We start from the raw sequence: 57,288 nt of genomic DNA, 5'->3' as shown, positions 1-57,288 counted from the left end.
GACGCGGCGGCGGACCAGTTCGCCCAGTGCCTCCAGCTCGGCGGCGGTGGCGGCGCCGGTGTTCAGCAGAAAGTTCGGATGTTTTTCCGACATCTGCGCCCCGCCCCAGCTGTGACCGCGCAGTCCGGCCTGATCGATCAGGGACCAGGCCTTCAGATCATGGGTATCATCCGCCTGCCCGGTCGAACTGAAGCCCGCCGGATTGCGGAAGGTCGATCCGGCGCTGCGTTCGCGCGTGGGCTGGCTGGCGTCGCGGCGGGCCAGTTGATCGGCCATCTTGACGTGCAGGGCATCGGGATCGCCCTTTTCCGCCGTGAAGACCGCCTGCGTGATGATCCAATCATCGGGAATTTCCGAATGGCGATACCCGAAGCCCAGCTCGGCGGCCTGCATGGTGATCATGTCGCCCTGCCGGGTCACCACCTGTATTTCGACAAGGTGATCAGCCACATAGCTGCCATAGCAGCCTGCATTCATCCGCACGGCCCCGCCGATGCTGCCCGGTATCGTGCGCAGGAAGGTCAGGTCCAGACCCGCTTCGGCAGCACGGCGTGCGACCTGCGCATCCAGCGCGGCCGCGCCGACGGTCACCGTCTGCCCATCCACCACGACCGAATTGAAGGCGCGCCCAAGGCGCACCACCAGACCGCGAATGCCGCCGTCGCGCACGATCAGGTTGCTGCCCACGCCCATGGGAAACACCGGAACAGCGGGGTCCAGAGCGGCCAGAAATTCGGCCAGATCCTCGGGGTCGGCGGGCTGGAACAGCCAGTCGGCAGGCCCTCCGACGCGAAGCCATGTCAGGCTGTCCAGGGGACGGTTCGGGGTCAGGGTGCCGCGCGGGGTGGGAAGGTCAAAGCTCATGCGTCAGGTGGTAGCCAGCGGCGCGCGGCGCGTCAACTGCGCGGGGCGATCAGATCAGGAATGTGGCCGCAGCGGCACCAAGCGCCAGCACGAATGCCACCGCAGTGACCAGCCCTGCCCCCTGGCGCCACCGGACCTTGTGGCGGCGGATATGGGCGATGGCCAGCCCCACGGCCATGCCCAGCAGCGCCGGCAACACCGTGAAGGCCTGCGCCACGATGGCCGCCAAGTCGTGAAACCCGTCACGCCCCCGCGCGGCAAACAGCAGCTGGAAGGCGATCGCCATCAGCAACAGCGCCAGCACCATCAATGGCCAGCGCAACTTCAGCCGTGCACTGCCCCAGCCGATGAAGCCCGACCCGACCAGGCAGAACCCTGCAATGATCCAAGGGTTCATGGGTGTTGCCTGCCGTCGATCACGGGCGGGGCGATGGCGCGACGGCGGCAAAAGGGACGCACGATCAGCGCCAGCAATCCAAGCGCAAAGCTGGCCACGCCGATCCCCGGGCCCCACAGCAGCGTCAACCATCCAAGGCTGGGAACGCCAAGGGCGATAAGAACGACGGTCGCGGGGGACCGGAGGCGGTCAGGTAAAAGCGGAACAAGACAGGCGGCAAGCAGCCACATTCCGGTGACCGCCAAGGCCATCACCGGATATGAGGGCAGCTGGATGCCCGTCATGCGGCCTGACCCTGCAGGCGGGCCGGAAGGTTGTTGGCCCAGGCCGAGATGGTCCCTGCACCAAGGCACACCACCATGTCGCCCGGACGGGCCTGTTCGCGAACCAGCCGTTCCAGGTCATCCTCGGACAGGATGGCGCGGGCGTGGCGGTGGCCATGGGCGATCAGACCGGCGACCAGATCGTCGCGGCCCGCGCCGGGGATCGGGTCTTCGCCCGCGGCATAGACGTCCGCGATGGCCACGACGTCAGCTTCGTTGAAGCAGGTGCAGAAGTCGTCGAACAGCGTTGACAGGCGCGAATAACGATGCGGCTGATGGACGGCGATGACCCGACCGGTCGTCGCCTGACGCGCGGCCTTCAGCACAGCGGCGATTTCGACCGGGTGGTGGCCGTAATCGTCGATGATCGTCACGCCATCGATTTCACCCACGCGGGTAAAGCGGCGACCAACGCCGCCGAATTTGGCCAGCGCCTCGCGGATTTCGGATTTCTTGATGCCCAGATGCCGCGCGACGGCCACAGCCGCCAGACAGTTCGAGACGTTGTGATCACCCGGCATCGGCAGGGTGCAGCCCTCGATCATCTCGGGGGTGGCGGCACCTTCAGCGGTTTCGCCCTGCAGCGCGATGTCGAAATGGGCGATGCCCTTTTCATAGCGCAGGTTGACCGCGCGGACGTCCGCCTGCGCGTTGAAACCAAAGGTCATTACGCGGCGATCGGTCAGCTTTCCGACCAGCGACTGAACCTCGGGGTGGTCGGTGCAGCAGACGGCCAGACCGTAGAAAGGAATGCCGGATGCAAAGTTGTAGAACCCCTGACGCAGCGCATCGAAGCTGCCCCAATGTTCCATATGCTCGGGGTCGATATTGGTGATGATGGCGATATCGGCAGGCAGGCGGTTGAAGCTGCCGTCGGATTCATCGGCCTCGACCACCATCCATTCACCAGCACCGGCCCGCGCGTTCGAGCCATAGGCATGGATCACGCCGCCATTGATGACGGTCGGATCGACGCCGCCCGCATCCAACAGCGTGGCGACCATCGTGGTGGTGGTCGTCTTGCCGTGGGTGCCCGCGATGGCGATGTTCGATTTCATCCGCATCAGCTCGGCCAGCATCTCGGCACGGCGGACGATGGGCATGCCGCGACGGCGCGCCTCCTCCAGTTCCGGATTGCCCTTCTTGATCGCGGTCGAGATGACGATGACGCCCGCCCCTTCCACGTTCTCGGCACGCTGGCCTTCGAAGACCTGTGCGCCCAGACCTTCCAGCCGGTCGGTGATCTTGGATTTCTTCAGGTCGCTGCCCTGCACGCGATAGCCAAGGGTCAGCAGTACTTCGGCAATGCCGGACATGCCGATGCCGCCAATGCCGACAAAATGGATAGGGCCAAGTTCGCCGGGCAGTTTCGTCGCCGCATTCATCGCACAATCTCCGTGACGAGGTCGTAAAGGCGCCGCGCCGCATCGGGACGGGCAAGGGACAGCGCGGCTTGGGCCATGGCCGTCGCCTGCGCGGGATCATTCAGGATCGCGCGGATGTCGCGCGTGAGGCTTTCGGCGTCAAGCACCGATTCCGGATGCACCAGCGCCGCTCCGCTTTCGGCCAAAGCCTGCGCATTGGCGGTCTGATGGTCGCCCGTCGCCGCAGCAAAGGGGATCAGGATCGAGGGTCGCCCGATGACCGTGATATCGGCAAGCGAGGATGCGCCAGACCGGCTGATGACCAACTGCGCCTGCGCCAGACGTTCGGGAACATCGGTGAAGAAGGGCTGAACATCAACGGTGATACCGGCCTCGGCATAGGTCTTGGTGACGCGGTCGGCATCCTCGGCGCGGGCCTGATGGCTGACGATCAGGCGGGTGCGCATGTCGTCGGGCAGCGCGGCAAGGGCGGCAGGCACCTGATCGGAGAGCACGCGGGCACCTTGGCTGCCGCCGATGACCAGCAGATGCAGATCCCCCTGTCCGGGCGCCTGATACGGCGCCGCGGCATATTCCAGCACCGCGGCGCGAACGGGGTTGCCGACATGCAAACCGCTGATGCCATGCGGCAGATCGGTTGGCCAGATGCCGCAGGCGACACGATGCACGCGCCCCGCAAACAGGCGGTTGACGCGACCCATGACGCCGTTCTGTTCGTGGATCATCCGCGGCAGACCCATCGACCAGGCAGCCGACAGCGCCGGAATGGTCGGATATCCGCCAAAGCCCACCACCACATCGGGGCGGTCCTTGCGGAACCCCCGACGCGCGGCCAGCACGCCGGAGGCGATCTTGAAGGGCGCCACCAGCTTGCCCGCAACACCGCCGCGTGCAGTGGTGGCCGAACGGACGACCTGACGTTCGACCGCGTCGGGAAAGCCGCCCGCATAGCGCGCGCCGCGTTCGTCGGTGGACAGGCGCACGCGCCAGCCATTCGCCAACAGCATCTCGGCCAATGCCTGGGCAGGGAACATATGACCGCCGGTCCCACCGGCAGCGATCAGGGCAAGGGGTTCGGACATCAACGGCCTCGGCGCAGAATTTCGGCGATCTCGCCCTGTGGGCGGGTGCGGGTCAGTGCCAACAGCATTCCGGCCGCGATCCCCGAAGCGATCACGGAAGAACCGCCATAGCTGACAAAGGGCAGTGTCATGCCCTTGGCGGGCAGCAGCCGGACGGCCACACCCATATTGATCAACGCCTGAACGCCAAAGGCACAGGCCAGACCCGTGCCCGCGATCCGCGCGAAGGGGTCGCGTTCTTTCAGCAGGCGCAGCAGCGACCGCACGACGATGGTCATGTAAAGCGCGATCACGGTCAGCACCATGATCAGGCCATATTCCTCGGCAGCGACAGCGATGATAAAGTCGGTATGCGCATCGGGCAGCGACCATTTGACGGTCCCCTCGCCCACGCCGACGCCGAAGAAGCCACCTTCTTGGATGGCGTTCGTGGCATAGCCGATCTGGGTGCGCGGATCGATGTCGGGCGACAGGAAGCCGTTGATCCGGCGGGCAAAGTGTTCGGACGCGCCATAGGCGAACATGCCCCCCATCAGCGCCATTCCTGCCACGGCCAGCAGCAGGACCATCGGCGCACCGGCGACGAAATACATCACCAGCCAGGAAAACAGCACCAGCGATGCCTGCCCGAAGTCAGGCTGCAGGGCCAGCAGGATGACCACCGTTGCGGCGGCGATGAAGGAATAGAGCTTGCCCGGCGGACCGCCGATCTCCATCGAGGCGGCCATGAACCAGGCGCAGATGGCGACGAAACCGGGCTTCAGAAACTCGGACGGCTGGATCGAGACGAAGCCAAGGCTGAGCCAGCGGGTCGCGCCCTTGCCGAAATCGGTGCCGATGAAGGGCAACATGACGATGGCGGCAAAAGCGACCGCGAACCCCAGCACCCCGATGCGTCTGATCTGGCGCGGCGACATCATGGATATGACCAGCATCACCACCAGTGCCATGCCACCAAAGACGGCCTGACGCTGGACATAGTAGAAGCGTGGAAGATTGTTCTTTTCCGCCAGCGGCACCGAGGCCGCCAGCCCCAGCAACAGGCCGATCGCGAACAGCGACAGCACGCAGAACAGCGCCCATTTGTTGACCGTCCGCCACCACCGTGGAAGAATGGGATCACCCGCCCGTGCGGGCGTCGTGCCAAAAACCATATCGGTCATGGGAATACCGCCGTCACTGCCTCTAGTCCTGTCCGGTTTTCCCGGATCTGTCCGGAAGGATAGCGCGATTGCGGGGTGCGCGCTACTATAGATTGTGGTGGCGCGGGATCGTGATCTTACCCTGCCCCGTGGCTGCGGTCATAGCTGCCGGGCCGCGACGGCGACCACCCTTGGGGCGGATGTGCAGGGGCAAAGATCTGCACGACCAGCGGATGGCAGGTGGCGGCATCGGATGAATGCTGGCCGCCGCAATCTCCGCCCGGACAGGCCGACAGCGCGCCCAACAGATCGGTCTCGGCCATGAATTCCAGATAGTCGCCCGGACGGACGGGACTGGCCTTCATGAAGTACTGCCCGGTGTCGCGGGTAAAGCCGGTGCACATGAAGACGTTCAGCACGTCGTGGACATGCGCCTCGGCCTGTTCCAGCGGCATGTCGCGCGCCTCGGCCAAGGCCCGCGTCAGGTTCGAATGGCAGCAGTGATGGTACTGCCCGCCTTGCGACAGCAGGTTGTGGGTATAGGGGTCGCAGCGCGTTCCGATCACGTCATGCACACTGCCGCCAAATTCGTCGAAGCCGTACCAATCCAGCGTATCTTCGGTGATGGTGGCCAGCGGGCGCAGGTCCGGCAGGTTCGACCACAGCCGGTCACCCGTTAACAGATGCGTTCCGTGCAGCGCACGCGTCTTGCCGGAGTAGAACCGCGCCGACATATCGGCGGTCCAGATGTTCAGATCGCCGACCTGCGGACCATCGACGCTGAAAATGCGGAAGAAATGCCCGGCGGGAACGTCGAAACAGGCGGCCTGACGCGGTGGGATCATGATCTGATCGGTCTGGACCCACCCCTGCCGCGCGGCGCGATAGGCCGCCAGATCGGGCGGCGGCAGGCTGTCCACCGGATAGCAGATGACCGGTGCCACGCCGCGGCGCTGATCGGCATCGGGTGGCGGGGTGTGTTCGGGACTTGCGGGTTTCATCTTAGCTCCTGTCCGTTCATCCAAGCGTCGCCAGGGCGGGGAAAGCCTCCAACAGCCAGAAGCTGAAGGCCGAGAACGCGCCCGTCAGCAGCATGACACCGACCACGACCAGCAGGGCGCCCATCACACGTTCGATCGTTTTCAGATAAGGCTTGATGCGGTTCATCAGTCCGATGGCACGGTTGATGAAGATCGCCGCCAGCAGGAAGGGAATACCCAGCCCAAGCGCATAGATCGCCAGCAGTGCCGTGCCGCGCGACAGTTCGCCCCCCGTCGCGGCCAGCGACAGGATCATGCCCAGCTGCGGACCGATGCAGGGCGTCCAGCCAAAGGCGAAGGCCAGCCCCAGGGCATAGGCCCCAAGCGCGCCGCCATCCTGCTTGCCGGCGTTCATCCGGGCTTCCTGATCCAGCAGGGGGATGCGGAAGACATGCAGGAAATGCAGGCCCATGATGACCACCATGACACCTGCGATACGTGCCAGAAGATCCTGATATTGCAGGAAAGCCCGCCCGAACGCCGAGGCCGCGAACCCCATGATCAGAAAGACCGTTGACAGGCCCATGACGAAGAACAGTGCCGGAACGATGGCGCTGCGTTCGCGCGTCTTCAGCCCGTTCACCCCCACGCCGGTCATATAGGCCAGATAGGGCGGCACGATCGGCAGCACGCATGGCGACAGAAACGACAGGATCCCGGCCAGCAGCGCCACGAAGGCGGCGGGCAGGAAGGCGGCAGAGGCAAGTTCGATTCCCAACATGTCCGGCACCTTAGCGGTCATCGCGCAGAAGGACAGAGGGCATCGCGTCACGGCTTCGTGGGATCACCCTTCCCGCCCATGAAAAAGGGGCGTGGCATCGCTGCCACGCCCCCGTTTTACGATATGTCCGGTCCTTAGCGGCCCGACCACCAGCCGCGGCGCTTGCGAGGGGCTTCCTCGGTTGCAGGCTCGGTCTGATTGGCGGCAACGGGTGTAGCCTCGGGGGCCGATGCGGTTTCGACCAATGCCTCGGCCACAGCTTCGGCGGGGACCGCTTCGGGTGCGGGGGGCTGGGCCTGAACGGCTTCGACCGGTGCAGCCTCTGCCGGGGCAGCGGCTTCGGTCGGGAAGCTGGCGGCGCGGCTGTCGTCGGCCTCGGCCGACAAGTCCACCACCTCGGGCAGCGCCTCGGCATCGACGGGTTTGCGCGACCGCGACCGCGAACGCGACCGGCGGCGACCCGAGGATGCGGGTTCGGCCTCGGCTTCCGGCGCTTCGGGTGCCTCCGTCGGGGCGGCATCTGCCGCGGGTGCTTCGACCTCGGTATCCTGCGCGCCGTTTTCGGCGGTGTCGCACTCGGGGCGATCACCGGTCTTGCGACGACGACGGCGACGACGACGGCGGCGTCCGCCCTCGCCCTCATCCTCGGACGCGCTCTCCTCGGGCTTTTCGACCTCGGCGGCAGCCACCGCAGGCTGGGCGACCGGCTGAGCAACCGGAGGCTGGGCGACCTCGGACACGGGGGTGATCTCGGCCTCGGGGGCATCGACCTCTTCGTGGTCGATGCTGGCCATCAGGTCGGCGTTCACACCAAGCGGCACATGCGAAGGCTCGGGGACCACGCGGGTGGCGGTCTTGAACTTCTCGATGGCGAAATCGGGCGAGGTCAGCGCAGGATCGGCCTCGACCCGCACGGACATGCCATAACGCGCCTCGATGCCGGCCACATGCTCACGCTTCTGGTTCATCAGGAAGTTGGCGACGGCAATCGGCGCCTTGACCAGAACCTCACGCGACCTCTTGCGGGTGCCCTCTTCCTCGATGGCGCGCAGGATGGTCAGCGCAAGGCTGTCGTCGCTGCGGATCAGGCCGGTGCCGTGGCAATGGGCGCAGGGCTGGGTGGTGCTTTCCAGCATCCCCGGACGCAAACGCTGACGCGACATCTCCATCAGGCCAAAGCCCGAGATGCGGCCGACCTGAATGCGGGCGCGATCGGACTTAAGCTTGTCCTTCATGCGCTTTTCGACGGCGGCGTTGTTCTTGCGTTCGTCCATGTCGATGAAGTCGATGACGATCAGACCGGCCAGATCGCGCAGGCGCAGCTGGCGGGCCACCTCGTCGGCAGCTTCCAGGTTGGTCTTGGTCGCCGTATCTTCGATCGAACCTTCCTTGGTGGCCCGACCCGAGTTGACGTCGATGGCGACCAGCGCCTCGGTCACACCGATGACGATGTAACCGCCCGACTTCAGCTGGACGACCGGGTTGAACATGCCCGACAGATAGCTTTCGACCTGATAGCGCGCGAACAGCGGCATCTGGTCGGTGTAATGCTTCACGCTGTCGGAATGCGACGGCATGATCATGTTCATGAAGTCCTTGGCGACCTGATAGCCACGCTCGCCCTCGACCAGCACCTCGTCGATATCCGCGCTGTAGAGATCGCGGATGTTGCGCTTGATGATGTCGCCTTCCTCATAGATCGCGGCAGGTGCCACCGATTTGAAGGTCAGATCGCGGATCTGTTCCCACAGACGCAGCAGGTATTCGTAATCGCGGTGGATCTCGGTCCGGGTGCGCTGGCTGCCGGCGGTGCGGATGATCAGACCCGCGCCCTGCGGCACGTCCAGATCGGACGCGATGTCCTTCAGCTTCTTGCGGTCGGCGGCATTGGTGATCTTGCGGCTGATCCCGCCACCGCGCGCGGTGTTGGGCATCAGGACGCAGTAACGGCCCGGCAGCGACAGATAGGTCGTCAGCGCCGCGCCCTTGTTGCCGCGTTCTTCCTTGACCACCTGCACCAGCATGATCTGGCGGACCTTGATCACTTCCTGGATCTTGTAGCGGCGCGCACGCGGCTTGCGGGGGGCGCGAACCTCTTCGGTCACGTCCTCCTCGGCGACGGATTCGATACCGTCGTCGCCGTCATCATCGGATGCGCCATCATCATCCTGCGACGCCGAGGATGCGCGCGACTTGCGGGGCGCCTCTTCGGGTTCGTCGTCGTTGTGGTCGTTTTCCTCGGCGATCAGCGCGTCGCGATCGGCTGCGGGGATCTGATAGTAATCGGGATGGATTTCCGCAAAGGCCAGGAAACCGTGGCGGTTTCCGCCGTAATCCACGAAGGCCGCCTGCAGCGAGGGTTCAACCCGCGTCACCTTCGCCAGATAGATGTTCCCCGACAGCTGGCGCCGGTTCACGGTTTCGAAATCGAATTCCTCAACCTTGGTTCCATCCACCACGACCACCCGAGTTTCCTCGGCGTGGGTCGCGTCGATCAGCATTTTGTTTGCCATTGATATGTCTTTCGCGCAGGCGCCTGCCGGGCGGTGCCAATGGCATCCCCGGGCTGCGGCTGCGGTGTGATGAGGACGCGGGGGCGTCTTTGGCGACGACGTTCGGATCGGCGTGGCCAGCGGCCCGCCCGTCCTGAAGTCTGTCATCCAAAGCGCGCGTCATCGCGTCTGTTCCTTCGAAAGACCCGGTGCCTGTCAGGCCGACCGGGCCGCTGTGTTCATCACCCCCGTGCGCTGTTGGCGCGACCGGAGGGCGGGTTTTCCGCGAGGTACATGGCTGTTCCGTCGTCTTGATCGGATCCAGAGGTGCCCCGCTGCGAAACTGTCGGTGCTTGGCAACCCATGGTTGAGGTCGCATTGCACATGGTCCCACCATAGAGGCTGAGGCAGGGAAAATTCAATGCAGAAAACGCGATGGCCCGACGCAAGGCGATTTCCGGCCCGCCGCGGGGATGCTAACCTGGGGCGATGTGCAACCTTTTCTCGAATACCACGGCGGTCGAGGCGATGCGCCGCGTCTTTTCGGTCACCCCGAAAAACGACCATCTTGGCAATGCGCCACCGCAATCGGCCATCTTCCCAAAGGGCGATGCCGCCATCGTCCGCTTGGGTCAGGATGGCGAACGGCGGCTGGATTACAGCCACTGGGGCTTTGTGCTGCCCCAGGTTTCGACACGGACCGGCAAGCCCATTCAACCCAAGGCGGTGAACAACGCTCGCGACGACAAGCTGCGCGTGTCGCCCTTCTGGCGGGCGGCGTTCCGGCAGCGCCGCTGCCTGATCCCTGCCACCAGCTTTTGCGAAATGACCGGCCGGAACCCTGCCACCCACGTCTGGTTCGGCGTCACCGGCCCGCAGGACCGCACGCCCTTCGCGCTGGCGGGCATCTGGCAGGATTATGATGGCCCCTATGGCGACGACAGGCGGGCGTTGCTGACCAGTTCGATGATCACGACGCGGCCCAACGCACTGGTCGCGCCGGTCCATCCCGACCGCATGCCCGTGATCCTGCACCCCCGCGATCACGACCAATGGCTGCAAGGCACCGAGGATGAGGCCTTCGAGCTGCTTGAACCCTATCCCGCCGATCAGATGGTCATCCATCAGCGGGGCGTCGGCCTGACGCATGACGGCGACCCGCCACAGATATCGGACGACCCGCAGCTGCCGCTGATCTGACGCAACGGGGCGTCACGCAGCCTTAACGCCCCGTTCACGGCTTTGTCGCACCCTTCCCCTAGAAGCGCCCGTGACGGGACAGCATCGGAGGTCGGGATGGCGGTGATGCAGCTGAATGCCGAAGACGGAATGACCGCGGGCCTGTTGCAGGCGGCCCGCGCCCTGCCCAAGGGGGCGCCGATCGTGATCATGCTGCACGGCTATCGCTATTCGCCGACCAATCCCGCCCATGATCCGCATCGCCATATCCTATCGCCGGTCCCGCTGCGCCATACGACATCCTGGCCCTGTGCCCTTGGTCTTGACGGTCCTGCCGATCACGGGCTGGCCATCGGGTTCGGCTGGCATGCCCGCGGCCGTTTGCGCGCCGCCTATGATCAAGCGGGCCGGACGGGGCAGGCGCTGGCGGATGTCGTATCGCGGCTGGCGCGGGTGTCGGGGCGGCCCGTGGGGCTGATCGGGCATTCGCTTGGCGGGCGGGTGGCGCTGCAAGCCGTGCAGGCGGCGGATGCGGGCAGCATCGGACGCGTCATCCTGCTGAACGCCGCCGAATTCCGCGACACCGCCGCCACTGCACTGGCCCGCCCCGCCGGTCGCCACGCCGAGATCATCAACGTTACCGCCCGTGAAAACGACCTGTTCGATTTCGCGCTGGAGCAGCTGTTGTCGCGCGGCAAGCGACGTGCGCTTGGCTTCGGGCTGGAAACGCAGCGCCCCAATTGGGTCGACCTGCAGATCGACGCCGAGGCGACGCTGGATGCGCTGGACGGCTTGGGCTTTCCGACCGAACGCGGCGCCCGCCGATTGTCGCATTGGACGCCCTATCTGCGCGGCGGGTTGTTCGATTTCTATCGCGCGGCGCTGTGCCACCCTTGGGCCCTGCCCCTTGGCCTGCTGCGCCACAACCTGCCGACGCGCCCGCATCCACGCTGGTCGCGCCTGCTGGCACCCCCGGCAGCTTTGGGCGCGATGCGGGCCTAGCTGTCCTTTTCGGGCAGCGCATGGGCGCGGTAAAGCCCCGCGTTCCCCAGCAGGAAGACGAAGATCAGGACCGGCAACCCGAAGGTCTTGAAATAGACCCAGGTGGTCTCGGACATGTTGCGCCAGATCAGCTCGTTGGCGACGGCCAGCGCCAGGAAGAACAGCGCCATGCGGAAGGTCAGCTTGCGCCAGCCTGCCTCATCCATGGGCAGAGCCTCGGACATGACCGCGCCCAGCCAGTTGCGGCGCAGGATCAGGCCGGTGCCAAGGATCGCCGCGAACAGCAGATAGATCAGCGTCGGCTTGAACTTGAAGAAGGCCGGGTCGTTCAGCCAGACCGACATGCCGCCGAAGACGATGACCAGCACCAGCGTGGCCACCTGCATCGGTGCCAGCTTGCCCGTGATGCGCCACTGGATCAGCGTTGACAGGATCATCGCAGGAATGAAGGCCAGCGTGGCCACGATGAAACCGCTGTAGGTTTCGCCCCACAGCGTCACCTCGCGGCCCCGATACAGCATGAAGACCCCGAAGAAGAGGATCAGGGGACCAAATTCCAGCACGGGTTTGATCCAGGGTTTGTTGTTCGTCATCGGGCTATCCGCTTGTTACATTGGCCATCGGCTGAGTGACCCGTTCCATCTGGCGATCTTGTCGCCCGACCCGCGCCTCGCCGCAAGGGCATTGGCGGGTCAGTCCAGCGGGATCGCCGTCAGGATTTCGCCCGGCAGGCGGCGCTTGCCCATCATCTGCTGGACCAGCACCACGTGGCGGGTGTCGGGACCGAAGCGTTCGTCGCTGAAATGTTCGGGATGCACGTTCAGCCGCAGGATCGTGGTGCCGTCCCACGTGGTCAGCTGCTGCGTGCCCAGAACGACATTGGTATAGATCATGCTGCGGCCCCGGTTTTCTCCCTCGGTCAGATCGACCCGGCGTTCGGGGGCATAGCGCACCAGCGTGATGTCGATCTGGCCGCCCAGTTCGGACAGGGGCGACAGCTCGATCATTTCGCCCTTGTCGTTGGGCTTGCGCATGACGCTGACGGTGGTGGCGGCAAAGCGGCGGCTGTCGATCAGCCCCATCAGCTGTGTCGGCCCCGGTGCCACGGCGGTTTCGCTGCCCCCCACGATCATCTGCGGGGTATAGACCGATCGTTCGCCCGCGGCCCTTGCATAGGCTTCCTGCCGTTCGGTGAATTCGGGCTTGGCGAAACTGTCGGCCCAACCAAGATAATCCCAGTAATCGACATGATAGGACAGCGGCAGCACATCGGGCTGCTGCGCCAGCCGCGACAGCATCGCATCCGCAGGCGGGCAGGACGAACACCCCTGCGACGTGAACAGCTCGACCACCACCGGCTGCGTCGCGTCCGGCAGATCCGCCGTCGGCACCGCCGTGTCCGAGGCCGAAAAATTGCTGAAGCCGCCGTTTTCAAGCGCCTCGGACAGCGACGGCACCATGCGACCCGGATCGTCGGGCGCAAGAATGATCGGCTGCGCAACGACAGCACCGCCCCCCGACAAAAGGGCAGCCACGACGGCACCCGCCATGACATGACGGTTTGGGGTCCGGCACCAGCCCGACACAGACAACATCTGCAGATCCTCGATCTTCATCTTGGTGACAGTGATAGCGACCATCCCGCGCAAAGGCCAAATCAAGGCTTCGTCAGCAGCCGTCAGCTTTCGATGCCGTGCCCCTTGAGCAACAGCGGGCGGTATGGTATGCGATTGCATACAATGTTGCGACGCCAGTCTTGCGATACGTCCCGTGATGGGGCAAAGCAGTGGCACGCATGCCCGACCCATCCATTCTTCCAGACAGGGAGGCTTTGATGCCGATCACCACCGGAACCGATACCGCCAAGACCCGCCGCACGCTTGCGGTCGGCGACAGCAAGGTCGACTATTACTCGATCGCCGCCGCCACCGAAGCCGGACTTGGAGACTTCTCGAAACTGCCGGCCGCCCTGAAGGTCGTGCTGGAAAACATGCTGCGCTTCGAAGACGGCGGCCACACCGTCTCGGTCGAGGACATCAAGGCCTTTGCCGAATGGGCGACCCTTGGCGGCAAGAACCCCCGTGAAATCGCCTATCGCCCCGCCCGCGTGCTGATGCAGGACTTCACCGGCGTTCCCGCCGTGGTCGATCTGGCCGCCATGCGCGACGGCATCAAGGCCCTGGGCGGCGACGCACAAAAGATCAACCCGCTGAACCCCGTCGATCTGGTCATCGACCACAGCGTCATGATCGACGAATTCGGCACCCCCCGCGCCTTCCAGCGCAACGTCGAGCTGGAATACGAGCGCAACATGGAGCGTTATACGTTCCTGAAATGGGGCCAGAAAGCCTTCAACAACTTCCGCGTGGTTCCCCCCGGAACCGGCATCTGCCACCAGGTGAACCTGGAATATCTGGCCCAGACCGTCTGGACCGACAACGACCAGAACGGCAACGAAGTTGCCTATCCCGACACGCTGGTCGGCACCGACAGCCACACCACCATGGTCAACGGCCTTGCCGTTCTAGGCTGGGGTGTCGGCGGGATCGAAGCCGAAGCCGCCATGCTGGGCCAGCCGATCTCGATGCTGATCCCCGAGGTCGTGGGCTTTGAAGTCACCGGCGCATTGGCCGAAGGCGTGACCGCCACCGACCTGGTGCTGAAAGTTGTGCAAATGCTGCGCGCCCATGGCGTTGTCGGCAAATTCGTCGAATTCTATGGTGACGGCCTGGACAATATGCCGCTGGCCGACCGTGCGACCATCGCCAACATGGCCCCCGAATACGGCGCCACCTGCGGCTTCTTCCCGATCGACGACGAGACCCTGCGTTATCTGCGCCAGACCGGCCGCGAAGAGGACCGGATCGCGCTGGTCGAGGCCTATGCCAAGGAAAACGGCTTCTGGCGCACCGCCGATTACGCGCCGGTCTATTCCTCGACCCTGTCGCTGGACCAGTTGACCGTCGTTCCGGCGATCTCGGGCCCCAAGCGTCCGCAGGATCACGTCGCGCTGACCGAATCCAAGACCGCATTCAGCGATTACATCAAAGGCCTGCGCAAAGCTCCTTCGGTTCCGGCCGAAGAAAAGGGCGATTGGGCCGAAGAGGGCGGCCAGCCTTCGGATGGCGACATCCCCGGCGACAGCCATGGCCACCTGAAGACCGGCAGCGTCGAGGGTGAGGATTACACCCTGCGCGACGGCTCGATCGTCATCGCCTCGATCACGTCCTGCACCAACACCTCGAACCCCTATGTGATGATGGCCGCCGGTCTGGTCGCCCGCAAGGCGCGCGAGTTGGGCCTGACCCGCAAGCCTTGGGTCAAGACCTCGCTTGCGCCCGGTTCGCAGGTGGTTTCGGAATATCTGGAATCGGCTGGTCTGCAGGAAGATCTGGACGCCATTGGCTTCGATCTGGTCGGCTATGGCTGCACCACCTGCATCGGCAACTCGGGTCCGCTGCAGCCCGAGATTTCGAAGTCGGTGAATGACAACGATCTGGTCGCCGTCTCGGTCCTGTCGGGCAACCGCAACTTCGAAGGCCGTATCAGCCCCGATGTCCGCGCCAACTATCTGGCATCGCCCCCGTTGGTCGTCGCTTACGCGCTGGCAGGCGACATGAACATCGACCTGACGACCGAGCCTCTGGGCAAGGGCAAGGACGGTCAGGACGTGTTCCTGAAAGACGTCTGGCCGACCTCGAAGGAAGTGTCCGATCTGGTCGACAGCGTCGTCACGCGCGAGATGTTCCAGGCCAAATACGCAGACGTCTTCAAGGGCGACGAGCGCTGGCAGGGCGTCGAGATCACCGACAGCGAAACCTATGACTGGCCGGCAAGCTCGACCTACATCCAGAACCCGCCGTACTTCCAAGGCATGTCCAAGGAACCCGGCACGATCAGCGACGTGAAAGGTGCCCGCATCCTGGCGCTGCTGGGCGACATGATCACCACCGACCACATCAGCCCGGCCGGTTCGTTCAAGCCCACGACCCCCGCAGGCAAGTACCTGACCGAGCGTCAGGTCGCTCCCAAGGACTTCAACAGCTACGGCTCGCGTCGCGGCAACCACGAGATCATGATGCGCGGCACCTTTGCCAACATCCGCATCAAGAACGAGATGCTGGACGGCGTCGAGGGCGGCTTCTCGAAGGATGCCAACGGTCAGGAAGCGGCGATCTATGACGCCGCCATGTCCTATGTCGAACAGGGCACGCCCCTGGTCGTCATCGGCGGCATCGAATACGGTGCAGGTTCGTCACGTGACTGGGCGGCCAAGGGCACCAACCTGCTGGGCGTCAAGGCGGTCATCGCCGAGAGCTTCGAACGCATCCACCGTTCGAACCTGGTCGGCATGGGCGTCATTCCGTTCGAGTTCACCGAAGGCGCATCGCGCAAATCGCTGAACCTGACCGGCGATGAGACCATCACCATCGATGGCCTGTCCGGCGAATTCAAGCCGCTGTCGATGGTGCCCTGCACCATCAAATACAAAGACGGCACCGAGAAGACGATCCAGCTGAAAGCACGCGTCGATACCGAAGTCGAGATCGATTACCTGAAGAACGGTGGCGTGCTGCACTACGTGCTGCGCAACCTGGCTGCCTCGTAATCGACCGGCTCTGACGAACGGAAAAGCCCCCGGCCATTGGTCGGGGGCTTTTTGTTGTGCGGTGGTCTTTCGGGTATCTGGACAACAGAGAAGCAATGGACCTCTCAGTTGCATCAGATACCCATGGGGGGCCTAACCGCCGATGGCGACGCCTTCGCGACGTGGGTCAACGCCGCCCTGAAGACCTTCGGGCGACAGAACGACGCCTTGCAGGCCGGATGTCAGATCACGTTCGGATAGTTCGAACCCCATGGCGGTCAGCCCTTCTGTCAAGGCAGCCGGCAGGCCCGCCTCTATGTCCATGGTCCCGAAACGGTTCAGGATATTTGGCGTGGCGACAGCCTGCTGGATGTCCATGCCCCAGTCCAGATGGGCGATGATGGCCTTGGCGACATAGCCGATGATGCGGCTGCCGCCCGGCGATCCGATCACCATGACCGGGGCGTCATCCTTCAGCACGATCGTCGGGGCCATCGACGACCGTGGTCGCTTGCCCGGCGCGATGGCATTGGCGATGGGATAGCCGGCATCGTCATGGGTCTCGAAGCTGAAATCGGTCAATTCGTTGTTCAGCAGGAAACCGCCCGCCATCAGGCGCGATCCGAAGCCGTTCTCGATGGTGGTGGTCATCGACAGCGCGTTGCCATCGGCATCGACGATCGAGATATGCGTGGTCGAAGGCAACTCCAGCGCGCTGTCCTGACCCCACAGCATCGCGTGCGACCAGCCGGGGCTGCCGGGCGTCACCTCGGGCAGGCTGTCGTCGCCTGCCAGCAGTTCGGCGCGTTTGGCCAGATAGGCAGGGTCGATCAGCCCCTCGGTCGGCATGGGAACGAAATCGCTGTCGGCCATGTAGCGCCCGCGATCTGCAAAGGCCAGGCGCGAGGCATCGCCGATCAGGCGCCAGGTGTCGGCATCCTCGGGGCCAGCCGAGAGGTCGTGATTGTCCAGCATGCCGAGGATCTGGCCGAGTGTCAGCCCGCCCGACGACGGCGGCCCCATCCCGCAGACATCATGGTCGCGGTATTCGGCACAGACGGCGGGACGCTCGATCACGCGGTAGCGCGCCAGATCGGTGGCCGACAGGTAGCCAGGATTGTCGACAGCACCGCGCACGGCTGCGGTGATCTGTTCGGCCACGGCGCCTTCGTAAAAGGCATCGGCGCCATCGCGGGCCATGGCGCGCAGCGTTTCGGCATAGGCCGGGTTCTGCAACGTGCTGCCCTGTGCCACAGGCTGGCCATCGGGGAAGAAATAGGCAGCGGTGTCGGGATAGCGCGACAGGGCATCGCCTTCCTCGGCGACCAGACCTGCCAGTCGGGGTGAGACCGTGAAGCCGTCATCGGCCAGTCCGATCGCATCATCGAACAGATCGGCCCAGTTGGACTTGCCCCATTTGCGGTGCGCCGTTTCCAGCAGCCGCGGCGTGCCCGGCGTCCCGACCGAACGACCGCCGACGACCGCTTCCATGAACTCCAGCGGTTCGCCGTCTTCGTTCTGGAACAGGGTCGGCGTGACCTCCATCGGGGCGGTTTCGCGGCCGTCCAGCGTCGTGACCTTGCCGGTTTCCGCGTCGTACCAGACCAGGAACGCACCGCCGCCCAGACCCGAGCTTTGCGGTTCGACCAGGCCCAAGACGGTCTGCACCGCGACCATGGCATCCGCGGCGCTGCCGCCTGCCTCGAGGATGCGGGCACCGGCCTGCACGGCCAGCGGGTGGGCGGCGGTGACCATCCAGTTTTCGGCGGTGACCGGACGACCCTCGGCCTTGGCGGTCAACCCGTCGCGCGCTGGCTGGTCCAGATCACCAAAGCCATCGGTGGTGATTTCGGGCGCCGAGGCCCCTTCGGGGGAAATCGCATCGGTTGCCTGCTGGGCGCCCGCCAGTGATGCACTGCCCAGCAGCAGTGCAAGGGCCAGACCTGTTCGCGTCATCGCCATTCTCCCTTGGTGTCGGCTTGATCGGGGCAGTCTGATCAAGTTGACGCAAGGGCGCAACCTAGTCTTGTGCGGCCAGCGCCTTTTCAAGCTGGGGCAGAAAACGGTTGGTGTAATCCTCGCGGATCAGGGGGCCGGCATGGCGGTAGAGGACGTTGCCCTGGCCATCGATGATGAAGGTCTCGGGCGGCGCGGTGACGCCCCAATCGATGGCAGTGCGCCCGCGCGGATCGGTGGCGATGGCCGCGAAGGGATCGCCGTCGTCGTTCAGAAAGGACAGGGCCGCGCCTTCGGGGTCCTTCAGATCGACACCATAGACAGGCAGGCGGGCCGAAAGTTCGGTCAGCGTCGGGTGCTCGGCGCGGCAGGGCGGGCACCAGCTGGCCCAGAAGTTCACCAGCTTGACGCCCGGTTCGCGCAGCATCGCATCGGTCAGCTGGTCTTTGCCCGGCAGCGTGGTCTGCGGAATGGCCGGTGCCTGCCGCCCGACCATGGTCGAGGGCAGATTGCCGGGGTCTTCACGGCTCATGCCCCACAGAAACGTCGCGGCCAAGGCCACGAAGATCGCCGGGGGCAGCATCATCAGCGGCGAGATTTTAGGCATCGGTCTTATGTCTTTCCAAGTTGCGACGGGCACGGGCGTTGGCGGCGATGCTGAGCCAGATCAGGCCGATCAGCAGCAGCAGCGACACGCCATATGCGGCCAGAACCGTTCCGGCATAACGTCCAAGATCGATCATGCGCGGGCCTCTTGCGCTTGCAATGCGGCCAGACGCCGCTTGCGGATTTCGGTACGGGTGCGGATCACGACAAGCGCCAGAAACAGCAGCGCAAAGCCGATCATCGACAGGTACAGCGGGTGGCGATAGGTCGCGGACATGCGTTCACCCGACTGGACCGACAGCGACGCGCCCTGATGCAGCCCCTGGTTCCAGAACAGCACGGCATAGCGTGAAAGCAACGCAAAGACCGACCCCACAAGGCAGACGACACCGGTCAGATCGGCGGCGCTGTCGGGATCCTCGATCGCGGACCAGAGCGCGATATAGCCGACATAGAACAGGAACAGGATCAGGAAGGATGTCAGCCGCGGGTCCCATTCCCACCACGTCCCCCACATCGGCTGCCCCCAGATCGCGCCGGTGATCAACGCGATCAGCGTCATCACCGCACCGATGGGGGCGGCGGCCTTGGCAGCCAGCGCACTGACGTGATGGCGGCGGATGATCCAGATCAGCGAGGCGACCAGCATCATCACCCAGATGTTGATCGCCATCAGCGCTGCGGGCACATGCAGAAAGACGATCTTGACAGTCGATCCCTGGCGGTAGTCGTCGGGCGTCAGAAAGCCCCAGACAAGGCCACCCGTCACGCAGATCGCGGCGCTGACGACCAGCCAGGGCAGAGCCCTGTCGGTGGTGCGCATGAACTTGGCCGGATTTGCATATTCCCAGAGCGACATGGTTCTTCCTTATCTGTCCTGTGGCGGGCTTCTCAAGCCCTTGGGGACGGGTTCACCGCAGATTGACCCGCAGGGCGGCGGCGGCGGCAAAGGGCATCAGGGCCAGCACCAGCAGCGTCACACCGCCCAGAAACACCAACGGCGTAGTCGCGGCCTGACCTTCGGTCCCACGACGGGTGATCTCGGCCCCGAAGATCAGGGTGGGGATGTACAGCGGCAGTACCAGCAGCGACAGCAGCAGCCCGCCGCGCCGCAGGCCGACCGTGACCGCCGCGCCGAAGGCCCCCAGCATCGACAGCGCCGGCGTGCCGATCAGCAGCGACAGGATCAGCATCGGCATGGCGCGGATGGGCAGTTGTAGCAGGATGCCGAAAACCGGGGCCGCCAGGATCAGTGGCAGGCCTGTCGTGATCCAATGGGCCAGCGCCTTGACGGCGACAGTGCCCTCCAGCGGCATGGGGGCGGTGGCCAGCAGATCGAGGCTGCCGTCTTCGTGGTCCAGTGCAAAGATGCGGTCCAGCGACAGCAGGCAGGACAACAGCGCGCCCACCCACAGGATGCCCGGCGCCACGGTGGCCAGCGCCCCGCGGTCCGGCCCGATGCCGAAGGGAACCAATGCCGACAGGATCAGGAAAAAGGCCACGCCTAGCCCGAAGCCGCCACCCGCGCGGGTCGCCAGACGCAGGTCGCGCAGCAGCAGGGCGATCATGCGAAGGCCTCGTTAAAGCCATGCGGGCGGGCGGTGGGACCGGGTCGGGCGCGAAAGGGCGTCAGGTCCAGCATCTGCGCCTGCGGCAGGCCAAGGTCGATATGGGTGGCCATCAGCGCCGCGCCGCCCTGCCCCAGATGCGCACCGATCACATCGGCAAAGCGCGCCACCGAGGCCGTATCCAGTGAAACGGTGGGTTCATCCAGCACCCAAATCGGACGGCCGCTGACGATCAGACGCGAAAGGCCAAGGCGACGCTTTTGCCCCGCCGACAGCGCGCCCGCCGGACGATCCGCCAGCGCGGCCAGTTCCATCGCGCTCAGCGCGGCATCGATGCCGCCACCGCCGAAAACCTGTGCCCAGAAGGTCAGGTTTTCCCGCGCGGTCAGGGATGATTTCAACCCGTCGGAATGGGCGGCATAGGCGACCGCGTCATCAGCCATGTCGATGGTTCCGGCCACGGGGGCCTGAAGCCCTGCGATGGTCCGCAACAGCGTGGTTTTCCCGATGCCGTTCGGACCGCGCAGGATCAGCGCCTGTCCGGGGTGCAGGTCAAAGCTGACGCCCTCGACGGCCCGCAATCCACCGCGGGCGACGGACAGATCGTGGACCGTCAGCAAGCTCACAGGGGCAGAAGCGCGCAGGCGACGCGGCGACCCTCGGAGAGGGTCACGTTATAGGTCCGCGCGGCGGTGGACGAATTCATCGCCTCGACCCGGATGTCGGCGGCTTCCATTGCCGCGACGATGTCGCGGGGGGCATAGGCGATCTGGTCGCCCATGCCCAGAAACAGGACGTCGATCCGCCCCGCCAAATCCGACAGCGTCTGCAGGTCGGACAACCCGCCCCAAGGGGTCACACCGTCGCTTTGAACGATGATGGCCCCCTGATGCACCTTGCCCGCGACCCGGAAGAACCCCGGGCCATAGCTGTCCACGGCATGTGCGCCGTCGAAATCGGTGGGGTTCAGGATCATCAGCCCTCCTCGGCGCCTTCGAAGGGCGACACGGGTTTGCGCGGTTTGGCGTTGGGATCATTGGGGTCGGGTTTGCCCCAGTCACGCCGCACGCCCAGCCACAGAACAAAGTTCTTCGCGACATAGATCGACGAATACGTGCCGACGAAGATACCGAAGGTGATCGCGAAGACAAAGCCCCGGATCACGTCGCCACCCAGAACCAGCAGCGCGATCAGCGCGACCAGTGTGGTGCCCGACGTCATGATGGTCCGCGACAGGGTCTCGTTCACGGACAGGTTCATCAGGTCGCGCAGGGGCGTCTGCTTGAACTTCATCAGGTTTTCGCGAAGGCGGTCGAAGACGACGACCGTGTCGTTGATCGAATAGCCCACGATGGTCAGCAGCGCCGCGATGGTAGTCAGGTCGAAGCGGATCTGGAAGGCCGCGAACAGCCCCATGGTCAGCAGCACGTCGTGGAACAGCGACACGATCGCCCCCACCGCGAACTGCCATTCGAACCGCAGCCAGATATAGACCGAGATCGCCGCTAGCGCCGCCAGCACCGAATAGATCGCCGTCTTGATCAATTCGCCCGAGACCTTGGGCCCGACGGATTCGACCGACGGGAAGGTCACCGAAGGATCGACGCCCTGCAGCGCGCCTTCGACGGCGGTGATCAGTTCGGGGGTGACCGCCTCGACGCCGTCCTGGGCGCTGATGCGGACCATGGCGACGTGCTGATCCTCGCGGAAGCTGGGGTCGTAGACTTGGGTGATGGCGACATCGCCCAGATCAAGCGGCTGCAGGGCATCGCGATAGGCGGCGATATCCACGGCCTGTTCGGATTCCGTGCGGATCGTCGTGCCGCCGCGGAAGTCGATGCCGAAGTTCAGGCCGTTCACCAGCAGCACCACCACCGACAGCACCATCAGCAGGGCGGACAACCCGAAGGTGGCCTTCTGCAGGCGGAAGAAGTCGATCTTGGTGTTGTCGGGGACAAGTTTCAAACGAAAGGCCATATCACACCTCGATCTGCTTGGGGCGCGCACGCTCGAACCACATGACGGTAATCAGGCGGGTCACGAAGAGTGCAGTGAAGACCGAGGTGACGATGCCGATGGTCAGCGTCACGGCAAAGCCCTTGACCGGACCCGATCCCAGCACGAAGAGGATGGCCGCCACGATCAGCGTCGTGATGTTGGCGTCCACGATCGCCGACATGGCCTTTTCATAACCGGTCTCGATGGCGCGGGCGGGACCGCGGGCGGTCTTCAGCTCTTCGCGGATGCGTTCGAAGACCAGCACGTTGGCGTCGACCGCCATGCCGATGGTCAGGACGATCCCCGCGATGCCCGGCAGGGTCAGGGTCGCGCCGATGATCGACAGGACCGCGAACAGCAGCAGCATGTTGCATCCAAGGGCCACGGTCGCAAAGACGCCGAAGCGGCCATAGGACAGCACCATCAGCGCGATGACGGCGGCAAAGCCCACGCCTGCGGCGATCTTGCCTGCGTCGATGCTGTCCTGCCCCAGTTCGGGACCGACGGTCCGTTCCTCGAGGAAGGTCATTTCGGCGGGCAAGGCACCCGCGCGCAGCAGGACCGACAGGCGGTTCGCCTCGTCAAAGCCCATCGAGCCGGAGATCTGGCCGGACCCCGTCGTGATCGCCGAGCGGATGACCGGGGCCGAGATGACTTCATTGTCCAGAACGATCGCGAAAGGCTGGCCGATATTGGCCGAGGTGAAGGCCCCGAAGGCGCGCGCGCCCGACGGGTTGAAGCGGAAGTTGACCGAGGGCAGACCGTTTTCATCGCTGGCGGTCATCGCATCGACCAGATCCTCGCCGGTGACGACGGGGGTGTCTTCCAGAATATAGAACACACCCTCCTGATCGACCGAGGGCGCGACGAATTGGCCGATACCCGGATTGCTTTCGCCGTCGCCGGTGGTGCCGACGACCGGGTTGAAGGTCAGCTGCGCGGTGGTGCCGATCAACTCTTTCAGCTCTGCGGCCGAGCCGATGCCCGGGACCTGGATCAGGATACGATCCTCGCCCTGGCGCATGATGGTGGGTTCGCGGGTGCCGACCTCATCGACGCGGCGACGCACGATCTCCAGCGACTGCTGGATGGTGCGGTCGTCGGTGACGGCCTTTTCGGCATCCGACAGCTGGATGGTCAGCTTGGGGCCTTGGGTGGCGATGGCCAGCGATTGCTGACCCGCGCCGGTTAGGGTCGTGACCGGATCGGAGAAGCCGCGCGCGATTTCCACGGCGCGGGCCATCTGATCGGGGTTCCCGATCTCGACGGCCAGCTGGCCGTCAGGGGACTGGACGCGGCGGATGGCACCGATGGTTTCCCGTTCGGCGGCCATCGCGCGGCGCAGTTCCGGCCACATGGCATCCATGCGGCTTTTGTAAACCTGCTCGACCTGCACTTCGCCCAGAAGGTGGGCGCCTCCGCGCAGGTCGAGGCCCAGATTGACCAGATTACTGGGCAGCCAGGACGGCCACGCATCGCGGGCCGCGATCAGTTCGGGCGTCTCGACGCCGGTGGCCTCGATCTGGGCCACGGCGTCGTTATGCGCCTCGACCCGCTTGTAGAAGGCATTGGGCAACGCGAATAGCAGCCCGAGAAGGCAGATCCCGATGATCAGGACGCGCTTCCAGCGGTCAATCTGCAGCATTTTGGCTTACGCCTTTCAGTTGTTGGCGGCGACAGGTTCGGTCTTGCTGACGACCTGCGCGATGGTGCTGCGCACGACGCGGATTTTCACGCCCTGGGCGATCTCGACGTCCAGTTCGTCGTCGCGGACCGTGGCGACCCGGGCCAGAATGCCGCCCTGCGTGATGATCGTGTCGCCCTTCTTGACGTTCGCAACCAGTTCACGGTGCTGCTTGGCACGCTTCTGCTGGGGGCGGATCATCAGGAAATACATGATCAGGAAGATCAGGATCAGCGGGATGAACTGTGCAAAGGCTGCACCACCACCTGCGCCACCGGCGGCCTGGGCATAAGCTGGGGTCACGAACATTCATGGTCCTTTCAACTGAATTCGGCTGCGGAGTTGCCCGCAAACCTTGGCTTGATTGGCGCGCAACCTAGCGGCGCGACCAGCGCTTGGCAAGAAAGCGCCGCCCCCGCAGGGGCGTGCGGGGCAAACGGCTGCGTGAACGCGACCTAGCGGGCGACGGGTTGGGCCCGTTCGACCAGCCGTGCAAGGAAACTGGCCCCGACGGGCGCGATCTCGTCGTTGAAGTCATAGCCCGGATTATGCAGGCCCGGTCCGTCGCCCTGACCCAGGAACAGATAGCAGCCGGGCCGCGCCTGCAGCATATAGCTGAAATCCTCGGCGCCCATCTCGCGGCCCTTGTCACCCGCGACATTGGCATCGCCAGCGATGTCGCGGGCGGTCTCGACGGCGAATGCGGTCCGGGCGGCATCGTTCACCGTCGCCGGATAGCCCTGCTGGTAATCCAGCGCGACCTTGACGTCATAGCTTGCCCCCTGCCCCTCGCAGATCTGCGCCATACGCTCGCGGACCATTTGCCGCACATGGGGCGCGAAAGTGCGGACCGTGCCGCAGATATAGGCGGTATCGGGGACGATATTGTCCGCGCTGCCGGTGTGAATTTGCGTGACCGAGATCGCCAGATCATCGGCAGTGTTGTGATTGCGGCTGCTGATCGTCTGGATCGCGCTGACGATGCCGACGGCCGCGACGATGGGATCGGTCGTCAGATGCGGCATGGCCCCGTGCCCGCCGCGCCCCTGCACGTGGATCTCGAAGGTGTTGACGGCGGCCATGATCGGACCGGGCGTGGTCCAGAAGCTGCCCAGGGGCTGGCCGGGATTGTTATGCATGGCATAGACACTGGAAATGTCGAAGCGCTGCATGATGCCTTCCTGAACCATGACCTCGGCGCCGCCGCCGCCCTCTTCGGCGGGCTGGAAGATCAGGGCGACGCGGCCTGCGAAATTGCGGGTCTCGGCCAGGTATTTCGCAGCCCCCAGCAGCATGGTCGTGTGGCCGTCATGCCCGCAGGCGTGCATCCGTCCCGGCACCGTCGAGGCCCATTCCGCGCCCGTCACCTCATCCATCGGCAGGGCGTCCATATCGGCGCGCAACCCGATGGTCGGGCCGTCACCCTGACCGTTGATGATCGCCACGATGCCGGTCCGTCCGATGCCATGATGGATTTCATCGACGCCGAATTCGGCCAGCCGTTCGGCCACGAAGGCGGCGGTCTGGTGACAATCGAACCCCAGTTCGGGGAGCTGGTGCAGATGGCGGCGCCATGCGGTCATCTGGTCGGAGTAATCGGCGATGCGGTTCAGGACGGGCATGTGGACTTGGGCCTTTGGCTGTGGCAGTCGATGGGGCATCTTCCGTGTCCCAAGGGGAATTGCAATGGCCGACCAGATCCCGACCCAAGCCGAAGCCTCGCGCGATCCCGCGGCGGAAATCCAGCGCCTGCTGGACATCATGGCCGCCCTGCGCGATCCTAAGACCGGCTGCCCCTGGGACATCGAACAGGATTTCGCCTCGATCGCCCCCTATACCATTGAAGAGGCGCATGAGGTCGAGGACGCGATCCAGCGTCAGGCATGGGACGAACTGCCCGGCGAACTGGGTGATCTGCTGCTGCAGGTGGTCTTCCACGCGCAGATGGCGTCCGAGGCCAGAATGTTCGATTTCGCCGATTGCGCCGCCGCCATCAGCGACAAGCTGATCTTCCGCCACCCGCATGTCTTCGGCGACGAAAGCCGCGACAAATCCGCCGAACAGCAGGTCAAGGATTGGGAAGCGATCAAGGCCGTCGAACGCGCAGGCAAGGCCGAACGCGGCACGCTGGACGGCGTTGCACTTGGGCTGCCTGCGTTGACGCGGGCGGTCAAGCTGCAGAACCGCGCGGCACGGGTCGGTTTCGACTGGCCGGGTGTCGAGGGCGTTCTGGACAAGATTACCGAGGAAACCGCCGAACTGGTCGAAGCCCGAGACACCTTGGGTCAGGACGCGCTGGAGGAGGAGTTCGGCGATCTGATGTTCGTGATGGCCAATCTGGCCCGCCATCTGAAGATCGACCCCGAACTGGCGTTGCGGCGCGCCAACACCAAGTTCACCCGCCGTTTCGCCAGCATCGAGGCCGATCTTGCCGCCGACGGTCGCCGCCCCGAAGACAGCGACCTGTCCGAGATGGATCAGTTGTGGAACAAGGCCAAGGCCGCTGAAAAGGCCGCGCGCTAGGCCGGTTCGGCCACCTGCTGGACGGCGGCGTCATAGACCTCGATGCCGCCCTTGGATGCACCTTCCGACAGGGTCCGCTTCCACGCCCGCGCACCGGGCATGCCGTGGAACAGACCCAGCATGTGCCGGGTGAACTGATGCAGCCTGCCGCCTTGGGCGATGTGATCGACGATGATCGGGCGCATCATCGCGGCGACATCCAGCGGTGAGGCGAAGGGTGGCTGCTGGTCCCACAACGCATCGGCCTGCCCAAGGATCTTCCAGGGTTCGTGATAGGCGGCGCGTCCGACCATCACCCCATCCATGACCGTCAGCTGATCGCGCACCGTCTCCAGATCGGCAATGCCGCCGTTGATCGACAGATGCAGCTCGGGAAACTGCGCCTTCATTGCCCGAACCAGCGGATAGTCCAGCGGCGGGATCTGCCGGTTTTCGCGCGGGCTGAGGCCCTGCAGCCAGGCCTTGCGGGCATGGATCGTGATGCGGCGAATGCCGGCCTGCTGCATCTTGTCCAGAAAATCGGGCAAAATCTCGGCGGGGACCTGTTCGTCAACGCCGATGCGGCATTTCACGGTGACCTCGACGGCGGTTTCGGCCTGCATCGCCTGCACGCATTCGGCCACCAGATCGGGCGATTTCATCAGCACGGCCCCGAAGGCCCCCGATTGCACGCGATCACTCGGACAGCCGACGTTCAGATTGACCTCGTCATAGCCCCAGTCCTCGGCGATGCGGGTCGCCTGCCGCAGTTCCTGCGGGTCCGATCCGCCCAGCTGCAAAGCCACGGGATGTTCGCAAGCGTCGTAATCCAGCAGGCGGGCACGTTCGCCGTGAATGACCGCGGGGGCCGTGACCATCTCGGTATAAAGCAGCGCGTTGCGGGACATCATGCGGTGGAAACGCCGGCAATTGCGGTCGGTCCAATCCATCATCGGGGCGACCGACAGGCGGGCAGCGCGGCGCACGTCGGAATGGCCGGAGGTATTCGGGGTTTCCATCGGGACCTCTTGATCTGCTGGTGCCGGTCTTGCGTGGCAAGCGATGCGGATATGGCGACGCTGGCGCCGCATTCAGATCCGCAGGAAGGGAAATGGTGGGTGATAAGGGATTTGAACCCCTGACATCTTCGATGTGAACGAAGCGCTCTACCGCTGAGCTAATCACCCGTCGCGCTGGCTTCTAGCGCCAGTCTTGGCAGCTTGCAAGAGGTCTTGGCGCATTTCTGCGAGCAGCCTCCGGTCAGCTGGGTTTGGCAGGTCGGCGGCGCAGGCGCAGGGTGATGACGTCGCCCCCGCGCGGGTCCTTTTCACAGCTGATCCTTGCCCGCCCCAAAGGCGGCACGGCCAACGTATGGCCATCGGACAACACGCGTCCCAGTTCGGCCAGCGTCGCTTCGATCACGGGTCGTGCATCTGCCTTTCGGGCACCGCTGGCGGCAATCACGCGGTCGATGAAGTCGCGCTTCTGCACGACGGCGGCAACATGCGGATCCTGCAGGATGATTTCAGGACGCTCGCTTGGCTGTTCAACAGAGGTCTCTGGCATCTCTGGCCCCCCAACCGGAAAATTGAACTTCAGCCTAACGTGCTGTGACGTTGCGTCAACAGTTTCGAGACATGAAAAAACCGGGGACGCAGAACGCCCCCGGCTGATTTTCGGTTCTCAGGCCCGATCAATGGGCGACTGCGCTGCCCTTGTTGCCATCCGCGCGGCGCGCATCAAGGCGGGCTGCTTCGGCGGCTTCTTCGGCAGCCTCATCCCATTCGACGGGGACAGGCTGGCGCACCAAGGCGTGGCGCAGGACTTCGCGAACATTGCTGACCGGAATGATGGTCAGTCCCTCTTTGACGTTGTCCGGGATCTCGATCAGATCCTTTTCATTGTCCTGCGGGATCATCACCGTGGTGATGCCACCGCGAAGGGCCGCCAGCAGCTTTTCCTTCAGCCCACCGATGGCCAACACATTGCCGCGCAGAGTGACTTCGCCGGTCATGGCGACGTCCTTGCGAACCGGAATGCCGGTCATCACCGACACGACCGAAGTCACCATGGCAATACCGGCCGAGGGACCATCCTTGGGCGTCGCGCCTTCTGGAACATGGACGTGAATGTCACGCTTGTCGAATTCCGGCGGCTTGACGCCGATTTCCGGCGAGACCGAGCGCACGAAGCTGGAGGCCGCGTCGATCAATTCCTTCATCACGTCGCCCAGCTTGCCGGTGGTCTTCATCCGGCCCTTGCCGGGCAGGCGAAGCGCCTCGATCTGCAGCAGATCACCCCCGACCGAGGTCCAGGCAAGGCCGGTGACGACGCCGACCTGATCCTCTTTTTCGGCCAGACCATAGCGGTGGCGACGGACGCCCAGATATTCCTCGACCTTTTCAGGCGTGACTTCGATCGATTTGACCTTGGTCTTCATGATCTCGGTCACGGCCTTGCGGGCCAACTTGGCGATTTCGCGTTCCAGCGAACGGACACCGGCTTCGCGAGTGTAATACCGGATCATGTGGGTCAGCGCATCGTCGGTGACGCTGAACTCACCCTTGTGCAGGCCATTGGCCGTGATCTGCTTGGACAGCAGGTGACCCTTGGCGATCTCGCGCTTTTCATCCTCGGTATAGCCCGACAGGCTGATGATCTCCATCCGGTCCAGCAGCGGGCCCGGCATGTTATAGCTGTTAGCCGTGGTCACGAACATGACGTTCGACAGATCGTATTCAACCTCAAGATAGTGATCCACGAAGGTCGAGTTCTGTTCGGGGTCCAGCACCTCGAGCATCGCCGAGGCAGGATCGCCGCGGAAGTCCTGACCCATCTTGTCGATCTCATCCAGCAGGATCAGCGGGTTCGTCGTCTTGGCCTTTTTCAGGGCTTGTATGATCTTGCCCGGCATCGATCCGATATAGGTCCGGCGGTGACCGCGGATCTCGGATTCGTCACGCACGCCACCGAGGCTGATGCGGATGAATTCACGCCCCGTCGCCTTGGCGATTGACCGACCAAGCGAGGTCTTGCCCACGCCCGGAGGACCGACCAGCGTCAGGATCGGGCCCTTCAGCTTCTGGCTGCGGGCCTGCACGGCCAGATATTCGACGATGCGTTCCTTGACCTTTTCCAGACCGAAGTGATCGGCGTCCAGAATGCCCTCGGCACGGCCCAGATCCTTGCGGGTGCGCGATTTGACGCCCCATGGCAGCGCCAGAAGCCAGTCGAGATAGTTGCGACTGACGGTCGCTTCCGCCGACATCGGCGACATCGATTTCAGCTTCTTCAGCTCGGAATTGGCCTTTTCGCGGGCTTCCTTGCTGAATTTGGTCTTGGCGATCTTTTCTTCCAGTTCGGCCAATTCGTTCTGGCCGTCCTCACCGTCGCCAAGCTCCTTCTGAATGGCCTTCATCTGCTCATTCAGATAATACTCGCGCTGCGTCTTCTCCATCTGGGTCTTGACGCGCGACTTGATCTTCTTTTCGACCTGCAGAACCGACATCTCGCCCTGCATGTGGCCATAGACCTTCTCCAGCCGCTCGGAAACGTCCAGCGTGTCCAGCAGGTCCTGCTTGCGGTCCAGTTCGATCCCCATGTGACCCGCGACCAGATCGGCCAGCTTGCCGGGCTCTTCGGCCTCGGACACGGCGGTCACGACCTCTTCGGGGATGTTCTTGCGCACCTTGACGTAACGCTCGAATTCCTCGGCGACAGTGCGCACCAGCGCAGTCACGGTGTCGGCGTCGCCGTCAACCTCGGTCAGCTGATCGGCAGCTGCCTGGAAGTGATCGTCATTGGGAACGAATTCGGTGATCTGCACACGCTCGCGTCCCTCGACCAGGACCTTGACGGTGCCGTCGGGCAGTTTCAGCAGCTGCAGCACGTTGGCCAGCACGCCAGTGCGATAGATACCCTCTTCGGTCGGCTCATCGACCGAGGCGTCGATCTGGGCGGCCAGCAGGATCGGGCTGTCCGATTCCATCACGGCTTCCAGCGCGCGCACCGATTTTTCACGACCGACGAACAGCGGCACGATCATATGCGGGAATACGACGATATCCCGCAAGGGCAGCACCGGGTAGGTAGTTTTGGCGAATTCCGTCATGTCTTGTCCTTTCTGCCCGAAGCCGTGGCCCCGTCATGGCGACGCACGGCCCCTGCATCGGGTCAATCTAGGGCCAGCACCCCCGTCGTTCAATATGACCCGAAGAATACAACCTATTTTCAAGTATGGGTGCAGCAGGCAACCATAGCCCGCGCAGGGCTCAGCGCGGGATCACGATCTCGGCACGCAGCCCGCCCAGCCTGTCGCCACGCCCAAGGCGCAACTGTCCGCCATGCGCGCGGACCACGTCATTGACGATGGCCAGTCCCAGCCCCGCCCCCTGCGCGCTGTTGCGTTTGCGCGCCGGATCAAGCCGCGTAAAAGGCCGCATCGCAGCCTCGAGACTGTCTTCGGGAATGCCGGGGCCGTCATCCTCGATGCCGATGCGCAGGCTGCGGGGTCCAAGCGCCGCGTCCAGTTCGGCCCGCGATCCATATCGCACCGCATTGCCGATCAGGTTTTCCAACGCGCGGCGCAGCATGTCGGGGCGGAAGGTGGCCAGACCCTGCGGATCGCCGCCGAACCCTGTCATTCGCACCGCCTGCCCCGCGCGCTGCGCATCCGCGACGATGGTTTCCAGAAAGGCACCCGCGGCCAGCGTTTCGGCGGGGCGGTCCTGCGCTTCATCGCGGGCATAGTCCAGAAAACCGTTGACCATGCGGTTCATCTCGGTGATGTCGGCCTCCATCGCGGTGACATCCTCGGCGTCGGGCGGCATCTCGGGCGAGATCATCGACAGCCCAAGCCGCAACCGGGTCAGGGGCGTGCGCAGATCGTGGCTGATCCCCGACATCATCAGCTTGCGCTGTTCGTTCTGCCGTTCCAGCCGGTTGCGCATGTCCAGAAAGGCGGTGCCCGCGCTGCGCACTTCGACCGCGCCCGACGGGCGATAGGGCACCATGCGGCCCTTGCCGTATTCCTCGGCGGCGAAGGCCAGGCGGCGGATGGGGCGCAGCTGGTTGCGCAGAAAGACCGTGGCGATCCCGCTCATAAGCAGCGAGGTGAAGACCATCAGGACCAGAAGCTGATGCGGGTTCGACGCACTGACCCTGCGCCGTTCGAAACTGAGGCCATAGGGTCCGAACGGCCCCATCAGCGCCACATCCACCCGCTTTTCGTTCGATGCCAGGTCGATAGAGACCACCCGCGGCACCGTTTCGCGCAGGACCTCGGTCACGATGCGCCCGGAAAAATCATACCACGCCCGTCGGTCCTCCGGCGCCGGATCGACCGGCAGCCGGAAATCAAGGCTCAGGGGCCGGGCAATGGCCTCGGCCTGGGCGCGGGCATCGGTCACGTCGCCGGCCAGTTCGATCCGGCGGGCGACGAAATCCAGTTCATGCGCCATGCTGGAGGTCATCTGCCGCGTCACACCGTCGAAATGGCGTTGCAGGAACATGACGCCCACCACCAGCGTCACCGCCACCACCGGCAGAAACAGGATCAGCGCCGCCCGCGCATAAAGCCCGCGCGGCAACAGCGTTCTGGCGATGGGCCCCTGCTGGGTATGGTTTGACATGGACACCCTTTCCTTCCCCTGCAAAGCTATCGCCATGCACGCCCCCATGAAAGAGCCGCTGCGCATCATTGCGCCCAATCCCTCTCCCCTGACGGGGCCCGGCACAACGACATTCCTGATCGGAGAGGATCATGTCGCCGTGATCGACCCCGGTCCCGATGACGATGCGCATCTGCAGGCGATCGTGGCGCAGGGTCGCGGGCGCATCAGCCATATCTTCGTGACCCATGCCCATCTGGACCACAGCCAGGGCGCGGCCCGTCTGTCGCGGATGACCGGTGCGCCGGTTCTGGCCTTCGGAACCGCGACCCACGGCCGGTCCGTCATCAACACCCGCCTGGCCGCATCGGGGCTGATCCATGGCGGCGAGGGGCTGGATATGGATTTCACCCCCGACATCTGCCTGCAGGACGACCAACAGATCACCACCCCGGATTGGAGCCTGCGCGCCCTGCATACGCCCGGCCACGCCGCGGGGCACCTGTGTCTTGCATGGGGCGACACGATCTTTTGCGGAGACCTTGTGATGGGTTGGTCATCGACCCTGATCTCGCCCCCGGACGGTGATCTGATCGACTACTTCCGGTCGCTGGACCGCCTGAAGCACCTATCCCCCACCCGCCTGTTGCCGACCCACGGCGTGCCGATCAACGCCCCCCTTGCCCGCATCGACGAACTGGCCCGCCACCGCCGCGACCGTACAGCCCAGATCATCACCGCCCTGCGTCAGGCACCCGATACGGCGACGGGACTGGCGCGCCGGCTCTATGATGTGCCCGAACCGCTTTACCCGGCGGCGCAGCGCAACATCCTGTCCCACCTGATCGCACTGTCTCAACTGGGTGCCGTTGATTTCCAAGGAAATTTGACCGCCGACAGCTTTTTTTCGATTTCATAACAAAAAATCGGAAAAGGCTCTGGACGCCCCCGGAACACGTTGCTATATCCGCCTCGTGTTCCGGCGTAGCTCAGCGGTAGAGCAGTTGACTGTTAATCAATTGGTCGTAGGTTCGATCCCTACCGCCGGAGCCAAAACTTCCCATGCTACGTAAATCTGCTGCGTGATTTTTCCCTTCGGGGATCATTGCGTCCGCGATCTGCCCACTGGCAGACATTGCCATGTGATACGGATTTTCCCGCATCACTGCGCTGATCGCGATTATTATGTTTGCCCTGCCAGAAGTTGCGCTGGCCGTGCTCTGCATCGGCGCGGATTTCGATACCCCCCCCCCCCCCTGCCCGGTATGCGGCAGGTTCAGAGCGAATATGTAGATGTGCCTTCTGCCCGCTATCTGGGAATGTGGCAGCAGGGGCGGTTGGCGGGTTTTGCCTATCGGTAGTTTCCCGATCTGACCGCAAATCTGGCACACAGCCGCGACATCCCAAAGTGGCAGATCGACACGTTCTGCGACGCGGATACGGGCGGAAACAGAAGTTGCGCGATCATGACACACCCATTGTGGCTGCGGCCCTTGATCGTCGCTCGCTTGGCCAAGGAGGTGATTGCCGCAGATTTCCAACGCGCGATTACCGCCACGGCAGATGGGCTGCCGGATGAGGACCGTCCCCGCCATCGGAGCGCCCCCGCACCCAAAGCGGAGCGGCCCCAAAGGCATAAGCCCGACGTTTTCGCTTGAACTGTTCGATCGCCGACGGCCGAGCCTGCAGTATATGGATCACCGCAAATAGGACACCCGATACGGCAAGTTGCGGGACAGGCTGGGATGTTCGGTCCGCTTCGACGACCGCCTGACGATGAACTTTTCGCAGGTGCATTTTTCCATGTCCGGCCACCAAGCCCCTTGGGACCCCAACTTTATCTGTGCAATCAACTTCGAGGCCACGAACAAGCTGAACATCAGCTATTTCAGCGATAGTACGCTGTTTTCCATCCAAAAGTGCCGATATTATGTTGTCGTTGCTGGATGGCGGTTTGCGGGGCAGTCACAAGCCGCCGCAGGTACCGCGGCCGGTCAACAAGACCGCAAATTGCTCTATTGGCTTTGGCCTGCCCAGCCCGACGAATGGATCGCTCCGGCCGTGTCTGCGGGATGGCAGTGGCCGAAAAGCTGAGCTTCTGGGTGACGACCGATTTGATCCTTCGGGCGCGCAGGAAACTTGGATCCCCGATTGCAGCTATACCGCCAGCAATCAGGTGAATGACCGGTTCAAGGTCAGCCATTCGAGCTACAGTAGCAACCGTTGGCCATGTCATCGCGGGTCGAACCCGGGGCCAGGAGTGCGGGGTGGAGGCATATCGCTGTCCTAGAAGTTGGTCTTCTGGAGGAGCGCTGCCGGATGCATACAAAATGTCCTGCCAGATGCCACACTGGGCAGGCTGGTCGCCTATTCTGTCTAACTGCCGACGGGCTATCAGCAGAAGGGGCGATATTATCCGGTGCTGTAGGTGATGAATGGCGGGGTTGATCACGCCGCTGATCGCTATGGCACCGGGCAGGCGGCGGGGTGCCGACAACAGCTTGGCCGCCTATTTTCGGGATAGTGCCGATGGGGCGCAGCGCTGGCAGCGGATGTTCATGCAGACCTTCGTTCCCGGCATTGATGGCCGCTATCGCACCCTTGCCACCGGCGACACGCGGTCGATGCTTAGCATCTTGATGGGCGGCATGGCGGCCAGCGTTTATCAGCTGCACCATTTCAGCAGTTTCGCAGGGATCGCGGCGCTCAGTTCCTCGTTCCGCATCGACGGATACTTGCTGGGGCCTGACCGATCACGGGTCCACGACGCGTTTCGACACGGTTTTGGGTCCGGACTTATCGGGTCTGATCGCTTGACAGCCGAATAGACCAACTGTGCGCCCTGTCGCTGATCGCAGCCACGAACGCTGCCCACGTCCCGCTGATGTATTTCGACGTCGGTGCCGATGCCCCCTTTCCCAAAGGCGACGACCGACCTGCATTTGGCGCTGCGCAATGCGGGTTTGCGCCACCGGTTCCAAATGTCCAAGGGCGGGCATGGTTGGCCCTTCCGGCAGACAGCTTTGGAGGATGCCCCACTGCATATAGATGCAATCCTGACGTGGGGATATGGCGAACACCCACACCGCCGGAATGTTTTTCTGGAAACGCTTTTACAGCAGGAAATGATTCTCCTGCAGCTCAATCACGCCCGCCAGTCGGATCAGCATGTCGGCCTGTCGGTCGCCATCGACGTCCACCTCGATCAATGTCCGACCTTTCTCATGCGACCAACGCAGCGCGGGTTCGTCGCCCGCGTTCCATGCGTCATGCGTCAGTCCAAGCGCGCGCAGGTCCAGCAGATCGGCATCGGTTTGGAAATCGACGATCAGGTCGGATGCATCGCGCCTGCTGTCAGTGGCACTGAAAAAGCGGAAGACGTCTTCTCCCGGCCCTCCGGACATGCGGTCGGCACCCTGCCCGCCCACCAGCGTATCATCACCGTGATAGCCGAACATCCGGTCATATCCCGCCTGCCCGCGCAGGACATCATTGCCGGTGCCGCCTTCCAGCCGGTCGGCGCCGGCACCGCCCGACAGGCGATCATCGCCCTGATTGCCGGTCAGACGGTCACGACCCGCGCCCCCTGTCAGGGTGTCGCGGCCGCCGCCCGCCTGCAGAATATCATCGCCATGTCCGCCCTGCAGGGTGTCGCGCCCCGCGCCGCTGCGCAGATCATCATTGCCGAAGTCGCCCGACAGCAGGTTGTTGCCGTTCAGATCGGTCAAAACGTCATCGCCCTGATTGCCGAACAGGCGGTCGTGCCCCAGACCGCCCATCAGCCGGTCCGCACCGCCGCCGCCGTTCAGGATGTCGTCGCCCCGCGCCCCTTGCATCGTGTCATCGCCTGCAGCGCCATCAAGGGTATTGTCGGCAGCATTTCCCCGCACCACGTCGTTGCCGGAACCGGCCACATAGGCCTCGATCACGGTGCCCGGCCCGATCTGCAGGTTGCCGCGCATGCCATAGACGTCGGACGCCGCGCCGATGCGCAGGTCCACCCGCTGCGCCTGCCCGTCATTGCCAAGGTTCAGCAGATCAAAGCCGCCAGCGTCATGGATGGTCATCGCGGCACTGCGGGCCGCACGCACGGTCGGATCGCCATGCCCGTCCTGCGCCGAAAACAGCCGCCCCAGCCAGCTGTCGCCCAAGGTATGACCGACGCCGAAAACCGTGTTCCCCGCCGTCAGCGTTCCCTGCCCCGCCGCTCCGTAAAGCTGCTGGATCGCGATGATGTCGGCGGGCATCGGCGTTGCGACGAACGCGTAGGTGGCATTGATGTTGGGGTTTTCGGACTGGGAAAAATACGACATGGCCGAGGCCTGCCAGCTGTCGTTCAGAAACACGGCATCGGACCCGAAATCGGCCCAGCCATTATAGCTGCCCTGATGGCCCAGCCCCAAGGCATGGCCGATCTCATGCAGATAGGTCTGGAAGCCATAGGTGCCGATCTGCCCCCCTTCGCGGCGCAGCCAGTCGGTGTCGATGTTGATCTCGGACGACATGATGCGGCTGCCCATGGTGCTGGACCAGGCATAGGCCCCGTCGCTGCCGTCGTCGAAATGGATGTCGGCGCTGCCTGATGTCTCGCGGAACTTCAGATCCGCGACCGAGGACCAGGCCGCCATCGCATCCCGCGCCAGACTGCGCCCCGATGCGTCAAGTCCCGTCAGGTTCACCGTGATCGTATTGTCGCGCGACGTATCGAAGGCCCGCGCCTGCTGACCCAGATCGCTCCAGAAGCCGCCCACCAGATAGTCCGCCAGATCCGTCATGGAAACCGCAGCAGGCTTGGGCATGCCGACCGCCGACAAGACATAGCTGCCAGTGTCGCCGCCAAAAGCCGATGCGTCCAGATAATGGGTGCCGGTCTGCACGGCGGTAAAGATGATCTGGCTGTCCAGCCCAGACCCCGCATCATCGTTCGACGCCAGCAGCGAACCCTTGGGGTCATGCAGTGCCAGCATCGGATCGCTTAGCGAATTTCCTGTCAGGTCAAAGCGATAGGTCTGCCCCGCCTCCAGCCGGATCTTGATCCAGTCGCTGTCGCCGTCACGGTCGATCCGGCCGCGGAAGTCGTCGCCCACCGTCATGCGATAGCCGGTCGCCGTCGATGCAAGGGCGTCCGCACCTTCGTGGATGGTCGCCTGTGCGGTGGTCAGACTGCTGTCCGCCAGACTGCCAAAGGCGCAGGTTTTGTCAAAGGGCCGGAAACTGGCGCAAAGCGTACACATATCGTGATCTCAATTCACTCGGGCAGGGCGAAACGCAACAGGTCGCGGGCGAAACCGGCGTAGTCGTCGGGGGTCGGCTCGCGGTCCATGACGTTGAAGCGCATTGGCTGGCGCGACGTCCCCTGCGGCGTGACCAGCATCGCGGTGACCGACGAAGGTGTCGTCGCCAAGACCCGCAGACGCAGCCCCGGTGGCGTTTCAAGGTCGCGAAGGGCCTGGCACAGCCCGCTTGCGTGACGCTGATCGACGCCCGCGGACTGACGGCAATCGACCTGCCCTGCCCAGACGCCGCCTGACATCAGCAGATACAGCCCCGAACCAAGCAGCAGAATGGCGTGACGCATGACCGGATCGATCCCCGTGATTGACGCATGGCCGCCGCCGTTCGGGTCGGCCCCGTCCGGTCGGCGCAAAATGGCGCGCGCCTTGGCGGGCGATGCAACCTTGGATGGATCTATACAGGGGTTGCGGGCCGGACCCAAAGCCATTTTCATGAAAACGTCACGGATTTTCCGTGTCCTTATCGCCACCCGGGGCGGTGATGGCCTAAGGTCCGGGCAAAGCGCAGCGATCGACAGTGGATCAGACCGATGAACACCCCAGACCACGCCAGTCCCGACGACATCCGCGGCATGTTTTCCGCCGCCATGTCCGCCATGTACCGCAAAGAGGTTCCCGCCTATGGCCAGCTGATCACGCTGGTCGCACAGGTGAATGATCGGCGGTTGGCCGACGATCCGGCGCTGCGGGACCGGATGCAGGCCACGGGGGAATTGGGCCGCGTGTCCTACGAACGGCACGGGGCGATCCGGCTTGGCACCCCTGCCGAACTGTTGATGATGCGCAGGCTTTTCGCGGTGATGGGGATGCATCCGGTCGGCTATTACGACCTGACCGAGGCAGGCGTGCCCGTCCATTCGACTGCCTTCCGCCCGCTGACGCAATCGGCACTGAACGCGAACCCCTTCCGGGTCTTCACATCCCTGCTGCGGCTGGATCTGGTGCAGGACGCGGCGCTGCGCGAAGTCGCCCGTCAGTTGCTGCAAAACCGCCGTATCTTCACCGACGACTGCATCGCGCTGATCGAACGGGCCGAGGCGCAAGGGGGCCTCTCGCCCGCCGATGCCGCGACCTTCGTTCAGCAGGCGCTGGAAACCTTCCGCTGGCATGCCGATGCCCCGGTCGATCAGACCATGTACCGCCGCCTGCATGACGCGCACCGCCTGCTGGCCGATGTGGTCGCCTTTCGCGGCCCCCATATCAACCACCTGACCCCGCGCACGCTGGACATCGACGCCGTGCAGCGGATGATGCCCGATCACGGCATCGCGCCCAAGGCCGTGGTCGAGGGGCCTCCGGCGCGGCGCTGCCCGATCCTTCTGCGCCAGACATCGTTCAAGGCCCTGGACGAGGCTGTCAGCTTTGCAGGCAGCCCCGGCCAGCACACCGCCCGCTTCGGAGAGATCGAGGCGCGCGGTCAGGCCCTGACCCCCAAGGGCAAGGCGCTTTACGACCGCCTGCTGACCCGCGCACGCGCCATGGTCACGCCCAAGTCCGACGGCAGCAACGCTGCCGAATACATTTGCGCGCTGGAAACCAACTTCGCCGATTTCCCCGATGATGCGGATACGATCCGTTTGCAGGGGCTGGGCTATTGCGAATTCTCGGTACGGCCGGGCATGGACACCCCACCCGCCCCCGGCAGCGACGCCGAGGCCCTGATCGCCAGCGGCCATCTGCGCGCCCATCCCCTGACATACGAGGATTTCCTGCCGGTCAGCGCCGCCGGCATCTTCCAGTCGAACCTTGGCGATGAGGCGGCTCAGGATTTCGCCGCCAACCCCAATCGCGCCGCCTTCGAGGCCGATCTGGGCGCGCCGACGCATGACGAATTCGCACTGTACCAGCAATTGCAGGACGCCTCGCTGGCGCGATGCATGGCGCAGCTGGGAATGGCGCCCGCCTGATCGACCGCAACCGAACGAAAGACCAAAGACCCATGGACCTGACAGCAGACGTGCACGCCCTGATGACCGACCTTGGCGTCGATCCCGCCACCCTGAGCACGGGCGACATGCCCTGCCGCAGCCCCGTCAACGGCCAGCAGATCGCCAGCCTTGCCCGCGACGATGCGACGACCACCGCCGCCGCCATCGACCGGGCGCAGGCCGCCTTCCGCGCATGGCGCATGGTGCCCGCCCCCCGTCGCGGCGAATTGGTCCGCCTGCTGGGCGAGGAGCTGCGCCGCAACAAGGCCGCCCTTGGCAGGCTGGTATCAATCGAGGCGGGCAAGGTCACCTCGGAAGGCCTGGGCGAGGTGCAGGAGATGATCGACATCTGCGATTTCGCCACCGGCCTGTCGCGCCAGCTTTACGGACTGACCATCGCCACCGAACGCCCCGGCCACCGCATGATGGAGACCTGGCACCCGCTCGGCATTGTGGGCGTCATCAGCGCCTTCAACTTCCCCGTTGCCGTCTGGTCGTGGAACACCGCGCTGGCGCTGGTCTGCGGCAACAGCGTGGTCTGGAAGCCATCGGAAAAGACGCCACTGACGGCGCTGGCCTGTCAGGCCATCCTGACCCGCGCGATGGACCGCTTCGGCGATGCGCCCGCGGATCTGTCGCAGGTGCTGATCGGCGATGCATCGGTCGGCGCGGCGCTGGTCGAGAACCCGAAGGTGGCGCTGGTCTCGGCCACCGGCTCGACGCGCATGGGGCGCATCGTCGGACCCAAGGTGGCGGAGCGTTTTGGCCGTTCGATCCTAGAACTGGGCGGCAACAATGCGGGCATCGTCTGCCCCTCGGCCGATCTGGACATGGCGCTGCGGGCCGTGGCTTTCGGGGCGATGGGGACGGCGGGCCAGCGCTGCACGACGACGCGGCGGCTGTTCGTGCATGCCGATATCTATGACGAACTGGTGCCGCGGCTGATCAAGGCCTTCCACACGGTCAGCATCGGCAATCCGCTGACCACCGACGCGCTGGTCGGCCCGCTGATCGACCGTGCCGCCTTCGACGCCATGCAGGCCGCGCTGGAGGCCGCCGCTCAGACAGGCGGCGTGGTGCATGGTGGCGAACGTCACGATGCGGGCGAACCCGATGCCTTCTATGCCCGCCCTGCCTTAGTCGAGATGCCGTCCCAGTCCGGCCCCGTGCTGCGCGAAACCTTCGCACCGATCCTTTACGTGATGAAATACGACGATTTCGACGCCATGCTGGCGGAGCACAACGCCGTCGGCGCGGGGCTGTCCTCGGCCATCTTCACCACCGACCTGCGCGAAAGCGAGACCTTCCTGTCGGTCCAAGGGTCCGATTGCGGCATCGCCAACGTCAACATCGGCACCTCGGGGGCGGAAATCGGCGGGGCGTTCGGGGGCGAGAAGGAAACCGGCGGCGGGCGCGAAAGCGGATCGGACGCGTGGAAGTCCTATATGCGGCGCGCGACCAATACCATCAACTATTCCCGCGACCTGCCTTTGGCGCAGGGCGTGGTCTTCGACATCTGAGCGGACGGGCGGGGTCGCCCCCGCCCGCGCCACCAACCTCAGGTTGCGAAACGACGCGCGGCGGGCAGCATCTTCATCAGCAGGTAATAGCTGACCCCGGCGGGGATCAGGCTGGCGTACCAACTGACGCCCGCAAAGATCAGCGCGAAGACCACGCCGATCACCGTCGCGATGACGGCAGCCGGATTGATGCCGCGATATGGCCCCTGCGGATCGTAAAGATGGTCAAGGTTCAGCTTCTGGCCGCGGATCACATAGTAGTCGACCACCAGGATCGCGAAGATCGGCCCAAGGAAGGCGCTGTAGGTCTGGATGAACAGGTTCAGCCCCGCCGCGCTTTCATCGCGGACCAGCAGCCAGGGGAAGGTGGCAAAGGCCAGCAGCCCCACCAGCACCGCCGCCGTGCGGAAGGGCAGCTTGAAGACATCCATCAGCGCATAGGCGGGCGGCACGACGTTGTTCAGGATGTTCGTCGTCACCTGCGCGAAGGCGATGAACAGCAGCGTCGTCACCAGCAGCAGCTTGTTGTTGACGGCGCTGGAAAACACCTTGATCGGATCGACCTCGCCCGTGGCGCCCGACACCATCAGCCCGATCAGCCCCATGAACAGTGTCGCGGGCAGGATCGAATTGGCATAGATCGCCACCTGCCGACCGCGCCCCACGTCGTCATGCAGTTCGCGGCTGTAATCCGAGACGTTCAGCATCATCGTGGAATAAATGCCCAGAAACAGCATCGTCGCCCCCCAGAAGGGTGCGCCCCATGTTCCGTTGACATTGACAAGATTGTCGCTGATCTGGGTGCCGTATTTGCCGATGACGCTGAAGAACATGTAGATCAGCGACCCGATGATGAAGACCGAGCCGATGTTCTCCAGCCACTTGATGCCGTGAAAGCCCAGCACCGAAAGCCCGATCTGCAACGCTTGGAAGCCGATGAAGAAGGCCCAGATGTTGGAAAAGCCGAACATGGTTTCCGAAACAAGGTTCAGCGCCCCTGCCCCGATCCAGCTTTGGAAGCCGAACCAGACCAGCGCCGGGACCGATCTGACCAGCGCCGGCAACCGCGTGCCGGTAAAGCCGAAGGACGATCGCGCCTGCACCATGAACGGAATGCCGTATCGGTGCCCCGCCTGCCCGTTGATCATCAGCGCCGCCCCGATGACGGTGCAGCCGATGGCAATGGCCACGACCACCTGCAGCAGGTTCAGCGTGCCGACCAGCCCCGACCCGATGGTGAAGGTGCCGATGGACACGCAGCCGCCCAGCCAGGCGAAAAGATAGGACCACGACCCCATGATGCGGGTCTGCTGCGGGGCCAGGCTTTCCTGGCCGATGCTCTTGTCGCCACGGGACGGATGGGGCGGCGCGGCCCCGGCGGTGTCTTGATACGTCATGTCTGTTTTCCCTGTTGGAAGCTGGGGTCGTCTTATTTCTTGTTGGGCACCGCATAGGCGCCGATCTTGCTGGTCTTCAGCCCGGCGCCCACAAGCGCCTCGGCCATTTTCGTGGCGACGGTCACGCCGTCGATGACAGGGATGCCGGTTTCCGCAGTCAGCCATTCCGTCAGATCGGCCATGCCCGCGCAGCCCAGCAGCACGGCCTCGCAGCCGTCCTGTTCGATGGCGCGCATGATTTCGGCCCGGACCTGTTGGCGGGCCTGCGAACCGGGTTCCTCCAGCGCCAGCACGGGGATGGCGGCGGACCGGACGCGGCGGCACTTGTGGTCCTGGCCGTATTTGCGAACCAGTTCCTCGATCACGGGGACCGAGCGGGGCAGCGTCGTGACGATGGAAAACGAGGTCGCGATCATGCTGGCGGCCATCATCCCCGCCTCGCAGATGGCGATGACGGGGCCGGACGCGATCTCGCGGCAGGCGCCGATCGCAGGGTCGTCGAAACAGGCGATGACGATGGCATCCGCGCCATCCTTTTCGGCCTGCGCCACTTCGCGCAGCAGGTGGGGGGCGGCCATCACCTCGTCATGATGACCCTCGATACTGGCGGGGGCGCCATGGGCGGTGCGGCCGATGACCTGCACCTGCGGACCTGCGACGGCGCGCGCCGATGCCACGATCTTGTCGGTCATCGAGGTGGTGGAGTTTGGGTTGATGACAACCAGTTTCATGCCTGCGTCCTTCTGCCGAGTCGCAGGATTGATAACACAGATTGTTAACAATCAGATAATATTTTCTTTGCCCGAATAATAAGCGCATGTTTCTTGCGTGTGATCACGGGCTGTGCAATCTGTCAGCCATGGAAAAGCCGCTTGAAACCGTCATTGTCGACAGCATTCTGGACGCGATTGCCGATCAGCGCCTGCATGCGGGCACCAAACTGGGCGAACAGGCCTTGTCGGATCTGTTCGGCTGCAACCGCGCCCATGTGCGGCGCGCGCTTGGGACGTTGACGGCCTATCAGGTGGTCGATCACCTGCCCAACCGCGGTGCCTATGTTGCCACTCCGACGCCTCAGGACGCCCGCGATGTGTTTCAGGCCCGCCGCGCCATCGAGGTCGTGATCTGCCGCAATGCCATCCGTCAGGCGACCGCCGAAGACATCGCATCCCTGCGCGTGCATCTGGCGCAGGAAGCCTTGGCCAAGGGCAGCGGCGACCGCCCCGCCGCGGTGCGCCTGTCGCGCGGTTTCCACGTGCTGCTGGGCCGCATCGGGCGCAATCCCGTGCTACTGCGCTATCTCGAGGAACTGACCATGCGCAGTTCGCTGATCATCGGGCTTTACGCCACCGGCCACGGCACGCTTTGCGCCGATGACGAACACACCCGCATCACCGACGCGATCGAAGCCCGCGACATGGAAACCGCCCAGACTCTGCTGGACCAGCACCTGCGCCATATCGAGGCCGGCATCCGTTTCGACGATGATCTTCCTGCAACAGGCGCCTTATCCAAGGCGCTCAGGACGCCGCGGGACTGAACCGACGTATCCACTGCGTGGATAGTGTCGATTTATAAATGTAATTTCCTCAATGCATCACTGTGACATAGCGTACCCAAAGTGCGCAGCGTGACACTGCGCACAAGGGAGGATTGTCACATCAACCGATGCAGGACCGGCCTTGTTTCAGGCAAGGTACCTGCTGGCGCACATCCTCTTCGGCGACATTTTACGTGAGGGAGGATACTCATGCGACGCAACCCATTCCTGACCGCGGCCCTTGCCGGCCTGCTGTCCCTGACCGCCTTGCCGGTTCTGGCGGAAACCAGCTTCACCATCCTTGGCACGCGCGGCGGACCCGTGGCCGTGCCCCATCGTTCCCAGCCCGCGAACGTGTTGAATGTCGATGGCATCCTGTCGCTGGTCGATGCGGGCGACGGCACCGCACAGCAGCTGTCCAAGATGCGCGTCATGCCGCGCGATCTGGAAAACGTCTTCATCAGCCACCTGCATGGTGACCATTTCGGGGGCCTGTTGGCCATTCTGGCCCTGCGCCTGCAGACCGATGTGGTGAAACCGCTGCAGGTCTATGGCCCTCCGGGCACCGATGACATGGTTGCAGGCATCCTGGCCGCCCTGGCCCCCGCGATGGAGGCCGGATATGGCGTCGGCGCCGAACCGATCAAACCCGAGGATCTGGCGGTTGCCCACATCATCATGCCGGGCGATCAGTTGACCGTCGGCAAGATCGAGGTGACCACGGCGGACAACACCCATTACTCCTTCGCCCCCGACAGCCCGCAGGCCGGGAAATACCACAGCCTGTCCTTCCGCTTCAAAACGCCCGACCGCACCATCGTCTATACCGGCGATACCGGCCCCAGCCCGGATGTCGAGGAACTGGCCAAGGGTGCAGACCTGCTGATCGGCGAAGTCATCGAACTGGACAGCGTGATCGCCGCGACCCGCATGGCCGTGCCGAACATGCCGGACGACAAGGTCAACTTCCTCAAGAAGCACCTGTCCGAACACCACCTGCTGCCCGCCGATCTGGGCAAGCTGGCGACAGCATCGGGTGCGCCCGAACTGGTGGTGACCCATATCGCCGCCGGCCTGAAAGAGGATCTGGATGCCATCAACAGTGGCATTGCCTCGACCTATGAAGGCAAGGTGACCATCGCCAACGACATGGACAAATTCTGATCAGACGGCCCCGCCACACTGGCGGGGCCCCCATGCCTTATCCGTCGGCCGGGACGTAAAGCTGGCCCTTTTCGCGGAACAGATCGGCCATCCGCTCCATGCCTTCCTGCTTTTCCGCCGTCGCGCGGATATCATGCGATATCTTCATCGAGCAGAACTTGGGCCCGCACATCGAACAGAAATGCGCGACCTTATGGGCATCGGCGGGCATGGTCTCGTCATGCATCTCGCGCGCGGTATCGGGGTCCAGGCCCAGATTGAACTGATCCTGCCAGCGGAAATCGAAGCGCGCGCGTGACAGCGCATCGTCGCGCATCTGCGCACCCGGGTGCCCCTTGGCCAGATCCGCCGCATGGGCCGCCAGCTTGTAGGTGATGACGCCGGTCTTCACATCGTCTCGATCCGGCAGTCCCAGATGCTCCTTCGGCGTGACATAGCACAGCATCGCGGTCCCGAACCAACCGATCATCGCCGCTCCGATGGCGCTGGTGATATGGTCGTAACCGGGCGCGATATCGGTGGTCAGCGGCCCAAGCGTATAGAATGGGGCTTCGTGGCAATGTTGAAGCTGCTTGTCCATATTGGCCTTAAGCTTGTGCATCGGCACATGGCCCGGACCTTCGATAAAGACCTGACAATCCTTGGCCCATGCTTTCTTCGTCAGTTCGCCCAAGGTTTCCAGCTCGGCGAATTGCGCCTGATCGTTGGCGTCGGCGATGGACCCGGGGCGCAGCCCGTCGCCAAGGCTGAAGGTCACATCATAGGCGCGCATAATCTCGCAGATCTCGTCGAAGCGCTCGTAAAGAAAGCTTTCGCGGTGATGGTGCAGGCACCATTTCGCCATGATCGAGCCGCCCCGACTGACAATGCCCGTCACGCGCTTGGCCGTCATGGGGATCATATGCAGCCGCACGCCGGCGTGGATGGTGAAATAATCGACGCCCTGTTCGGCCTGTTCGATCAGCGTGTCGCGGTAAATCTCCCACGTCAGATCTTCGGCGATGCCGCCGACCTTTTCCAGCGCCTGATACAATGGCACCGTCCCGATGGGCACGGGCGAGTTGCGGATGATCCAGTCGCGGATGTTGTGGATGTTGCGGCCCGTGGACAGATCCATGACGGTGTCGGCACCCCAGCGGATGGCCCAGACCATCTTGTTGACCTCTTCCTCCATCGAGGATGTCACGGCGGAATTGCCAATATTGGCGTTGATCTTGACCAGGAAATTGCGGCCGATGATCATCGGTTCCAGTTCGGGGTGGTTGATGTTGGCAGGAATCACCGCCCGCCCCCGCGCAATTTCAGACCGCACGAACTCCGGCGTGACCAGATCGGGGATGGAGGCGCCGAAATCCTCTCCGTCACGGGTATAGGCGGCGGTGCGGCCTTCATTTTCGCGGATGGCGACATATTCCATTTCCGGCGTGATGATACCGGCGCGAGCATAGGCCAGCTGGGTCACGGCCCCCTTGGTGGCGCGCAGCGGATCACATTGATGCGGAAAGGCGGGGGTCAGGCGCTTGCCATCGACAAAGCCGTTATCGGCGGCGGTCAGCGGACGTCCGGTATAGGCTTCGGCATCGCCCCTGCCCGTCAGCCAGTTGCCGCGAACCGGGGGAAGGCCGCTTTGAATCTCCATCCGCGCACCCCCGTCGGTATAGGGGCCGGAGCTGTCATAGACGGTCAGCGGGGCCTCGCCTGTCAGGGCAATCTGGCGCATCGGCACGCGGATGTCATGCATGGCGCCCGGCACATACAGCTTGCTGGATGCGGGCATGGGGCCGGTGGTGATCTGGGGGTTGGGTTTCATCAGTGTCTCCCGCAAAAATGGGCGACCCGGATAAGACAAGCGATGAAGGGGCCACGCGGCCCGATGACGGACCTTGCGGCCCAAAGGACCGCCCCGTCGGTCGGGGAAGCTGCCTTTGGTCTTCCTACGCCAGCATAAACTGGGTCAGGTTCAAAGGGTCGCTTCACCGGGGTTGCCCCCACTCAGCCTCTCAGTCCCCTTAAGGCGGGACTCCCCTGACGTGCGGGCAGGTTCGCGATTTCGGGGGGAACTGTCAACAGCTTGATGCAGGCGCCCGCGGTGACGGGCGCCTGCGGTTGGTATCAGGCCTTAAGCGCGGCCAACACATCGTCGGGACGCATCGGCAGATGGCGCAGGCGCACGCCCACGGCAGACTGGATGGCGTTGGCGATGGCCGGTGCGATGACCGTGGTGCCGGGTTCGCCCAAGCCCACCGGCACTTCGGTGCTGTCGATGAACTCGATCTCCATGTCCGGTGTGTCGATCATCCGCAGCGGAGTGTAGCCGCCAAGGTTCAGGTCGCGAACGTTGCCATCCTCGAACTCAGTCCCTTCGTACAGCGCCATGGAAAGGCCCCAAAGTGCAGCACCTTCGCATTGCGCGCGCGCCCCATCGGGGTCAACAACCGTACCGCAATCGAAGGCCAGCCACATCTTCTGGACCTCGACCGTGCCAGTTTCGCGGTCCACATGCACCTGAACGGCACCTGCGGTCCAGGTCGGCATCTGGCGGCTTTGACCGAAGGTCGTTGCGATGCCGATGGCCGTATCGGCAGGCAAATCAGCCGTGCCATAGCCCGACATCTTGGCCACGCGTTCCAGAACCGCCTTCTGACGCGATGCGCCACCGACCGAATCCGGCGCGGTGCCGGCGTTGTAACCTTCGGCAATCAGATGCTGCTGGCGAAACTCCAGCGGATCGACACCGATCTTGGCTGCGGCTTCATCCATGAAGCTTTCGACGGCAAAGTTGGTCCAGCCCGGACCGACCGAGCGCAACCAGCCGGGACGGAAGGTCTGATTGGCCAGTTCGTTTTCGATCGCGCGAACCTTATGCGCACCGACCGAATACCAGTGGTCGGCACCGTCGATGGCAAAGACATCATAGGGCTGGTCGTTCACGCCCTTGGGCATAAACGACGGTGCCATGACGCCCGTGGGCCAACCGGCGGCGGCGTCGTGATCCATGCCGATGACCTTCTGGTCGGCGTCGAATGCCATACGCAGTTTCTGCACGCTTGGCGACCGGACGCTGTCGAACTGGACGTCATGTTCGCGCATGAAGACCAGCTTGACCGGCTTGCCGCCCAATTGCTTCGAGGCAAGCGCGGCGGGCACGATGTAGTCGCCGTTCAGGCGACGCCCGAAACCGCCGCCCAGCATATAGCTGCGCATGACGATCTTGTCGGGTTCAACCTCAAGCGCCGCCGACAGGGTCGGCAGGATCAGCGACTGCCACTGGTTGCCGGCATGGGTTTCCCAGATGCCGTCCTCATTCTGGAAGACGGTGGCGTTCAGCGGTTCCATCTGGAAGTGCAGCACCGTCGAGGTGGTGTAATCCGCCTCGAGCGTATCTGCGGCATCCTTGAAGGCTTGGGCGGTGTCGGGCGTCTCGGTCGGCAGGATCGCCCCGCTGGAGGCATCGGCGATCAGTTCGCGCGACCGCGCCTGGATGTCGGCTTCGGACACCATCGCGGTTTCGCCGGCGTTCCATTCGACGTTGATCTGATCGGCAGCCTGCTTGGCGGCGAACAGGGTTTCACCCAGAACGACGACCCACCCCGGAACCGTTCCCGAAGGATCGTCCAGCGTCAGCGTCTGCAGATAGCCCTTGATCTCTTTGGCACCGCTGTCATCGACGGATGCGACCGAAGACCCCAGACGCGTCGGTGGCAGCATCGGAATGCCATAGACCATGCCGTCAATCTTGGCATCCAGACCATAGATGGTCTTGCCGTTGGTCTTGTTGGTGATGTCCAGCGCAGTGACGTCCTTGCCGACCAGACGCAGGTCGGAATGCGCCTTCAGCGGCAGGGCGGCCAGTTCGTCTTCGGTAAAGCTGCGGCTGATGCCTGATTTGACCAGCTCGGCATAGGTGGTGGAATTGGTGCCATCGGTGACCGTGCCGTCACGCGCCGTACAGGTCGATGCATCCACGCCCCATTGGCTGGCGGCGGCTTCGATCAGAGCGGTGCGGCCTGCGGCACCGGCCTGGCGATAGACGGGCCAGCTCTGCCAGATCGACCAACTGCCGCCGGTGACCATGGTGCCCCATTTTTCCGCCGTATCGACATGGGTGATGCGCACGTCGTCCCATGACACTTCCAACTCGTCCGCAAGGATGCGGGCGATGGCGGTGCCGACATGCTGGCCCATCTCGGCGCGGATGATGTTGACGTTCACGCGGCCTTCTGTGTCGATCCAATACCACATGGTCGGTTCGAAGGTGTCACCCACGGCCTCGATCGGGACGCCATCGGCGGCCTGCGGGTCCATCGCGGCATGGGACGTGCGCGGGAAGCCGAAGGCCACACCGGCAGCCGTCATCGAGATCAGGAAGCCGCGGCGGCTCAGCGCCGTTGCCGGGCTGCCTGCGCCAAGGCGCGAAAGGATCTTGTTCTTAGCCATTCTGGGTTTGCCCCCTATTTGCCGAAGCCGCTTCGCGAACCGCCTGGCGGATGCGCGGATAGGTCATGCAGCGGCAAAGATTGCCGGTCATGACGGCGTCGATGTCGTCGTCGCTCGGGTCAGGAATATCGGTCAGCAGGGCTGCTGCCTGCATGATCTGGCCCGACTGGCAATAGCCGCATTGCGGAACCCGCAGGTTGCGCCATGCTTCCTGAACGGGGTGGCTGTCGTTGGCGTCTAGCCCCTCGATCGTGGTGATCTCGGCGCCTTCGACATCGCCAAGCGCGGTGATGCAGGACCGCGTGGCACGACCGCCGACATGGACGGTGCAGGCACCGCACATGCCGATGCCGCAACCGAACTTGGTGCCGGTCAGCCCGACCTCGTCGCGGATCGCCCACAGAAGCGGCGTATCGGGATCGGCGTCGACGCTGACCTCACGCCCGTTGATTTTCAAATTTACCATCAGGTGTTTCCTTCGTGAATTCAGTGGGATCCAGGGCCGCGCGCGCGCAGCTGGGTGACATCCTCGCGCAGGTTCTCCCACGGGGCCTTTTCGGCCCGATCGGCGCGCAGGTAGGCTGCGACCGAGGCGACCTGATCGTCGGTCAGCGCTTGGGCAAAGCCCGGCATGACGACGCCTTCGGTGCCCTGATGGCTGTTCACGCCATAAAGGATCACCTGGATCAGGTTGCTGGGATCATCCTGATTGACCGAGGAGTTGATTCCCAGATCGGGACGGCCTTCGCGGATCTGTTTGGCATTATAGTGACAGGCGGCGCAGGCGGTGGTGTACAGCCGCTCGCCCTCGGCTTGACGATAGCGGCGGTCGGGGGCGTTGCGCTCGAGGCTGGCGCGGACGACGTCGCTGTCGGCGGGGTCCAGATCATCGCCGCCGACCTTATCGGCCAAATAGACGCTGATGGCGGACAGGTCGCTGTCGGGCAGTCCGCGCACACCGGCATGAACAACCGGCCCCATCGGACCAGCGGCGATGCCATGATAGGTGGACGAACCCTTGATCAGATACTCGCGGAACTCGGCGGCGTTCCACGGCACGGCCGAGGCGTTGGCGGCGGTCAGGGCGGGGGCCTGCCAACGGTCGATCTCGGCGCCGGCGTATTCTTCGCTGGATTTTTCCGCGCCAAGGACGTTGCGCGGGGTATGGCAGGCGCCGCAGTGGGTGATGCCCTCGGCCAGATAGGCCCCGCGATTCCATTCGTCCGACTTCTCGGGATCGGCTTCGTATTCGCCGAAATCAACGAACAGCGTCTTCCAGCCAGCCTGCAGGAAGCGCAGGTTCAGCGGGAAGGGCAGCTCGTTTTCCTTCTGGACGGTCCGGACAGGCTCGACCTCGGACATGATGAAGGCATAGATCGCGTCGATGTCCTCATCGCTCATCTTGGTGAAGTGGTCATAGGGGAAGCCGGGGAACAGGTGGCGGCCATCGCGGCCAACGCCTTCATGCATGGCACGGCGGAAGGCGGCCTGCGAATAGGTGCCGATGCCCGTTTCCATGTCGGGGGTCAGGTTCGTGGCATAGATGGTGCCGAAGCCCGTCTCCATCGCGTAATTGCCGGCATAGGGTTCGCCGCCCTTGGCGGTGTGACAGGTCGCGCAATAGCCCGCACCCGCCAGCACCCTGCCCTTTTCCACCTGTTCAGGCGGGAAATTCGCGTGATCTGCCGCCGTCACCGGCTGCATCGCGGGTTTATATGCATAGACGCCAAAGCCCACAGCGCCGATCGCTGCGATGGCCAGGATGCCTAGGCAGATCTTCTTGATCATGGATCCATATCCCTGGGTATCAGTATGGCAAAATCGGCGGTTACCCGCCGATTGGATGATATGCAAATGTTAACCCGACCGCTGGCGGTCGGGTTCCCATCGTTTTGCAGCAGCTTTGGTTCAGACCAGCGACAGCAGCTTTTTCGCGGCTTCTTCCGACGAGGCCGGGTTCTGACCCGTCACCAGCTTGCCGTCGACCAGCACGAAGACGCCCCAGTCCTCGCCCTTCTCATACTGACCGCCATTGGCCTTCAGCATCTCCTCGACCAGGAAGGGAACGACATCGGTCAGGCCGACGGCTTCCTCCTCGGTGTTGGTGAAGCCGGTGACGCGCTTGCCATCGACCAGCGGCTTGCCATCGGCGCCCTTGGTGTGGCGGAAGACGCCCGGCGCGTGGCAGACGGCACCGACCGGCAGATCCTTGGCAGCAAAGCCCTCGATCAGGCGGCGGCTGTCGGCATCCTCGGCCAGATCCCAAAGCGGGCCGTGGCCACCGGGATAGAAGATGGCGTCGAAGCCATCGACCTGAATGTCGGCCAGAACCTTGGTGTCGGCCAGCGCGGCCTGCGCTGCATCGTCAGCCTTGAAGCGTTCGGTCGCATCGGTCTGGGCATCGGGGGTGTTGCTGCTGGGGTCCAGCGGCGGCTGACCACCCTTGGGCGATGCGATGGTGATCTCGGCGCCCGCGTCCTTGAAGACGTAATAGGGGGCCGCGAATTCTTCCAGCCAGAAGCCGGTCTTGTTGCCCGTGTCGCCCAGCTTGTCGTGCGAGGTCAGAACCATCAGGATTTTCATGTTGGTATCTCCTTGTTGTGTTGCGGGATCAGGCGGACAGACGGATGACGCGCTTGCCGAAAGCCTCGCCGCGCAGCAGTCCAATGAAGGCCGAGGGCGCTTGTTCCAGCCCGTCGATCATTTCCTCGCGGTACTTGATCTTGCCTTCCTTGACCCAACCGCCGACCTGTTCGGCAAATTCGGGATAGAGGTGGCCGAAATCGTCGAAGACGATGAAGCCGCGCATGGTCATCCGCTTGCGCAGGATCTGACCCATCAGGTAGTTCATGCGATCCGGCCCGTCCGGCAGCGAGGTCGCGTTATACTGCGAGATCAGCCCGCAGACCGGGATCCGGGCCGAGGGGTTCAGCAGCGGCAGGACCGCATCGAAGACGGCACCGCCGACGTTCTCGAAATAGATGTCGATGCCGTCAGTGGCCTGCGCCTTCAGGTCATCGGCAAAGCTGTCGGCCTTGTAATCGACACAGGCGTCAAAGCCCAGGGTCTCGACCACATGCTTGCACTTGTCGGCACCACCGGCGATGCCGATGACGCGCAGGCCAAGGATCTTGCCGATCTGGCCGACCGTCGCACCGACCGGGCCGCTGGCACCGGCGACGACCAAAGTCTCGCCTGCCTTGGGCTGGCCGATCTGGGTCAGACCTGCCCATGCGGTCAGGCCGGGCATGCCCAGGACGCCAAGCGCCCAGGACGGGTTTTCGGGGTTCTTGCCCATGTTGATGACGCTGGTGCCATCCGACAGAGCGTAATCCTGCCAGCCACCAAAGGCCACGACCCAGTCACCTTCGGCAAAGCCGTCAACGTCCGAGGTGACCACCTGCGACACGGTCCCGCCGACCATGACCTGATCGACCTCGACCGGGGCGGCATAAGAGGGCGCGTCGCTCATCCGGCCGCGCATGTAGGGGTCCAGCGACAGGAATTCGTTGCGCAGCAGCATCTGGCCCTTGCCGGGGGTCGGCACATCGACGGTTTCCAGCCGCAGCGTATTCTCGGTCGGCTCGCCCTTGGGGCGTTCGGCCAGGACGTGGCGGCGGTTCTGTGTCTTGGACTGGGTCATGATATCTCTTTCCCGATCGGTTGATCGTATCTCGGAATTTTTGTTCAGGACGACGGCAGAAGGTCGCGGGTGCGCGTCATCGCATCGTCCAGCGGGGTGCCGTCATGGGACAGATGTGCCATCAGGCTTGCCCCCAGCCACAGTTGGTAAAGGGTCGTGGCCATGGCTTTGGGGTCGGCAAGCGGCACCATCGATCCGTCCCTGCCCGCGTCATCCAGCGCCTGCGTCAGCTTGGCGATGATCGCCGTGACACCGTTTTGCAGGATGGTGGTCATGTCGGGGGACAGGTCGCTGATCTCGGCGGCCAGCTTGACGATCAGACACTGACGTTCTGCGTCGCCACCGCCTTGGCGCGCCTGCCAATCGGCAAAATACCCAAGCACCCTGTCGCGGCCCGACAGATGGTCGCTGTCCAGCGTCGTCGCCAGATCGCATTCATAGGTCCGGACATAACGGTCCAGCAGCGCGCAGCCATATCCCTCTTTCGAGGCGAAATAGTGATAGAAGGACCCCTTGGGCACCTGCGCCTCGGCCAGCAACTGGCCAAGACCGACGGCGGTATAGCCGCGCTGCGCCACAAGGCGGCGTCCGGTGTCCAGAATATGGGTGCGTGCGTCTGTCATGGGACACTAGCTAAGCACGCTAGACCGATTGTCTAGTCCCATGTAGCAAATAATTATTTACCGGCGCTGCCTGTCGGGGGACGGCTTTCAACGCAGATCCATCGCCAATGGTTTCAGCCGTGCCACGCTGACCCATGACGCCAAGGCCATCACCCCCGCCGTCGCCAGACACAGCGCTAAGCCGCCCAGCTGATAGCTGAGACCTGACAGCAGCGTCCCCAGAAGCCGCCCCGCCGCATTCGCCATGTAGTAGAAACCGACATCCATGGTCACACGCTCGGCCTTGGAAAAGGCCAGGATCAGATAGGAATGCACCGCCGAATTCACCGCAAAGACAAAGCCGAACAACAGCAGCCCCGCGACCAGCATCGCCGTCAGCCAAGGCGCGGGCGCGCCCGATGCCAGCACCAGCGCCGCCAGCGCCAGCGGGATCGGCACCAGCCAACCGGCCCATGCCACGGCCTGATGGATGATCGCCGCCAGCGGCCTGCCCCTTGCGCCCAACAGCCGCGGCGCCGCCGCCTGCACGCCGCCATAGGCGATGATCCAGACGGCCATGAAGGTACCGATCAGAAAGAACGCTGCCCTGCGGCTGTCCGGCGTGCCGTCCGACAGCACCGACTGGAAATAGACGGGGATGCCCACCACGAACCAGACGTCGCGCGCGCCGAACAGGAACATCCGGGCCAGCGACAGGCGGTTGATCGCCGGGTCACGCGACCAGATGGCGCTGATCTTGCTGCCCTTGCGCCCTTTCGGCAGACCGGCGGGCAGGAACAGCACGATCGCCATCAGGATCACCGCCAGCACCGCCGCCATCAGCCAGATGGCCGCCTGAAATCCGGCCAGCCCCAGCATCGCCGCGCCCAGAAAGAACCCCAGCCCCTTGACCGCATTCTTCGATCCCGTCAGCGCGGCCACCCATCGAAACAGCGTGCCGTCGCCTTCGGGGGCCAGCACCTTGACCGCCGATTTCGACGACATCTTGGCCAGGTCCTTGGCGACCCCGCTGGCCCCCTGCACCGCCATGACAAAGATGACCGAGGCCGAAACGCTCCATCCCGGGTCCAGTTGCGCCAGCGCGGCAAGCGCCGCGATCTGCAGCCCCAGCCCGGCATAAAGCGTGCTGGCCAGTCCGAAGCGCGCCGCGATCCAGCCCGCGGCAAGGTTAGTGACGATGCCCGCGGCCTCGTACAGCAGGAACAGATAGGCCAGCTGGATGGGCGAAAAGCCCAACCCGTTAAAGTGCAGCAGGACCAGCATCCGCAAGGCCCCGTCCGACAACATGAAGGCCCAATAGGCCGCCGTCACCGCCACATAGGCGCGCATCGCATTCATGATGCCGCCACCATCCGCACGATATCGGCCAGCCGGCAGGCATAGCCCCATTCGTTGTCGTACCACGCGTAAATCTTGACCTGCGTCCCGTCGATCACCATCGTCGAGCCCGCATCGATGATCGCCGAACGCGGATCGTTCAGGTAATCCGAGGACACCAGCGGGCGCTCCTCATACCCCAGGATGCCCTTCAGCGGGCCTTCGGCAGCAGCGGCGAACAGGGCGTTGACCTCCTCGGCGGTGGTGGGACGCTCGACCTCGAAGACGCAATCGGTCAGCGAGGCGTTCAGCAGCGGCACCCGCACCGCGTGGCCGTTCAGCCGACCGGCCAGTTCGGGATAGATCAGCGTGATGGCCGTGGCCGATCCGGTCGTCGTCGGGATCAGGTTGGCCAGCGCCGAACGCGCGCGGCGCGAATCCTTGGCGGGGCGGTCGACGATGGTCTGCGTGTTCGTCACGTCATGGATGGTGGTGATCGCGCCGTGGCGGATGCCCAGGGCTTCGTGGACGACCTTGACCACCGGGGCCAGGCAGTTCGTCGTGCAGCTGGCCGCCGTGATCAGACGGTGCTGCGCGGGATCATAGGCATCATGGTTGATGCCATAGACGATGTTCAGCGCGCCGCCGTCCTTGACCGGCGCCGAAACGACGACCCGCCCGACCCCGGCATCGAAATAGGGCTGGACCTTTTCCGCCGTTTTGAAGACCCCGGTGCAATCGATCACCACATCGATGCCCATCGCGGCCAACGGCAGATCCTCGATCCGGGCGGCGCGGGTCAGTGCGATCTGCTGGCCATCGATAGACAGGCTGTCCGCGGCATGGCCGATGTCGGCCTGCCAGCGACCATGGATGCTGTCGAACTCCAGCCATGTCGCGTGCTGTTCGGGCGTTCCCTGCGCGTCGTTCAGCAGGGCGATCTGACCCCCTGCCCCCGATGCGATCAGGTCGCGCAGCACCAGTTTGCCGATGCGGCCAAGTCCGTTCAGGGCGATGCGGGTCATGGGGGTCAGCCTTCCTGTCAGATCAAATCCATATTTCATGTATATTGGAACTGAACCCCTGCGACAAGACATGGAAACGGGCGCGAGGGCATATCCCCCGCGCCCGTCATCAAGGCGTCACATATCAGTAGCGCGAAGCCATCGCCGACAGGGGCAGCGGGTTCAGGCGGTCGGCCTGACCTGCAGTGCCGAATGCCTCGAAGCGGTCCTTGCAGACCTGCGCCATCATCGACATCGCGGGCTTCAGGTATTTGCGCGGATCGAATTCCGAGGGGTCCTCGGCAAAGCATTTGCGGATGGCGGCGGTCATGGCAAGGCGGTTGTCGGTGTCGATGTTGACCTTGCGGACGCCATGCTTGATGCCGCGTTGGATTTCTTCGACGGGGACGCCCCAGGTCGGGCGGATCTCGCCGCCGTACTGGTTGATGATCTCTTGCAGATCCTCGGGGACCGACGACGATCCGTGCATGACCAGATGGGTGTTGGGCAGACGGCGGTTGATTTCCTCGATGACGTTCATGGCCAGAATGTCGCCGTCAGGCTTGCGCGTGAACTTATAGGCGCCGTGGCTGGTGCCCATGGCAACGGCCAGCGCGTCGACGCCGGTGTCCTTGACGAACTGCTCGGCCTCGGCGGGGTCGGTCAGCAGCTGGTCGTGGGACAGCTTTTCGGTCGCACCATGGCCGTCTTCCTGATCGCCCATGCCGGTTTCAAGGCTGCCCAGAACGCCCAACTCGCCCTCGACGGACACACCGCAGGCGTGGGCCATCTGGGTCACGCGACGGGTGATGTCGGCATTGTATTCGTAATCGGCCGGCGTGGTGCCATCGGCCTTCAGCGATCCGTCCATCATCACGCTGGTAAAGCCGTTCTGGATCGCGGTCGCACAGGTTTCCAACCCGTTGCCGTGGTCCAGATGCATGCACAGCGGGATGTCGGGAAATGCCTTGGACAGACCCGAGATCAGGCCCGCCAGCACCAAATCGTTGGCATAGGCGCGCGCGCCCCGGCTGGCCTGCAGGATGACCGGCGAGCGGGTGGCCTGAGCCGCCTGCATGACCGACAGGCCCTGTTCCATGTTGTTGATGTTGAAGGCCGGCACGGCATAGCCATTCTCGGCGGCGTGGTCCAGAAGCTGACGCAGGGTGATCATCGCCATGGTGGCTTAGTCCTTGTTTTCTGAAAGATACGTGTGGATCAGGTCGATTTCCGAACCGGTCCCGAAGAAGATCGCGGACATCTGGTGCAGCTCGGTCGGAACC

At 64.0% G+C, this 57,288-nt stretch carries 52 protein-coding genes, 2 tRNA genes and 1 riboswitch (2 of these 55 only partly in view); of the genes, 12 read left to right on the top strand and 42 right to left on the bottom strand.

The window, feature by feature from the left end; genetic code table 11:
* The 9 genes from murB to SJY40_RS03040 all read right to left on the bottom strand — a co-directional run.
* Nucleotides 1-864, bottom strand: the 5' portion of a protein-coding gene (murB, locus tag SJY40_RS03080; protein WP_378942602.1) for a UDP-N-acetylmuramate dehydrogenase. 72 nt of this gene lie to the left of the window's left edge; 864 of the gene's 936 nt are visible here — the first part of the coding sequence; the start codon lies at nt 862-864; the stop codon falls past the left edge of the window.
* Nucleotides 865-913: 49 nt separating this feature from the next.
* The gene (locus SJY40_RS03075; protein WP_378942599.1) at nt 914-1,261 is read right to left on the bottom strand and encodes a hypothetical protein; all 348 of its coding nucleotides are present in this window, start codon (nt 1,259-1,261) and stop codon (nt 914-916) included.
* A complete protein-coding gene (locus SJY40_RS03070) occupies nt 1,258-1,545 on the bottom strand; it encodes a DUF2484 family protein (protein ID WP_378942597.1) in 288 nt (95 codons plus the stop codon). The genes SJY40_RS03075 and SJY40_RS03070 overlap by 4 nt, the downstream gene beginning before the upstream one ends.
* Entirely contained in the window at nt 1,542-2,969 is a 1,428-nt protein-coding gene (gene murC, locus SJY40_RS03065; protein ID WP_378942594.1) for a UDP-N-acetylmuramate--L-alanine ligase, read from the bottom strand. The genes SJY40_RS03070 and murC overlap by 4 nt, the downstream gene beginning before the upstream one ends.
* Nucleotides 2,966-4,051, bottom strand: a complete 1,086-nt coding sequence (gene murG / locus SJY40_RS03060) for an undecaprenyldiphospho-muramoylpentapeptide beta-N-acetylglucosaminyltransferase (protein WP_378942592.1) — start codon at nt 4,049-4,051, stop codon at nt 2,966-2,968. The genes murC and murG overlap by 4 nt, the downstream gene beginning before the upstream one ends.
* Entirely contained in the window at nt 4,051-5,214 is a 1,164-nt protein-coding gene (gene ftsW, locus SJY40_RS03055) for a putative lipid II flippase FtsW (RefSeq protein ID WP_378942590.1), read from the bottom strand. The genes murG and ftsW overlap by 1 nt, the downstream gene beginning before the upstream one ends.
* Before the next feature lie 116 nt (nt 5,215-5,330).
* Nucleotides 5,331-6,194, bottom strand: a complete 864-nt coding sequence (locus SJY40_RS03050) for an urea carboxylase-associated family protein (protein ID WP_378942588.1) — start codon at nt 6,192-6,194, stop codon at nt 5,331-5,333.
* A gap of 16 nt (nt 6,195-6,210) precedes the next feature.
* Entirely contained in the window at nt 6,211-6,954 is a 744-nt protein-coding gene (locus tag SJY40_RS03045; RefSeq protein WP_378942585.1) for a cytochrome c biogenesis CcdA family protein, read from the bottom strand.
* A 134-nt stretch (nt 6,955-7,088) separates the two neighbouring features.
* Nucleotides 7,089-9,467, bottom strand: coding sequence for a ribonuclease E/G (locus SJY40_RS03040; protein WP_378942584.1), 2,379 nt, complete (start codon nt 9,465-9,467; stop codon nt 7,089-7,091).
* Nucleotides 9,468-9,935: 468 nt separating this feature from the next.
* On the opposite strand from SJY40_RS03040, the gene SJY40_RS03035 reads away from it, so the two are divergent.
* Nucleotides 9,936-10,646 (top strand): SOS response-associated peptidase, encoded by a 711-nt coding sequence (locus SJY40_RS03035; RefSeq protein ID WP_378942583.1) that lies wholly within the window; start codon nt 9,936-9,938, stop codon nt 10,644-10,646.
* A gap of 105 nt (nt 10,647-10,751) precedes the next feature.
* A complete protein-coding gene (locus SJY40_RS03030) occupies nt 10,752-11,627 on the top strand; it encodes a hypothetical protein (RefSeq protein WP_378942580.1) in 876 nt (291 codons plus the stop codon).
* Here SJY40_RS03030 and SJY40_RS03025 read toward each other — a convergent pair.
* Nucleotides 11,624-12,220, bottom strand: coding sequence for an inner membrane-spanning protein YciB (locus SJY40_RS03025; protein ID WP_378942577.1), 597 nt, complete (start codon nt 12,218-12,220; stop codon nt 11,624-11,626). The genes SJY40_RS03030 and SJY40_RS03025 overlap by 4 nt on opposite strands.
* Before the next feature lie 99 nt (nt 12,221-12,319).
* Complete coding sequence (locus tag SJY40_RS03020) at nt 12,320-13,267, bottom strand: DUF1223 domain-containing protein (protein ID WP_378942575.1); 948 nt, start codon at nt 13,265-13,267, stop codon at nt 12,320-12,322.
* 194 nt (nt 13,268-13,461) lie between these two features.
* Here SJY40_RS03020 and acnA point away from each other — a divergent pair, with 194 nt between their 5' ends.
* Nucleotides 13,462-16,236 carry an aconitate hydratase AcnA gene (gene acnA / locus SJY40_RS03015; RefSeq protein WP_378942572.1) on the top strand — a complete coding sequence of 925 codons (2,775 nt, stop codon included), beginning with the start codon at nt 13,462-13,464 and terminating at the stop codon, nt 16,234-16,236.
* Between the two features lie 132 nt (nt 16,237-16,368).
* Here the strand turns inward: acnA and ggt are convergent, their stop codons facing one another.
* From ggt to SJY40_RS02960, 11 genes are all read right to left on the bottom strand, one after another.
* Nucleotides 16,369-18,177 (bottom strand): gamma-glutamyltransferase, encoded by a 1,809-nt coding sequence (gene ggt / locus SJY40_RS03010; RefSeq protein ID WP_378942569.1) that lies wholly within the window; start codon nt 18,175-18,177, stop codon nt 16,369-16,371.
* A gap of 58 nt (nt 18,178-18,235) precedes the next feature.
* A complete protein-coding gene (locus tag SJY40_RS03005; protein WP_378942567.1) occupies nt 18,236-18,757 on the bottom strand; it encodes a DsbE family thiol:disulfide interchange protein in 522 nt (173 codons plus the stop codon).
* Nucleotides 18,758-18,770: 13 nt separating this feature from the next.
* A complete protein-coding gene (gene ccmD / locus SJY40_RS03000) occupies nt 18,771-18,914 on the bottom strand; it encodes a heme exporter protein CcmD (protein ID WP_378942564.1) in 144 nt (47 codons plus the stop codon).
* Nucleotides 18,911-19,636, bottom strand: coding sequence for a heme ABC transporter permease (locus SJY40_RS02995; RefSeq protein ID WP_378942562.1), 726 nt, complete (start codon nt 19,634-19,636; stop codon nt 18,911-18,913). Before SJY40_RS02995 ends, ccmD begins: the two co-directional genes overlap by 4 nt.
* Nucleotides 19,637-19,688: 52 nt before the next feature.
* The gene (gene ccmB / locus SJY40_RS02990; protein WP_378942559.1) at nt 19,689-20,345 is read right to left on the bottom strand and encodes a heme exporter protein CcmB; all 657 of its coding nucleotides are present in this window, start codon (nt 20,343-20,345) and stop codon (nt 19,689-19,691) included.
* Complete coding sequence (gene ccmA, locus SJY40_RS02985) at nt 20,342-20,971, bottom strand: heme ABC exporter ATP-binding protein CcmA (RefSeq protein WP_378942557.1); 630 nt, start codon at nt 20,969-20,971, stop codon at nt 20,342-20,344. Before ccmA ends, ccmB begins: the two co-directional genes overlap by 4 nt.
* On the bottom strand, nt 20,968-21,321 hold the full coding sequence (locus tag SJY40_RS02980) for an Mth938-like domain-containing protein (protein ID WP_378942555.1): 354 nt from the start codon (nt 21,319-21,321) through the stop codon (nt 20,968-20,970). Before SJY40_RS02980 ends, ccmA begins: the two co-directional genes overlap by 4 nt.
* Nucleotides 21,321-22,322, bottom strand: a complete 1,002-nt coding sequence (secF, locus tag SJY40_RS02975; RefSeq protein ID WP_378942552.1) for a protein translocase subunit SecF — start codon at nt 22,320-22,322, stop codon at nt 21,321-21,323. The genes SJY40_RS02980 and secF overlap by 1 nt, the downstream gene beginning before the upstream one ends.
* A 1-nt stretch (nt 22,323) precedes the next feature.
* On the bottom strand, nt 22,324-23,988 hold the full coding sequence (secD, locus tag SJY40_RS02970) for a protein translocase subunit SecD (protein WP_378942550.1): 1,665 nt from the start codon (nt 23,986-23,988) through the stop codon (nt 22,324-22,326).
* A 15-nt stretch (nt 23,989-24,003) separates the two neighbouring features.
* A complete protein-coding gene (yajC, locus tag SJY40_RS02965; protein WP_378942548.1) occupies nt 24,004-24,336 on the bottom strand; it encodes a preprotein translocase subunit YajC in 333 nt (110 codons plus the stop codon).
* 146 nt (nt 24,337-24,482) lie between these two features.
* Nucleotides 24,483-25,649, bottom strand: coding sequence for a M20 aminoacylase family protein (locus SJY40_RS02960; RefSeq protein ID WP_378942545.1), 1,167 nt, complete (start codon nt 25,647-25,649; stop codon nt 24,483-24,485).
* A 64-nt stretch (nt 25,650-25,713) separates the two neighbouring features.
* On the opposite strand from SJY40_RS02960, the gene mazG reads away from it, so the two are divergent.
* Nucleotides 25,714-26,550, top strand: a complete 837-nt coding sequence (mazG, locus tag SJY40_RS02955; protein WP_378942543.1) for a nucleoside triphosphate pyrophosphohydrolase — start codon at nt 25,714-25,716, stop codon at nt 26,548-26,550.
* On the opposite strand, the gene dusA is transcribed toward mazG, so the two are convergent.
* From dusA to SJY40_RS02930, 5 genes are all read right to left on the bottom strand, one after another.
* Nucleotides 26,547-27,548: a tRNA dihydrouridine(20/20a) synthase DusA gene (gene dusA / locus SJY40_RS02950; RefSeq protein ID WP_378942541.1), complete on the bottom strand. Its 1,002-nt coding sequence runs from the start codon at nt 27,546-27,548 to the stop codon at nt 26,547-26,549. The two genes, mazG and dusA, sit on opposite strands and share 4 nt — an antisense overlap.
* A gap of 93 nt (nt 27,549-27,641) precedes the next feature.
* Nucleotides 27,642-27,716 (bottom strand) — tRNA-Val (locus SJY40_RS02945).
* A 73-nt stretch (nt 27,717-27,789) separates the two neighbouring features.
* Complete coding sequence (locus tag SJY40_RS02940; RefSeq protein WP_378942538.1) at nt 27,790-28,095, bottom strand: DNA-binding protein; 306 nt, start codon at nt 28,093-28,095, stop codon at nt 27,790-27,792.
* A 127-nt stretch (nt 28,096-28,222) separates the two neighbouring features.
* On the bottom strand, nt 28,223-30,640 hold the full coding sequence (lon, locus tag SJY40_RS02935; protein ID WP_378942536.1) for an endopeptidase La: 2,418 nt from the start codon (nt 30,638-30,640) through the stop codon (nt 28,223-28,225).
* 160 nt (nt 30,641-30,800) lie between these two features.
* Nucleotides 30,801-32,159, bottom strand: a complete 1,359-nt coding sequence (locus tag SJY40_RS02930; RefSeq protein ID WP_378942533.1) for an ATP-binding protein — start codon at nt 32,157-32,159, stop codon at nt 30,801-30,803.
* Nucleotides 32,160-32,205: 46 nt separating this feature from the next.
* Between SJY40_RS02930 and SJY40_RS02925 the strand changes: the two genes are divergently transcribed.
* The 4 genes from SJY40_RS02925 (at nt 32,206) to SJY40_RS02910 (ending at nt 34,966) form a co-directional block, all read left to right on the top strand.
* Entirely contained in the window at nt 32,206-33,057 is an 852-nt protein-coding gene (locus SJY40_RS02925; RefSeq protein WP_378942530.1) for an MBL fold metallo-hydrolase, read from the top strand.
* A 59-nt stretch (nt 33,058-33,116) separates the two neighbouring features.
* Nucleotides 33,117-33,191, top strand: a tRNA-Asn gene (locus SJY40_RS02920).
* A 675-nt stretch (nt 33,192-33,866) separates the two neighbouring features.
* Nucleotides 33,867-34,232, top strand: coding sequence for a hypothetical protein (locus tag SJY40_RS02915; protein ID WP_378942528.1), 366 nt, complete (start codon nt 33,867-33,869; stop codon nt 34,230-34,232).
* Nucleotides 34,233-34,573: 341 nt separating this feature from the next.
* Nucleotides 34,574-34,966: a hypothetical protein gene (locus SJY40_RS02910; RefSeq protein ID WP_378942525.1), complete on the top strand. Its 393-nt coding sequence runs from the start codon at nt 34,574-34,576 to the stop codon at nt 34,964-34,966.
* 285 nt (nt 34,967-35,251) lie between these two features.
* Here the strand turns inward: SJY40_RS02910 and SJY40_RS02905 are convergent, their stop codons facing one another.
* Together SJY40_RS02905 and SJY40_RS02900 are read right to left on the bottom strand one after the other, a co-directional pair.
* On the bottom strand, nt 35,252-37,372 hold the full coding sequence (locus tag SJY40_RS02905; RefSeq protein WP_378942523.1) for a M10 family metallopeptidase C-terminal domain-containing protein: 2,121 nt from the start codon (nt 37,370-37,372) through the stop codon (nt 35,252-35,254).
* Between the two features lie 14 nt (nt 37,373-37,386).
* Complete coding sequence (locus SJY40_RS02900; RefSeq protein ID WP_378942521.1) at nt 37,387-37,866, bottom strand: hypothetical protein; 480 nt, start codon at nt 37,864-37,866, stop codon at nt 37,387-37,389.
* A gap of 96 nt (nt 37,867-37,962) precedes the next feature.
* Here SJY40_RS02900 and SJY40_RS02895 point away from each other — a divergent pair, with 96 nt between their 5' ends.
* Nucleotides 37,963-39,339 carry a VOC family protein gene (locus tag SJY40_RS02895; RefSeq protein ID WP_378942519.1) on the top strand — a complete coding sequence of 459 codons (1,377 nt, stop codon included), beginning with the start codon at nt 37,963-37,965 and terminating at the stop codon, nt 39,337-39,339.
* A 62-nt stretch (nt 39,340-39,401) separates the two neighbouring features.
* Nucleotides 39,402-40,880: an aldehyde dehydrogenase family protein gene (locus SJY40_RS02890; RefSeq protein ID WP_378948252.1), complete on the top strand. Its 1,479-nt coding sequence runs from the start codon at nt 39,402-39,404 to the stop codon at nt 40,878-40,880.
* 38 nt (nt 40,881-40,918) lie between these two features.
* Here SJY40_RS02890 and SJY40_RS02885 read toward each other — a convergent pair whose 3' ends face one another.
* Both SJY40_RS02885 and SJY40_RS02880 read right to left on the bottom strand, forming a co-directional pair.
* Nucleotides 40,919-42,277, bottom strand: a complete 1,359-nt coding sequence (locus SJY40_RS02885; RefSeq protein ID WP_378942516.1) for an NCS1 family transporter — start codon at nt 42,275-42,277, stop codon at nt 40,919-40,921.
* 32 nt (nt 42,278-42,309) lie between these two features.
* On the bottom strand, nt 42,310-43,008 hold the full coding sequence (locus SJY40_RS02880; RefSeq protein ID WP_378942513.1) for an aspartate/glutamate racemase family protein: 699 nt from the start codon (nt 43,006-43,008) through the stop codon (nt 42,310-42,312).
* 128 nt (nt 43,009-43,136) lie between these two features.
* Here SJY40_RS02880 and SJY40_RS02875 point away from each other — a divergent pair, with 128 nt between their 5' ends.
* Together SJY40_RS02875 and SJY40_RS02870 are read left to right on the top strand one after the other, a co-directional pair.
* On the top strand, nt 43,137-43,817 hold the full coding sequence (locus SJY40_RS02875) for a GntR family transcriptional regulator (RefSeq protein ID WP_378942511.1): 681 nt from the start codon (nt 43,137-43,139) through the stop codon (nt 43,815-43,817).
* A 210-nt stretch (nt 43,818-44,027) separates the two neighbouring features.
* Nucleotides 44,028-44,981, top strand: a complete 954-nt coding sequence (locus SJY40_RS02870) for an MBL fold metallo-hydrolase (protein WP_378942509.1) — start codon at nt 44,028-44,030, stop codon at nt 44,979-44,981.
* Between the two features lie 37 nt (nt 44,982-45,018).
* Here SJY40_RS02870 and thiC read toward each other — a convergent pair whose 3' ends face one another.
* The 11 genes from thiC to SJY40_RS02815 form a co-directional block, all read right to left on the bottom strand.
* Nucleotides 45,019-46,791, bottom strand: a complete 1,773-nt coding sequence (gene thiC / locus SJY40_RS02865; protein ID WP_378942506.1) for a phosphomethylpyrimidine synthase ThiC — start codon at nt 46,789-46,791, stop codon at nt 45,019-45,021.
* A gap of 104 nt (nt 46,792-46,895) precedes the next feature.
* A riboswitch (TPP riboswitch) is annotated at nt 46,896-47,018 on the bottom strand.
* Between the two features lie 75 nt (nt 47,019-47,093).
* Nucleotides 47,094-49,418 (bottom strand): molybdopterin cofactor-binding domain-containing protein, encoded by a 2,325-nt coding sequence (locus SJY40_RS02860; RefSeq protein WP_378942504.1) that lies wholly within the window; start codon nt 49,416-49,418, stop codon nt 47,094-47,096.
* A complete protein-coding gene (locus tag SJY40_RS02855) occupies nt 49,411-49,884 on the bottom strand; it encodes a (2Fe-2S)-binding protein (protein WP_378942502.1) in 474 nt (157 codons plus the stop codon). Before SJY40_RS02855 ends, SJY40_RS02860 begins: the two co-directional genes overlap by 8 nt.
* A 20-nt stretch (nt 49,885-49,904) precedes the next feature.
* Nucleotides 49,905-51,206, bottom strand: a complete 1,302-nt coding sequence (locus tag SJY40_RS02850) for a cytochrome c (RefSeq protein WP_378942500.1) — start codon at nt 51,204-51,206, stop codon at nt 49,905-49,907.
* Between the two features lie 120 nt (nt 51,207-51,326).
* Complete coding sequence (locus SJY40_RS02845; RefSeq protein WP_378942497.1) at nt 51,327-52,001, bottom strand: type 1 glutamine amidotransferase domain-containing protein; 675 nt, start codon at nt 51,999-52,001, stop codon at nt 51,327-51,329.
* 28 nt (nt 52,002-52,029) lie between these two features.
* A complete protein-coding gene (locus SJY40_RS02840) occupies nt 52,030-53,061 on the bottom strand; it encodes an NADP-dependent oxidoreductase (RefSeq protein WP_378942495.1) in 1,032 nt (343 codons plus the stop codon).
* Between the two features lie 44 nt (nt 53,062-53,105).
* The gene (locus SJY40_RS02835; protein ID WP_378942492.1) at nt 53,106-53,684 is read right to left on the bottom strand and encodes a TetR/AcrR family transcriptional regulator; all 579 of its coding nucleotides are present in this window, start codon (nt 53,682-53,684) and stop codon (nt 53,106-53,108) included.
* 87 nt (nt 53,685-53,771) lie between these two features.
* Entirely contained in the window at nt 53,772-55,022 is a 1,251-nt protein-coding gene (gene arsJ / locus SJY40_RS02830; protein ID WP_378942489.1) for an organoarsenical effux MFS transporter ArsJ, read from the bottom strand.
* Nucleotides 55,019-56,026: an ArsJ-associated glyceraldehyde-3-phosphate dehydrogenase gene (locus SJY40_RS02825; RefSeq protein WP_378942487.1), complete on the bottom strand. Its 1,008-nt coding sequence runs from the start codon at nt 56,024-56,026 to the stop codon at nt 55,019-55,021. Before SJY40_RS02825 ends, arsJ begins: the two co-directional genes overlap by 4 nt.
* A gap of 124 nt (nt 56,027-56,150) precedes the next feature.
* Nucleotides 56,151-57,185 (bottom strand): class II fructose-bisphosphate aldolase, encoded by a 1,035-nt coding sequence (gene fba / locus SJY40_RS02820; protein ID WP_378942485.1) that lies wholly within the window; start codon nt 57,183-57,185, stop codon nt 56,151-56,153.
* 6 nt (nt 57,186-57,191) lie between these two features.
* A protein-coding gene (locus SJY40_RS02815) for a class 1 fructose-bisphosphatase (protein ID WP_378942483.1) crosses the window boundary here: on the bottom strand, nt 57,192-57,288 show its 3' portion. Its footprint extends 881 nt past the window's final position; only the last 97 of its 978 coding nucleotides appear in the window; its start codon lies beyond the right edge, outside the window; the stop codon is at nt 57,192-57,194.

Source organism: Paracoccus sp. R86501 (genome assembly GCF_042466435.1).
Lineage (GTDB): Bacteria > Pseudomonadota > Alphaproteobacteria > Rhodobacterales > Rhodobacteraceae > Paracoccus.
Note: the sequence above shows the minus strand (reverse complement) of the source record. Positions and strands in the feature narration are given on the sequence as shown.

Bases quoted from the DNA above. Each gene is read 5' to 3' on its own strand.
- SJY40_RS02875 (WP_378942511.1), top strand. From the start codon at position 43,137: ATGGAAAAGCCGCTTGAAACCGTCATTGTCGACAGCATTCTGGACGCG.
- SJY40_RS03075 (WP_378942599.1), bottom strand. From the start codon at position 1,261: ATGAACCCTTGGATCATTGCAGGGTTCTGCCTGGTCGGGTCGGGCTTC.
- SJY40_RS02925 (WP_378942530.1), top strand. From the start codon at position 32,206: ATGAAAGAGCCGCTGCGCATCATTGCGCCCAATCCCTCTCCCCTGACG.
- SJY40_RS02930 (WP_378942533.1), bottom strand. From the start codon at position 32,159: ATGTCAAACCATACCCAGCAGGGGCCCATCGCCAGAACGCTGTTGCCG.
- ccmB (WP_378942559.1), bottom strand. From the start codon at position 20,345: ATGATCGCCCTGCTGCTGCGCGACCTGCGTCTGGCGACCCGCGCGGGT.
- fba (WP_378942485.1), bottom strand. From the start codon at position 57,185: ATGGCGATGATCACCCTGCGTCAGCTTCTGGACCACGCCGCCGAGAAT.
- SJY40_RS02905 (WP_378942523.1), bottom strand. From the start codon at position 37,372: ATGTGTACGCTTTGCGCCAGTTTCCGGCCCTTTGACAAAACCTGCGCC.
- ftsW (WP_378942590.1), bottom strand. From the start codon at position 5,214: ATGACCGATATGGTTTTTGGCACGACGCCCGCACGGGCGGGTGATCCC.
- yajC (WP_378942548.1), bottom strand. From the start codon at position 24,336: ATGTTCGTGACCCCAGCTTATGCCCAGGCCGCCGGTGGCGCAGGTGGT.
- SJY40_RS02860 (WP_378942504.1), bottom strand. From the start codon at position 49,418: ATGGCTAAGAACAAGATCCTTTCGCGCCTTGGCGCAGGCAGCCCGGCA.
- ccmD (WP_378942564.1), bottom strand. From the start codon at position 18,914: ATGATCGATCTTGGACGTTATGCCGGAACGGTTCTGGCCGCATATGGC.
- dusA (WP_378942541.1), bottom strand. From the start codon at position 27,548: ATGGAAACCCCGAATACCTCCGGCCATTCCGACGTGCGCCGCGCTGCC.
- SJY40_RS02855 (WP_378942502.1), bottom strand. From the start codon at position 49,884: ATGGTAAATTTGAAAATCAACGGGCGTGAGGTCAGCGTCGACGCCGAT.
- SJY40_RS02910 (WP_378942525.1), top strand. From the start codon at position 34,574: ATGGCGGGGTTGATCACGCCGCTGATCGCTATGGCACCGGGCAGGCGG.
- SJY40_RS02825 (WP_378942487.1), bottom strand. From the start codon at position 56,026: ATGACCCGCATCGCCCTGAACGGACTTGGCCGCATCGGCAAACTGGTG.
- SJY40_RS03045 (WP_378942585.1), bottom strand. From the start codon at position 6,954: ATGTTGGGAATCGAACTTGCCTCTGCCGCCTTCCTGCCCGCCGCCTTC.
- SJY40_RS02890 (WP_378948252.1), top strand. From the start codon at position 39,402: ATGACCGACCTTGGCGTCGATCCCGCCACCCTGAGCACGGGCGACATG.
- acnA (WP_378942572.1), top strand. From the start codon at position 13,462: ATGCCGATCACCACCGGAACCGATACCGCCAAGACCCGCCGCACGCTT.
- SJY40_RS02885 (WP_378942516.1), bottom strand. From the start codon at position 42,277: ATGACGTATCAAGACACCGCCGGGGCCGCGCCGCCCCATCCGTCCCGT.
- SJY40_RS02940 (WP_378942538.1), bottom strand. From the start codon at position 28,095: ATGCCAGAGACCTCTGTTGAACAGCCAAGCGAGCGTCCTGAAATCATC.
- murC (WP_378942594.1), bottom strand. From the start codon at position 2,969: ATGAATGCGGCGACGAAACTGCCCGGCGAACTTGGCCCTATCCATTTT.
- SJY40_RS02960 (WP_378942545.1), bottom strand. From the start codon at position 25,649: ATGCCCGTCCTGAACCGCATCGCCGATTACTCCGACCAGATGACCGCA.
- SJY40_RS02995 (WP_378942562.1), bottom strand. From the start codon at position 19,636: ATGTCGCTCTGGGAATATGCAAATCCGGCCAAGTTCATGCGCACCACC.
- SJY40_RS02845 (WP_378942497.1), bottom strand. From the start codon at position 52,001: ATGAAAATCCTGATGGTTCTGACCTCGCACGACAAGCTGGGCGACACG.
- SJY40_RS02900 (WP_378942521.1), bottom strand. From the start codon at position 37,866: ATGAAAATGGCTTTGGGTCCGGCCCGCAACCCCTGTATAGATCCATCC.
- SJY40_RS02840 (WP_378942495.1), bottom strand. From the start codon at position 53,061: ATGACCCAGTCCAAGACACAGAACCGCCGCCACGTCCTGGCCGAACGC.
- SJY40_RS03020 (WP_378942575.1), bottom strand. From the start codon at position 13,267: ATGGTCGCTATCACTGTCACCAAGATGAAGATCGAGGATCTGCAGATG.
- secF (WP_378942552.1), bottom strand. From the start codon at position 22,322: ATGGCCTTTCGTTTGAAACTTGTCCCCGACAACACCAAGATCGACTTC.
- SJY40_RS02870 (WP_378942509.1), top strand. From the start codon at position 44,028: ATGCGACGCAACCCATTCCTGACCGCGGCCCTTGCCGGCCTGCTGTCC.
- SJY40_RS03030 (WP_378942580.1), top strand. From the start codon at position 10,752: ATGCAGCTGAATGCCGAAGACGGAATGACCGCGGGCCTGTTGCAGGCG.
- arsJ (WP_378942489.1), bottom strand. From the start codon at position 55,022: ATGAATGCGATGCGCGCCTATGTGGCGGTGACGGCGGCCTATTGGGCC.
- SJY40_RS03050 (WP_378942588.1), bottom strand. From the start codon at position 6,194: ATGAAACCCGCAAGTCCCGAACACACCCCGCCACCCGATGCCGATCAG.
- SJY40_RS02980 (WP_378942555.1), bottom strand. From the start codon at position 21,321: ATGATCCTGAACCCCACCGATTTCGACGGCGCACATGCCGTGGACAGC.
- lon (WP_378942536.1), bottom strand. From the start codon at position 30,640: ATGACGGAATTCGCCAAAACTACCTACCCGGTGCTGCCCTTGCGGGAT.
- secD (WP_378942550.1), bottom strand. From the start codon at position 23,988: ATGCTGCAGATTGACCGCTGGAAGCGCGTCCTGATCATCGGGATCTGC.
- SJY40_RS03040 (WP_378942584.1), bottom strand. From the start codon at position 9,467: ATGGCAAACAAAATGCTGATCGACGCGACCCACGCCGAGGAAACTCGG.
- SJY40_RS02880 (WP_378942513.1), bottom strand. From the start codon at position 43,008: ATGAAACTGGTTGTCATCAACCCAAACTCCACCACCTCGATGACCGAC.
- ggt (WP_378942569.1), bottom strand. From the start codon at position 18,177: ATGGCGATGACGCGAACAGGTCTGGCCCTTGCACTGCTGCTGGGCAGT.
- SJY40_RS03025 (WP_378942577.1), bottom strand. From the start codon at position 12,220: ATGACGAACAACAAACCCTGGATCAAACCCGTGCTGGAATTTGGTCCC.
- thiC (WP_378942506.1), bottom strand. From the start codon at position 46,791: ATGAAACCCAACCCCCAGATCACCACCGGCCCCATGCCCGCATCCAGC.
- SJY40_RS03070 (WP_378942597.1), bottom strand. From the start codon at position 1,545: ATGACGGGCATCCAGCTGCCCTCATATCCGGTGATGGCCTTGGCGGTC.
- mazG (WP_378942543.1), top strand. From the start codon at position 25,714: ATGGCCGACCAGATCCCGACCCAAGCCGAAGCCTCGCGCGATCCCGCG.
- SJY40_RS03035 (WP_378942583.1), top strand. From the start codon at position 9,936: ATGTGCAACCTTTTCTCGAATACCACGGCGGTCGAGGCGATGCGCCGC.
- SJY40_RS02835 (WP_378942492.1), bottom strand. From the start codon at position 53,684: ATGACAGACGCACGCACCCATATTCTGGACACCGGACGCCGCCTTGTG.
- SJY40_RS02895 (WP_378942519.1), top strand. From the start codon at position 37,963: ATGAACACCCCAGACCACGCCAGTCCCGACGACATCCGCGGCATGTTT.
- SJY40_RS03005 (WP_378942567.1), bottom strand. From the start codon at position 18,757: ATGATGCTGCCCCCGGCGATCTTCGTGGCCTTGGCCGCGACGTTTCTG.
- SJY40_RS02850 (WP_378942500.1), bottom strand. From the start codon at position 51,206: ATGATCAAGAAGATCTGCCTAGGCATCCTGGCCATCGCAGCGATCGGC.
- murG (WP_378942592.1), bottom strand. From the start codon at position 4,051: ATGTCCGAACCCCTTGCCCTGATCGCTGCCGGTGGGACCGGCGGTCAT.